General features: G+C 45.9%; 57 protein-coding genes, 2 tRNA genes and 2 rRNA genes (1 of these 61 running past the window's edge). 18 read left to right on the forward strand and 43 right to left on the reverse strand.

Features of this window, described 5'->3' with window-relative positions; genetic code table 11:
* The 8 genes from CSH92_RS03840 to rluD form a co-directional block, all read right to left on the reverse strand.
* A 23S ribosomal RNA gene (locus CSH92_RS03840) occupies positions 1-91 on the reverse strand; the annotation flags it as partial.
* Positions 92-478: 387 nt separating this feature from the next.
* Positions 479-555 (reverse strand) — tRNA-Ile (locus CSH92_RS03845).
* Between the two features lies 1 nt (position 556).
* A tRNA-Ala gene (locus tag CSH92_RS03850) sits at positions 557-632 on the reverse strand.
* Positions 633-707: 75 nt separating this feature from the next.
* Positions 708-2,240 (reverse strand): 16S ribosomal RNA (locus tag CSH92_RS03855).
* Between the two features lie 382 nt (positions 2,241-2,622).
* Positions 2,623-3,447: a CDP-diacylglycerol--serine O-phosphatidyltransferase gene (gene pssA, locus CSH92_RS03860; RefSeq protein WP_100656318.1), complete on the reverse strand. Its 825-nt coding sequence runs from the start codon at positions 3,445-3,447 to the stop codon at positions 2,623-2,625.
* A gap of 308 nt (positions 3,448-3,755) precedes the next feature.
* Positions 3,756-6,338, reverse strand: a complete 2,583-nt coding sequence (clpB, locus tag CSH92_RS03865) for an ATP-dependent chaperone ClpB (RefSeq protein ID WP_100656319.1) — start codon at positions 6,336-6,338, stop codon at positions 3,756-3,758.
* Between the two features lie 80 nt (positions 6,339-6,418).
* Positions 6,419-7,162, reverse strand: coding sequence for a peptidoglycan editing factor PgeF (pgeF, locus tag CSH92_RS03870; protein ID WP_100656320.1), 744 nt, complete (start codon positions 7,160-7,162; stop codon positions 6,419-6,421).
* On the reverse strand, positions 7,155-8,135 hold the full coding sequence (gene rluD / locus CSH92_RS03875; protein WP_100656321.1) for a 23S rRNA pseudouridine(1911/1915/1917) synthase RluD: 981 nt from the start codon (positions 8,133-8,135) through the stop codon (positions 7,155-7,157). Before rluD ends, pgeF begins: the two co-directional genes overlap by 8 nt.
* Positions 8,136-8,282: 147 nt before the next feature.
* Here rluD and CSH92_RS03880 point away from each other — a divergent pair, with 147 nt between their 5' ends.
* Positions 8,283-9,044, forward strand: a complete 762-nt coding sequence (locus CSH92_RS03880) for an outer membrane protein assembly factor BamD (RefSeq protein ID WP_100656322.1) — start codon at positions 8,283-8,285, stop codon at positions 9,042-9,044.
* 82 nt (positions 9,045-9,126) lie between these two features.
* Here the strand turns inward: CSH92_RS03880 and CSH92_RS03885 are convergent, their stop codons facing one another.
* The 3 genes from CSH92_RS03885 to CSH92_RS03895 are packed head-to-tail and all read right to left on the reverse strand — an operon-like array spanning position 9,127 to position 11,019.
* A complete protein-coding gene (locus CSH92_RS03885; RefSeq protein ID WP_100656323.1) occupies positions 9,127-9,789 on the reverse strand; it encodes a ChrR family anti-sigma-E factor in 663 nt (220 codons plus the stop codon).
* Positions 9,782-10,396: a sigma-70 family RNA polymerase sigma factor gene (locus tag CSH92_RS03890; protein ID WP_100656324.1), complete on the reverse strand. Its 615-nt coding sequence runs from the start codon at positions 10,394-10,396 to the stop codon at positions 9,782-9,784. Before CSH92_RS03890 ends, CSH92_RS03885 begins: the two co-directional genes overlap by 8 nt.
* 53 nt (positions 10,397-10,449) lie before the next feature.
* The gene (locus CSH92_RS03895) at positions 10,450-11,019 is read right to left on the reverse strand and encodes an LON peptidase substrate-binding domain-containing protein (protein ID WP_100656325.1); all 570 of its coding nucleotides are present in this window, start codon (positions 11,017-11,019) and stop codon (positions 10,450-10,452) included.
* A 128-nt stretch (positions 11,020-11,147) separates the two neighbouring features.
* On the opposite strand from CSH92_RS03895, the gene CSH92_RS03900 reads away from it, so the two are divergent.
* From CSH92_RS03900 to CSH92_RS03925, 6 genes are read left to right on the forward strand one after another with little or no spacing between them, the layout of a single operon-like run.
* Positions 11,148-11,594: a nuclear transport factor 2 family protein gene (locus CSH92_RS03900; RefSeq protein WP_240612729.1), complete on the forward strand. Its 447-nt coding sequence runs from the start codon at positions 11,148-11,150 to the stop codon at positions 11,592-11,594.
* Entirely contained in the window at positions 11,591-12,328 is a 738-nt protein-coding gene (locus CSH92_RS03905) for an SDR family NAD(P)-dependent oxidoreductase (RefSeq protein WP_100656326.1), read from the forward strand. Before CSH92_RS03900 ends, CSH92_RS03905 begins: the two co-directional genes overlap by 4 nt.
* A complete protein-coding gene (locus CSH92_RS03910; protein ID WP_100656327.1) occupies positions 12,328-13,593 on the forward strand; it encodes an NAD(P)/FAD-dependent oxidoreductase in 1,266 nt (421 codons plus the stop codon). The genes CSH92_RS03905 and CSH92_RS03910 overlap by 1 nt, the downstream gene beginning before the upstream one ends.
* Before the next feature lie 10 nt (positions 13,594-13,603).
* Positions 13,604-14,332, forward strand: a complete 729-nt coding sequence (locus tag CSH92_RS03915; RefSeq protein WP_100656328.1) for a DUF1365 domain-containing protein — start codon at positions 13,604-13,606, stop codon at positions 14,330-14,332.
* Between the two features lie 5 nt (positions 14,333-14,337).
* Positions 14,338-15,600 carry an SAM-dependent methyltransferase gene (locus tag CSH92_RS03920; protein ID WP_100656329.1) on the forward strand — a complete coding sequence of 421 codons (1,263 nt, stop codon included), beginning with the start codon at positions 14,338-14,340 and terminating at the stop codon, positions 15,598-15,600.
* Positions 15,597-16,058, forward strand: coding sequence for an EVE domain-containing protein (locus tag CSH92_RS03925; RefSeq protein WP_100656330.1), 462 nt, complete (start codon positions 15,597-15,599; stop codon positions 16,056-16,058). Before CSH92_RS03920 ends, CSH92_RS03925 begins: the two co-directional genes overlap by 4 nt.
* An 83-nt stretch (positions 16,059-16,141) precedes the next feature.
* On the opposite strand, the gene CSH92_RS03930 is transcribed toward CSH92_RS03925, so the two are convergent.
* Positions 16,142-17,092 (reverse strand): flagellar motor protein MotB, encoded by a 951-nt coding sequence (locus CSH92_RS03930; RefSeq protein WP_100656331.1) that lies wholly within the window; start codon positions 17,090-17,092, stop codon positions 16,142-16,144.
* A 2-nt stretch (positions 17,093-17,094) separates the two neighbouring features.
* Positions 17,095-17,859: a flagellar motor protein PomA gene (gene pomA / locus CSH92_RS03935; protein ID WP_100656332.1), complete on the reverse strand. Its 765-nt coding sequence runs from the start codon at positions 17,857-17,859 to the stop codon at positions 17,095-17,097.
* 270 nt (positions 17,860-18,129) lie between these two features.
* On the opposite strand from pomA, the gene CSH92_RS03940 reads away from it, so the two are divergent.
* From CSH92_RS03940 to dxs, 3 genes are read left to right on the forward strand one after another with little or no spacing between them, the layout of a single operon-like run.
* Complete coding sequence (locus tag CSH92_RS03940; protein ID WP_338063727.1) at positions 18,130-18,474, forward strand: exodeoxyribonuclease VII small subunit; 345 nt, start codon at positions 18,130-18,132, stop codon at positions 18,472-18,474.
* Positions 18,467-19,363: a polyprenyl synthetase family protein gene (locus CSH92_RS03945; RefSeq protein WP_100656334.1), complete on the forward strand. Its 897-nt coding sequence runs from the start codon at positions 18,467-18,469 to the stop codon at positions 19,361-19,363. Before CSH92_RS03940 ends, CSH92_RS03945 begins: the two co-directional genes overlap by 8 nt.
* Positions 19,364-19,367: 4 nt before the next feature.
* A complete protein-coding gene (gene dxs, locus CSH92_RS03950; RefSeq protein ID WP_100656335.1) occupies positions 19,368-21,230 on the forward strand; it encodes a 1-deoxy-D-xylulose-5-phosphate synthase in 1,863 nt (620 codons plus the stop codon).
* On the opposite strand, the gene CSH92_RS03955 is transcribed toward dxs, so the two are convergent.
* The 10 genes from CSH92_RS03955 to lpxD all read right to left on the reverse strand — a co-directional run bounded on the left by CSH92_RS03955 (position 21,219) and on the right by lpxD (position 29,487).
* Entirely contained in the window at positions 21,219-21,704 is a 486-nt protein-coding gene (locus tag CSH92_RS03955; protein WP_100656336.1) for a phosphatidylglycerophosphatase A family protein, read from the reverse strand. The genes dxs and CSH92_RS03955 overlap by 12 nt on opposite strands.
* Positions 21,694-22,665: a thiamine-phosphate kinase gene (thiL, locus tag CSH92_RS03960; RefSeq protein ID WP_100656337.1), complete on the reverse strand. Its 972-nt coding sequence runs from the start codon at positions 22,663-22,665 to the stop codon at positions 21,694-21,696. Before thiL ends, CSH92_RS03955 begins: the two co-directional genes overlap by 11 nt.
* Positions 22,666-22,669: 4 nt before the next feature.
* Positions 22,670-23,092 carry a transcription antitermination factor NusB gene (gene nusB / locus CSH92_RS03965; protein ID WP_100656706.1) on the reverse strand — a complete coding sequence of 141 codons (423 nt, stop codon included), beginning with the start codon at positions 23,090-23,092 and terminating at the stop codon, positions 22,670-22,672.
* 1 nt (position 23,093) lies between these two features.
* A complete protein-coding gene (ribH, locus tag CSH92_RS03970; protein WP_100656338.1) occupies positions 23,094-23,576 on the reverse strand; it encodes a 6,7-dimethyl-8-ribityllumazine synthase in 483 nt (160 codons plus the stop codon).
* Between the two features lie 70 nt (positions 23,577-23,646).
* The gene (gene ribBA, locus CSH92_RS03975) at positions 23,647-24,747 is read right to left on the reverse strand and encodes a bifunctional 3,4-dihydroxy-2-butanone-4-phosphate synthase/GTP cyclohydrolase II (protein WP_100656339.1); all 1,101 of its coding nucleotides are present in this window, start codon (positions 24,745-24,747) and stop codon (positions 23,647-23,649) included.
* 36 nt (positions 24,748-24,783) lie between these two features.
* Positions 24,784-25,446 carry a riboflavin synthase gene (locus CSH92_RS03980; protein ID WP_100656340.1) on the reverse strand — a complete coding sequence of 221 codons (663 nt, stop codon included), beginning with the start codon at positions 25,444-25,446 and terminating at the stop codon, positions 24,784-24,786.
* Positions 25,447-25,461: 15 nt separating this feature from the next.
* Positions 25,462-26,589, reverse strand: a complete 1,128-nt coding sequence (ribD, locus tag CSH92_RS03985) for a bifunctional diaminohydroxyphosphoribosylaminopyrimidine deaminase/5-amino-6-(5-phosphoribosylamino)uracil reductase RibD (protein WP_100656341.1) — start codon at positions 26,587-26,589, stop codon at positions 25,462-25,464.
* 18 nt (positions 26,590-26,607) lie between these two features.
* Positions 26,608-27,057: a transcriptional regulator NrdR gene (gene nrdR / locus CSH92_RS03990; protein WP_100656342.1), complete on the reverse strand. Its 450-nt coding sequence runs from the start codon at positions 27,055-27,057 to the stop codon at positions 26,608-26,610.
* A 4-nt stretch (positions 27,058-27,061) separates the two neighbouring features.
* Positions 27,062-28,321 carry a serine hydroxymethyltransferase gene (glyA, locus tag CSH92_RS03995; protein WP_100656343.1) on the reverse strand — a complete coding sequence of 420 codons (1,260 nt, stop codon included), beginning with the start codon at positions 28,319-28,321 and terminating at the stop codon, positions 27,062-27,064.
* Positions 28,322-28,458: 137 nt separating this feature from the next.
* Positions 28,459-29,487 (reverse strand): UDP-3-O-(3-hydroxymyristoyl)glucosamine N-acyltransferase, encoded by a 1,029-nt coding sequence (gene lpxD, locus CSH92_RS04000; RefSeq protein WP_100656344.1) that lies wholly within the window; start codon positions 29,485-29,487, stop codon positions 28,459-28,461.
* 633 nt (positions 29,488-30,120) lie between these two features.
* On the opposite strand from lpxD, the gene ettA reads away from it, so the two are divergent.
* Positions 30,121-31,788, forward strand: a complete 1,668-nt coding sequence (ettA, locus tag CSH92_RS04010) for an energy-dependent translational throttle protein EttA (RefSeq protein ID WP_100656346.1) — start codon at positions 30,121-30,123, stop codon at positions 31,786-31,788.
* Positions 31,789-31,903: 115 nt separating this feature from the next.
* Here ettA and CSH92_RS04015 read toward each other — a convergent pair whose 3' ends face one another.
* Together CSH92_RS04015 and radA are read right to left on the reverse strand one after the other, a co-directional pair.
* On the reverse strand, positions 31,904-34,243 hold the full coding sequence (locus CSH92_RS04015) for a fatty acid cis/trans isomerase (protein WP_100656347.1): 2,340 nt from the start codon (positions 34,241-34,243) through the stop codon (positions 31,904-31,906).
* Positions 34,244-34,260: 17 nt separating this feature from the next.
* A complete protein-coding gene (radA, locus tag CSH92_RS04020; protein WP_100656348.1) occupies positions 34,261-35,628 on the reverse strand; it encodes a DNA repair protein RadA in 1,368 nt (455 codons plus the stop codon).
* 145 nt (positions 35,629-35,773) lie between these two features.
* On the opposite strand from radA, the gene CSH92_RS04025 reads away from it, so the two are divergent.
* Positions 35,774-38,281 carry a PilZ domain-containing protein gene (locus CSH92_RS04025; RefSeq protein ID WP_100656707.1) on the forward strand — a complete coding sequence of 836 codons (2,508 nt, stop codon included), beginning with the start codon at positions 35,774-35,776 and terminating at the stop codon, positions 38,279-38,281.
* Here the strand turns inward: CSH92_RS04025 and serB are convergent.
* A complete protein-coding gene (gene serB / locus CSH92_RS04030) occupies positions 38,275-39,381 on the reverse strand; it encodes a phosphoserine phosphatase SerB (protein WP_240612730.1) in 1,107 nt (368 codons plus the stop codon). The two genes, CSH92_RS04025 and serB, sit on opposite strands and share 7 nt — an antisense overlap.
* A 68-nt stretch (positions 39,382-39,449) precedes the next feature.
* Here serB and CSH92_RS04035 point away from each other — a divergent pair, with 68 nt between their 5' ends.
* Positions 39,450-40,100, forward strand: coding sequence for an AhpA/YtjB family protein (locus CSH92_RS04035; protein WP_164084650.1), 651 nt, complete (start codon positions 39,450-39,452; stop codon positions 40,098-40,100).
* Here CSH92_RS04035 and CSH92_RS04040 read toward each other — a convergent pair.
* From CSH92_RS04040 to rpoE, 10 genes are all read right to left on the reverse strand, one after another.
* A complete protein-coding gene (locus CSH92_RS04040; RefSeq protein WP_100656350.1) occupies positions 40,083-40,874 on the reverse strand; it encodes a TatD family hydrolase in 792 nt (263 codons plus the stop codon). The two genes, CSH92_RS04035 and CSH92_RS04040, sit on opposite strands and share 18 nt — an antisense overlap.
* Complete coding sequence (gene pdxH, locus CSH92_RS04045; protein WP_100656351.1) at positions 40,847-41,488, reverse strand: pyridoxamine 5'-phosphate oxidase; 642 nt, start codon at positions 41,486-41,488, stop codon at positions 40,847-40,849. Before pdxH ends, CSH92_RS04040 begins: the two co-directional genes overlap by 28 nt.
* A gap of 14 nt (positions 41,489-41,502) precedes the next feature.
* Positions 41,503-42,405: a GTPase Era gene (era, locus tag CSH92_RS04050; RefSeq protein WP_100656352.1), complete on the reverse strand. Its 903-nt coding sequence runs from the start codon at positions 42,403-42,405 to the stop codon at positions 41,503-41,505.
* The gene (rnc, locus tag CSH92_RS04055; RefSeq protein WP_100656709.1) at positions 42,402-43,088 is read right to left on the reverse strand and encodes a ribonuclease III; all 687 of its coding nucleotides are present in this window, start codon (positions 43,086-43,088) and stop codon (positions 42,402-42,404) included. The genes era and rnc overlap by 4 nt, the downstream gene beginning before the upstream one ends.
* 44 nt (positions 43,089-43,132) lie before the next feature.
* The gene (gene lepB, locus CSH92_RS04060) at positions 43,133-44,041 is read right to left on the reverse strand and encodes a signal peptidase I (protein ID WP_100656353.1); all 909 of its coding nucleotides are present in this window, start codon (positions 44,039-44,041) and stop codon (positions 43,133-43,135) included.
* A complete protein-coding gene (gene lepA / locus CSH92_RS04065; RefSeq protein ID WP_100656354.1) occupies positions 44,041-45,837 on the reverse strand; it encodes a translation elongation factor 4 in 1,797 nt (598 codons plus the stop codon). The genes lepB and lepA overlap by 1 nt, the downstream gene beginning before the upstream one ends.
* Positions 45,838-45,922: 85 nt before the next feature.
* Entirely contained in the window at positions 45,923-46,405 is a 483-nt protein-coding gene (locus tag CSH92_RS04070) for a SoxR reducing system RseC family protein (protein ID WP_164084651.1), read from the reverse strand.
* Between the two features lie 4 nt (positions 46,406-46,409).
* Positions 46,410-47,411 carry a MucB/RseB C-terminal domain-containing protein gene (locus CSH92_RS04075; protein WP_100656356.1) on the reverse strand — a complete coding sequence of 334 codons (1,002 nt, stop codon included), beginning with the start codon at positions 47,409-47,411 and terminating at the stop codon, positions 46,410-46,412.
* Positions 47,412-47,427: 16 nt separating this feature from the next.
* The gene (locus CSH92_RS04080) at positions 47,428-48,027 is read right to left on the reverse strand and encodes a sigma-E factor negative regulatory protein (protein ID WP_100656357.1); all 600 of its coding nucleotides are present in this window, start codon (positions 48,025-48,027) and stop codon (positions 47,428-47,430) included.
* Positions 48,028-48,080: 53 nt separating this feature from the next.
* Positions 48,081-48,659: an RNA polymerase sigma factor RpoE gene (rpoE, locus tag CSH92_RS04085; protein ID WP_100656710.1), complete on the reverse strand. Its 579-nt coding sequence runs from the start codon at positions 48,657-48,659 to the stop codon at positions 48,081-48,083.
* 376 nt (positions 48,660-49,035) lie between these two features.
* Between rpoE and nadB the strand changes: the two genes are divergently transcribed.
* On the forward strand, positions 49,036-50,721 hold the full coding sequence (nadB, locus tag CSH92_RS04090; RefSeq protein WP_100656358.1) for an L-aspartate oxidase: 1,686 nt from the start codon (positions 49,036-49,038) through the stop codon (positions 50,719-50,721).
* A gap of 50 nt (positions 50,722-50,771) precedes the next feature.
* Here the strand turns inward: nadB and CSH92_RS04095 are convergent, their stop codons facing one another.
* The 4 genes from CSH92_RS04095 to CSH92_RS04110 form a co-directional block, all read right to left on the reverse strand.
* A complete protein-coding gene (locus tag CSH92_RS04095; RefSeq protein ID WP_100656359.1) occupies positions 50,772-51,659 on the reverse strand; it encodes a MaoC family dehydratase in 888 nt (295 codons plus the stop codon).
* An 8-nt stretch (positions 51,660-51,667) separates the two neighbouring features.
* Complete coding sequence (locus tag CSH92_RS04100; RefSeq protein ID WP_124916914.1) at positions 51,668-52,027, reverse strand: hypothetical protein; 360 nt, start codon at positions 52,025-52,027, stop codon at positions 51,668-51,670.
* A gap of 49 nt (positions 52,028-52,076) precedes the next feature.
* Positions 52,077-52,328 (reverse strand): FAD assembly factor SdhE, encoded by a 252-nt coding sequence (locus CSH92_RS04105; protein WP_100656361.1) that lies wholly within the window; start codon positions 52,326-52,328, stop codon positions 52,077-52,079.
* A gap of 78 nt (positions 52,329-52,406) precedes the next feature.
* Positions 52,407-53,264: a substrate-binding periplasmic protein gene (locus CSH92_RS04110; protein WP_100656362.1), complete on the reverse strand. Its 858-nt coding sequence runs from the start codon at positions 53,262-53,264 to the stop codon at positions 52,407-52,409.
* A 200-nt stretch (positions 53,265-53,464) separates the two neighbouring features.
* Here CSH92_RS04110 and ygfZ point away from each other — a divergent pair, with 200 nt between their 5' ends.
* Both ygfZ and CSH92_RS04120 read left to right on the forward strand, forming a co-directional pair.
* Positions 53,465-54,430 carry a CAF17-like 4Fe-4S cluster assembly/insertion protein YgfZ gene (ygfZ, locus tag CSH92_RS04115; protein ID WP_100656363.1) on the forward strand — a complete coding sequence of 322 codons (966 nt, stop codon included), beginning with the start codon at positions 53,465-53,467 and terminating at the stop codon, positions 54,428-54,430.
* Positions 54,431-54,441: 11 nt separating this feature from the next.
* Entirely contained in the window at positions 54,442-54,924 is a 483-nt protein-coding gene (locus CSH92_RS04120; RefSeq protein WP_100656364.1) for an FKBP-type peptidyl-prolyl cis-trans isomerase, read from the forward strand.
* A gap of 9 nt (positions 54,925-54,933) precedes the next feature.
* On the opposite strand, the gene CSH92_RS04125 is transcribed toward CSH92_RS04120, so the two are convergent.
* Positions 54,934-55,479, reverse strand: coding sequence for a GspH/FimT family pseudopilin (locus CSH92_RS04125; protein ID WP_164084665.1), 546 nt, complete (start codon positions 55,477-55,479; stop codon positions 54,934-54,936).
* Between the two features lie 149 nt (positions 55,480-55,628).
* Between CSH92_RS04125 and nadE the strand changes: the two genes are divergently transcribed.
* Both nadE and CSH92_RS04135 read left to right on the forward strand, forming a co-directional pair.
* Complete coding sequence (gene nadE / locus CSH92_RS04130) at positions 55,629-56,465, forward strand: ammonia-dependent NAD(+) synthetase (RefSeq protein ID WP_100656711.1); 837 nt, start codon at positions 55,629-55,631, stop codon at positions 56,463-56,465.
* The gene (locus tag CSH92_RS04135) at positions 56,466-56,804 is read left to right on the forward strand and encodes a P-II family nitrogen regulator (protein WP_100656366.1); all 339 of its coding nucleotides are present in this window, start codon (positions 56,466-56,468) and stop codon (positions 56,802-56,804) included.
* Positions 56,805-56,946: 142 nt separating this feature from the next.
* Here the strand turns inward: CSH92_RS04135 and CSH92_RS04140 are convergent, their stop codons facing one another.
* Both CSH92_RS04140 and CSH92_RS04145 read right to left on the reverse strand, forming a co-directional pair.
* Positions 56,947-57,432 (reverse strand): type IV pilin protein, encoded by a 486-nt coding sequence (locus tag CSH92_RS04140; protein ID WP_100656367.1) that lies wholly within the window; start codon positions 57,430-57,432, stop codon positions 56,947-56,949.
* A 1-nt stretch (position 57,433) separates the two neighbouring features.
* A protein-coding gene (locus CSH92_RS04145; protein ID WP_100656368.1) for a PilC/PilY family type IV pilus protein crosses the window boundary here: on the reverse strand, positions 57,434-57,671 show its 3' end. Its footprint extends 3,854 nt past the window's final position; the window shows 238 of its 4,092 coding nt (coding positions 3,855-4,092); its start codon lies beyond the right edge, outside the window — the gene reads right to left on this strand; the stop codon is at positions 57,434-57,436.

Below are 57,671 nucleotides of genomic sequence, written 5' to 3' on the forward strand. Positions count from 1 at the left end.
TGTCAGCTCACCACAGCTTTTCGCAGACTTACACGTCCTTCATCGCCTCTAACTGCCAAGGCATCCACCGTATACGCTTAGTCACTTAACCATACAACCCTAATATGTCTGCCTTTTGACTCCAGACTATCAGTGGCTTTCGCCAGGCCGTAACGTGACAATCGCTAATCGTTACGTGCAAATTCGTGATGATTGCGTTAGCTTTCATCGCGACATTTGCGCAAGGAGGACTTACAGTACTCTTTGCAGCAAACTAATTTGCTCGATATACAAGTTTCGCTTGAAAGAACCGTCATTTAATAAATAACAATTCAATCAGTTACTCTTGGATTAAATTAATATCAGCTTTTCCAAATTGTTAAAGAACAGATTCAAGGCTTAAAAAAACCTTAATCAATAATTTTCATCATTCATTAAGGCTCTTACCTGACAACCATCGATCACTTTCCACCCGTACCAATTATTATACAACAGTAAATGGTAGGCTTGGGCAGACTTGAACTGCCGACCTCACCCTTATCAGGGGTGCGCTCTAACCAGCTGAGCTACAAGCCTGTGGTGGAGCTAAGCAGGATCGAACTGCTGACCTCCTGAATGCAAATCAGGCGCTCTCCCAGCTGAGCTATAGCCCCATAAGTATGGTCGTTCTTTTCATAACAAAACAATCTGTGTGAGCACTGCATCAAGTGCGTCCATCGACTTTAAGGTAAGGAGGTGATCCAACCCCAGGTTCCCCTAGGGTTACCTTGTTACGACTTCACCCCAGTCATGAAACACAAAGTGGTAACCGTCCTCCCGAAGGTTAGACTAGCTACTTCTTTTGCATCCCACTCCCATGGTGTGACGGGCGGTGTGTACAAGGCCCGGGAACGTATTCACCGCAGTATGCTGACCTGCGATTACTAGCGATTCCGACTTCATGGAGTCGAGTTGCAGACTCCAATCCGGACTACGACATACTTTAAGGGGTCCGCTCCACATCACTGTCTCGCTTCCCTCTGTATATGCCATTGTAGCACGTGTGTAGCCCTACACGTAAGGGCCATGATGACTTGACGTCGTCCCCACCTTCCTCCGGTTTGTCACCGGCAGTCTCCTTAAAGTGCCCAACTTAATGCTGGCAACTAAGGACAAGGGTTGCGCTCGTTGCGGGACTTAACCCAACATCTCACGACACGAGCTGACGACAGCCATGCAGCACCTGTGTCAGAGTTCCCGAAGGCACCAATCCATCTCTGGAAAGTTCTCTGCATGTCAAGTGTAGGTAAGGTTCTTCGCGTTGCATCGAATTAAACCACATGCTCCACCGCTTGTGCGGGCCCCCGTCAATTCATTTGAGTTTTAACCTTGCGGCCGTACTCCCCAGGCGGTCTACTTAGCGCGTTAGCTTCGCTACGCACGTATTAAATACACACACAGCTAGTAGACAGCGTTTACGGTGTGGACTACCAGGGTATCTAATCCTGTTCGCTACCCACACTTTCGCACATGAGCGTCAGTCTTTGGCCAGAGAGTCGCCTTCGCCACTGATGTTCCTCCAGATATCTACGCATTTCACCGCTACACCTGGAATTCCACTCCCCTCTCCAAAACTCTAGTCTGCCAGTTCTAAATGACCATCCCAGGTTGAGCCCGGGGCTTTCACATCTAGCTTAACAAACCGCCTGCGTGCGCTTTACGCCCAGTAATTCCGATTAACGCTTGCACCCTCCGTATTACCGCGGCTGCTGGCACGGAGTTAGCCGGTGCTTCTTCTGTTGCTAACGTCACAGCTAATGGGTATTAACCATTAACCTTTCCTCACAACTGAAAGTGCTTTACAACCCGAAGGCCTTCTTCACACACGCGGCATGGCTGCATCAGGGTTTCCCCCATTGTGCAATATTCCCCACTGCTGCCTCCCGTAGGAGTCTGGGCCGTGTCTCAGTCCCAGTGTGGCTGATCTTCCTCTCAGAACAGCTAGAGATCGTCGCCTTGGTGAGCCTTTACCTCACCAACTAGCTAATCTCACTTGGGCTCCTCTATAGGTGGGAGCCGAAGCCCCCTTTGGTCCGTAGACATTATGCGGTATTAGCAGTCGTTTCCAACTGTTATCCCCCTCCTAAAGGCAAATTCCCAAGCATTACTCACCCGTCCGCCACTCGTCAGCAACTAGCAAGCTAGTTCTGCTACCGTTCGACTTGCATGTGTTAGGCCTGCCGCCAGCGTTCAATCTGAGCCATGATCAAACTCTTCAATTGAATACTTGCGTCGTTTCTGTAAACAGAAACTAAAAATAAATTGTCGTTGTGACACTCTTAACGAGTGCCCACACAGATTGTCTTGTTATAAATTGTTAAAGAGCGATGCAACTTTCGTTGCGGCTTGCGGCGTCTTTGTGACTCTCCTCAAGCGGGATGCGCATTCTACATTGTCGCATCTGGGAGTCAAGCATTTTTTTTGAAATTTTATTTTCAGCGATTTGCTTGAAACCCGCTTCAGCTAAGGGATTGCGTCAAATCATTGGCGTTGCCGTTGATTTGTTTATTTCGTCTTCCCGTTGAAGCGAGCGCGCATTCTACAGACCTAACTTCTCAGGTCAACCGCTTTTTTAAAAAAAGTTGAAAAAAACCAGTCAACTGTTCAGTCTTTGTTCGGTTCGCTGTTTTTTTGTGCTTTTTCTACAGGTTCTGACGATTTTGAACTTGTCTCAAGAAAGTCCGCATCTTCTTCATGATCACCCACAACGTCCTCTAGTGTTACTTTATCAACTGTTCTAAACGTGTTGATTGGACCTGCCAATGCATATAAAGAAAAGACAACAAAAAGTACTAAAGCGGGTTCAGTCGCAACAACCACAAATATCAACATTATTAGAAGTAAGGCTACAAATGGGACTTTCCCGTGCCAATTCACTTCTTTAAAAGAGTTATACTTGAAGTTACTGACCATTAATAATCCACTCAGTCCGGTAATAATCGCTACAATTATTCCATAGTCTGTACCATCAGCCTGATATTCAACGCCGACCCAGACTAGTCCTGCTACTACGGCTGCCGCTGCGGGACTTGCCAAACCTTGGAAAAAGCGCTTATCTGCGATACCTACCTGTGTATTAAAGCGAGCTAATCTAAGCGCAGCACCGGCGACATATATAAAGGCAGCAAGCCAACCAAGCTTACCCATTTCAGTTAAACCCCAGTTATAGGCAACCAATGCGGGAGCCACGCCGAAGGAAACCATATCCGCCATAGAGTCATACTCAGCGCCAAACTCGCTTTGAGTATTGGTAATACGCGCAACACGACCGTCAAGCCCATCAAATATCATAGCCACAAAAATGGCGACAGCCGCCGCTTCAAACCGCCCATTCATCGAAGACACAACTGCAAAAAAACCCGAAAACAAACCGGCCGTAGTCAGTAAGTTAGGTAATAAATAAATACCTTTACGCTTGTTTTGAGACATAAACTCCTCTGGAAAACCGATTAATACGAAAAACCTAGTGCTCGCAACACACATATTACACAAACGAGATTGAACTAGTATTTATCTAAACATTTATTACTATAACACAGGGTGAACACTTACCAATAAAAGTAGAGATAAAGGAATGTGTACCTTTTTACGAACAGTACATGTCTCTCTCGAAGGATTAACTACCTTGGGAAAAATGAAGTATGCAGTACAAACCCACTAGAGAAAGTATTCGCCTATCGCGAAAAAGCCAAGCAGTTGCTAGAACAACTGCTTAACCAAACAGAATGATAGAATTATCACAATCCCGCGGAAGTAATAACTAACTCATCCGCTTGCACATCTACGCGTATAGCGCTATCTGGTGCAATGTTTCCAGACAATAGTGCCTGCGCAAGCGGGTTCTCTATCTCGGTTTGAATTGCTCGCTTCAGCGGGCGAGCGCCGAACACAGGATCAAAACCGGCTTGTGCAATTTTATCTAACGCAGCTCCGGCTATTTCAAGTTTATAGCCTTTATCAACCAAACGCTGACGTAATCCGGCAAGCTGGATAAGTGCAATAGACTTAATTTGTTCACGTCCCAGCGGATGAAATACCACAATGTCATCGACCCGATTGATGAATTCCGGCCTGAAGTGTTGCCCAACCACAGACATAACCAAAGACTTCATTTCGTCATATTGGCTTTCTTCGTGCTTGTCTTGAATAATGTCAGAACCTAGATTTGAGGTCATAATGACTACGGTATTTTTAAAGTCCACTGTCCGTCCCTGCCCATCCGTAAGGCGACCATCATCTAACACTTGCAACAAAATATTAAATACATCCGGATGCGCCTTTTCCACTTCATCTAATAAAATAACTGAATAAGGCTTGCGTCGAACAGCTTCGGTCAAATAGCCCCCCTCTTCGTAGCCTACGTAGCCTGGGGGCGCGCCAACCAACCTAGACACACTGTGTTTTTCCATAAACTCAGACATATCGATGCGCACCATCGCTTGTTCAGAATCAAACATAAAATTCGCTAGTGATTTACACAGTTCAGTCTTACCCACGCCGGTTGGTCCTAAGAACAAAAATGAACCTATGGGTCGGTTAGGATCGGCAAGTCCAGCCCGCGAACGGCGGATCGCATTGGAAACCGCAGTAACCGCCTCATCCTGACCAACGACGCGATGGTGCAATGCTTCTTCCATACGCAGAAGTTTGTCACGTTCACCTTCCAACATTTTGGATACTGGGATCCCTGTCCAACGGGATAAGACCTCCGCAATTTCGCTGTCAGTGACTTTGTTTTTTAGCAACTGGGTTTCAATGCTTTCATGCTCTGACGCCCTTTCTAATCGCAACTCTAATTCTGGGATCCTGCCATACTGTAACTCTGACATGCGACTCAAGTCGGATGCTCGGCGAGCAATTTCCAAATCTAATTTAGCCTGCTCAAGCTCCGATTTAATCGACTGGGTTCCCTGCATTGCATCTTTTTCTTGCTTCCAAACTTTATCAAGCTCGGCGTATTTAAGCTCCAATTGCTCGCGCTCAAGTTCAATAACTTCTAGTCGTTTGTGGCTGGCATCATCGGTTTCTTTTGCCAACGCCTGCTCTTCTAGTTTCAACTGAATGATACGGCGCTCAAGACGATCCATTTCCTCTGGCTTGGAGTCCATCTGCAGTCGAATACTTGATGCTGCTTCGTCGATTAGATCAATCGCTTTGTCTGGTAACTGGCGGTCACTAATGTAACGCTGTGATAAAGTCGCTGCCGCAACAATGGCAGGGTCGGTAATATCCACAGAGTGATGCAACTCGTAGCGTTCTTTTAAACCACGCAAAATAGCGATGGTGTCTTCGACACTAGGTTGGTCTACTAGTACTTTTTGGAAGCGGCGCTCCAGTGCAGCGTCCTTTTCTATGTATTGGCGATATTCATCTAGCGTGGTCGCACCAACACAGTGTAATTCACCACGCGCTAATGCTGGCTTCAACATGTTGCCCGCGTCCATTGCACCATCACCTTTACCGGCTCCAACCATGGTATGCAACTCATCGATAAACAGAATAACCCGTCCTTCTTCCTTGGAAAGTTCGTTTAACACAGCTTTCAAACGCTCTTCAAATTCACCGCGATATTTAGCGCCAGCCACCAGCGCTCCCATATCAAGCGCAAGAACGCGTTTATTTTTCAAACCTTCGGGTACTTCACCATTGACTATCCGCTGAGCTAACCCTTCAACAATTGCGGTTTTCCCCACACCTGGCTCACCAATCAGTACCGGGTTATTTTTAGTACGGCGCTGCAGAACTTGTACAGTACGACGAATTTCATCATCACGTCCAATCACAGGATCAAGCTTGCCCTGTTCTGCTCGTTCAGTCAGATCAGTGGTGTATTTTTCGAGCGCTTGGCGCACATCTTCTGCGTTCGGGTCAGTGACTTTTTGTCCGCCACGGATTTTTTCGATAGCTTGATTAATTGATTGTTCCGAAGCACCAGCTTCTTTGAGCAACTGCCCGAGCTTTCCTTTATCTTGCAACGCCGCCAGTACGAAAATCTCAGAGGTGATGTATTCGTCTTTACGCTGCTGCGCAATTTTGTCGCATAAATTAAGCAGGACTACAGTTTCTTTCGCCAACTGAACGTCACCACCGATGCCATCGACTCGGGGTAATCGGTCTACGGCCTCAGATAAAGCGGACCGCAAGCTATTGACGTTAAGATTGGCTTGCTCGAATAACGAGCGTAGAACACTGCCCTGTTGATTTAACAGTGCCGTCATTAAATGTACAGGTTCAATATACTGGTGGTCACGGCCCAGCGCTAAAGATTGCGCATCGGAAATCGCCAACTGAAACTTGCTAGTAAATCTGTCTAAACGCATATGATCTTCCTATAAACGTTTTATCACTTACTATCTATGTGGGTATTTATCTTAGTTTATTCAAGTTAATACAGCTAACTCTATGATTTATCTAACAACATGATTGCACTTACCATTCTACCGCAGTTGCTCTGTCCATGATGTCGAGCTCGCCGATAAGAAAAGTAATTTTCTTCATCACAATAGGTACAATCGGCACTGCTGGAAATACTATGTATGCCCAGTTCTTCAAGTTGCTTGCGGGCGATCACTTCAAGGTTAAGCATCACTTTATCGGCCATTTGCGCAGTTTTAATTGCATTTGGGATGTGCCTAAATTCACGTGAATCTTGCGCAGAAACCTCATAGTGACAAGCGCGGATATGGGGGCCAATCCAAGCTAGGATGTCACCAGCCATTGAGTTGGCGAATGCGGCATTAACACTATGCTCAATAATCCTGGTGCGCAGGCCTTGCAGTCCTGCGTGCACAGCGGCTATCGTTGATGCGTGCCGATCGGTGAGTAAGATTGGCACACAGTCTGCTGTCATTACCGCGCACGCTTGTCCATGCTGATGAGTAAAGGATGCATCGGCGAGATGGCATTTGGCAGGGAGCTCGATAGCTACATTACTGTGCGTTTGTTCTAACCAATGGATGTTATCGGCGTGCGGCAATCGACTACGATTCTCGATAACTGCAGTTTTCTCATCGCCAACATGAGCACCAAGATTAAAAGTGCCGAAGTCACCGCTACTGACGCCCCCCTTTCGAGTTGTATAAAACGCTGTCACCCCATGTGGTAGTGACCAATTGGGTAATCGGATAGAAGCCGATTTAATCATCTAGGCCAAAGACCTGCGTATCAGCATCAAGTAACCCCAAGAGTCCTCGCATATCATCTGGCAATGGTGATTGCCATGTCATCCATTCTTCAGTTACCGGATGATACAAGGACAACTGAGCCGCATGCAGCGCCTGACGCTTAAAACTGCGCAGGCCAACTATTAATTCTTCAGCTGCACCTTTAGGCATACGTGGGCGCCCACCGTAAGCAGGATCACCAACAATCGGATGTTTAATATGTGTCATGTGCACTCGGATCTGATGCGTACGCCCGGATTCAAGCTTAAGTCGAAGATGCGTATGGGCTCGAAACTTTTTAATTACTCGATAGTGCGTCACCGCAGGCTTACCAGTTTCGCGAACAGCCATTAGTGTGCGCTTGGTTTGATGACGACCAATGGGAGCATCCACTAAGCCCCCCGCGACCAGAGTGCCAAGTACAATCGCTTCGTACTCACGACTCATGGTTCTAGATTGTAATTGTTCAACCAGATGAGTCTGAGCTTCCAATGTTTTGGCGACTACCATCAACCCAGTGGTATCTTTGTCAAGGCGATGTACGATACCCGCTCTAGGTACGGTATTTATGTTAGGCACTCTCGCCAACAAGGCGTTTAAGATTGTGCCTGTTGGATTCCCCGCGCCCGGGTGAACAATTAAGTCTGCAGGTTTATCAATAACCAAAATATGTTCATCTTCAAAGACCACGTTAAGCGCTATTTCTTGTGCCTCGTGAGTTACCTGAACGGCAATTTCCGCAGCGATTTCAATAGACTCAAAGCCTTGCAACTTGTGGCGCGGAGTCACACAAACCTCACCATTAATGGTTACACAACCATCAAGGATCCAACTTTTTAGTTTGGAACGTGAATATTCAGGGAACAAATTCGCAATTGCCTGATCTAAGCGAAGACCGTGCACTGATAAATCTGTTTCTGCGGCTAATTGAACCACAGACGTTTTTTCGTTCATAAAAACCTTAATTATGCCTTTGTTGCAGTATAACAAAAATCATTCTCAGAGAAGTGGGTTTATCGGTAGGAATTATATGAAGCATTGCGGTAGAATACGTCGCAAAATTGAGTGGTATGTATTTAGCGTGCCAGACAGGAAGAGTTAATGAAGTATCAACGATTATTTTCGGTTGCATGTTTTTCTGCAACGTTACTGCTTACCGGCTGCAGTTCGTCGGACAATGAAGAGCAAATTATAGCGGCTGATCAGGGCGCTCAAGCCATGTATGATCAAGCCAAAAGACAAATGGATGCAGGCAATTTTGCTGGCGCGGCAACCACATTAAGTACTTTGGATAGCCGTTTTCCATTCGGTCCTTTGTCACATCAAGTACAATTGGATCTCATCTATAGCCATTACAAGTCTGGCAAAGCAGAACAAACCCTTGCGACCATTGACCGTTTTATTCGCTTAAACCCAAATCACTCTGATATTGACTACGTGCATTACATGCGTGGCCTTACCAATATGGAGTCGGACAATAACCTTTTTCAAGACTTGTTGAATATTGACCGCACCGATCGTGACCCATCAAAATCACGCGAAGCGTTTGAGGACTTTCGCCGCCTGATCGAGAAGTATCCTGACAGTAAATATGCTGCGGACGCACAAAAGCGCATGCTTTATATTAAGAATCGCTTGGCAAGTTATGAGATTGCAATCGCCCGCTTTTATATGCGCCGACAAGCTTATGTTGCAGCGGCTAACCGAGGACGTTTCGTGCTAGAAAATTACCCTGATTCCAATCAAGTTCAACAGGCTTTAGAAATCATGGTCGCTAGTTATGACCAGTTAGGTCTTGATGAGTTAAAGGAAAATGCGATAAAAACACTCAAACTAAATTATCCGAACAGCGACTTCATTTAATTAATCAATTCGCTGCGAGTGTTATTCGTACCGCATGTAATATTGTCTCACACATAAAAAAAGCGTCTCACCGACGCTTTTTTTATTTAAAGAATAACTGACTAAAGGGGTTTAGCAAACGAGCGAGACCCGAAGTAAAATGCAAGGGCTTATCAACGATACTAAATACTAAGCACCCTTCTTCAGCTTCTGAAAACGGGGCATGAGTATGCTCTCCGGTTAGCGCAATAAAGTCACCCGAATCATAATGTGATATGCCATCGCTAAACTCACCATTAATAACTAAGGTCAACTCAGACCCTTTGTGCGTGTGTTCAGGTACTCGACCGCCCTTTTCCATGTAGATAAAATTGGCCACACCTATATCTCCAAGATCGACCGGCGCTTGCCATAGCTTGCCTACCAATGACGACCAATTACCCGTACTTTTAGCGTAGCGCTGTAAAGCACGAGGAAGCTTAAAGGAGCGTCCGTCCAATTCGATTGTATCAATCAAAGGTGCAGAGATTGCCTGATGCTCAGCGACAGGTTGCTCGAGAATACTCCCTAACATCCGGTCCAAACGAGGGTCGTCCTCACTCGCCGAAAAGGCTTCGTTCGCCAGCAAACTATTTTCATTGCGCGCCAACTCCATACAGCGAGGGCACATGTCACAATGCGCAGATACCAACAATGCACTCGCGGGCGCAAGTGTGCCTTCTGCGAACTGGCGGATATGTTCAAGGTTTGGGTGAAAATTAATCATACTGCTTTATCATGTCTTTCAATCGTTGTAGTGCAAGGCGAGTACGCGATTTCACCGTGCCTAATGGAATATCTAGTTCATCGGCGACCTCTTGCTGAGATTTGCCGTCGATGTAAATCGCCTCAATAACCACTCGTTGCTTTACCGGCAAAGAATCAAATAAGTGCCCCAATTGCTCAAGAGTCATTTGTTCTTCTAAAGATACTTCGTTGGCATCTGCTGTTTGTTCGCACAACACTGGCCATAAGTCATCAGAACAAATGTCCTCTTTTCTATTTTGCAATTTACGCAGCATATCAAATCGAATATTTCGCGCGATAGTAAATATCCAAGTCGAAGGCGACCCCTTTTCAGCATTAAAGAGATGCGCTTTTTGCCACACATTTGACATCGTGTCTTGAACCAACTCCATCGCTAAAGCTTCATTACCCATTTGTTTTAGCGCATATGAACGCAAACGAGGAGCAAAATAACCGAAAATTTTAGCGAACGCTGTTTTACTGCGCGTAGACGCCACTTCAACTAAGTAGCCTGACATCTCTTCAGCACATTCTATCGGTTTGGAAGGTCTCGCGTCGCTCGATTCCACAGGAATACCAACTAGCATAATGACTCTCTTTTCAGCTTTTTAATTTAGTACGCAGAAGAAAGAGCAATGGATCAGTCTATTAATTGTCGCAGAAATTCTAACACTTTGCTGCAATCTTTTTGCGCTAGGAATGCTTGCTTTTGCTCAGCCTCAACTGGCAGTAACTCGAGCCAACGATGGATAACCCAAACCGGGTCGTTAAACTGAGGCGACTGATAGAGGCCATTGACTTCAGGATATTTCTCGAAAATTTCCTTTAGCCGGATATGCATAGGCTCAATTTCTGCTGCTGGAATTTCCTCTTTCCATAGGTGAATAGCGTTGCATTCACCGACTCTAAGCCCGTCTGCTTGGGTTTGAATATTTGTAATATTTACGCATTCCAAGCCCTCGACGGTTATGCCCAACAGCCCATCTTCCAGCACATCAAAATCGACTATTTTACTTTTCGTACCAATGGGATAAATGTGCGTATTTTTTTCCTTATCACCCTTTGCGTTGAGCATACACACGACGAATTCAGAGTTAGACGCGCATACCTCTTTCACCATGCGAATATAGCGTGGTTCAAAAATTCTAAGCGATAAGCGCCCTGCAGGGAGCAAATGCGCTGACAATGGGAATAAAGGTAAAGTATGCAAGCCAGAGACACCTCTTTTGAATCTAACTGAATAGCATTACGCACGAGGTCCCAGCATGGATCGGATTTAAGCGACCATTAATTTTAATTAATCGCTTGATCTTACTAGCACGTTCGCTGGTAAAAAGAGTGGAAAACCCATCTGAGAATTTTTTCGTGGAAGCGATAGATAAGTTTTGTAACTTTTATCAACAACTTAATAGCAGAGACATCTCTGGGTTGGCTGATGTTTACGCAGATAACATCGAATTTATCGACCCAATAGCGACACATAATGGCATTAGTGCTGTACAAAACTACTTCGCCAAACTACTTAGTGGTACTCGCTCATGCGATTTCTCAATTCTGTCTGTCGACAGAGTGGATCAAAACCACTATTTCGTCACTTGGGTCATGCAGTTCGAATCAATCAAACTGAGTGGCAAAGTGATACGAGTTGAAGGACTAAGCCAACTAAAAACAGACGAAACCCACGTGATATATCATCGCGACTACTATGACATGGGCGAGCTCGTTTATGAACACATCCCAATTATTGGTTACTGGATCAAGAAGATTAAAAGGCAACTCAAATGACCAAAACTATATTAATAACCGGTGCCACCTCGGGGATCGGTGAAGCTCTCGCTAAACTGGCAGCTCGCAGAGGATACGCGGTGATTGCGTGCGGCAGAAACCAAAATAAGCTTGCTGATTTAGAAGCAATTGAAAATATAACAACTCTACAGTTTGACGTTACCGATGCGAAGCAAACGCAAGAAAAGTTACATACAATTGACTGTGATATTGCAGTGTTGAATGCAGGTACCTGCGAATACGTCGACGTGGATGAGATTGAGCCTGATATGTTTCATCGTGTTTTTGCGCCTAACTTTTTTGGCGTGGTGAATTGCGTTGCTGCATTGCGTCCAAACCTGATGCGCGATGACCAATTAGTGATCGTGGACTCGCTGGCTCGCTTGTTGCCCTTTACCCGAAGCCAAGCATATGGTGCCAGTAAAGCTGCTTTATATTATTTCACCAAAAGCCTTGCCGTCGATTTAACACCTGCGGGAGTGTTAGTGCAATCCGTATCTCCAGGCTTTGTCGAGACACCGTTGACGGATAAAAACGACTTTGAGATGCCGATGAAAATCAGCGTCGAAGAGGCCGTTGAAGACTTGTTGGAGGGAATTGAAAAACGCAAAGGCGCTATTTATTTCCCGACTCGATTTAGCCTGATATTGCGGATACTCAATCTAATGCCTGCATTTATTCAACATAACCTTTGCGTCAGTATGAAAAAGAAAATGCGTCGCGGATCAAAATAATGACAAAAAACATCGCTATTATTGGAAGTGGTATTTCAGGGTTAACCTGCGCCTATCTGCTCTCTCAAAAACACACCATCACGGTGTACGAAGCTAATGACTATATCGGTGGTCACACTGCAACTAAAAAAGTTGATGTCGATGGCAAGACCTATGCTATCGATACGGGGTTTATTGTTTTTAATGACTGGACTTACCCTAATTTTAATAAGTTGATGGCTCAGTTAAAAGTAGACATGCAACCTACGGAAATGAGTTTCAGTGTCAAGAACGTTGCCGAAAACCTGGAATATAATGGCAACACATTGAATAGTTTGTTTGCTCAACGACGTAATCTTCTACGTCCCAAGTTTATAGGCATGGTGCGCGATATCTTAACGTTCAATAAGGCGTGTAAAACACTTGATGTGAATACTGTCAGCGATACAACAACATTATTTGATTTCATCGCTCAGTTAGGCCTTGGTAAAGCATTTACCGACAATTATATATTGCCGATGTGTGCGGCTATATGGTCGGCATCGATAGAACAAACCAAACGGTTCCCGCTGCGTTTCTTTTTGCAGTTTTTCAACAACCACGGGCTATTAAATATCACCGACCGACCGCAGTGGTACACCATTATTGGCGGTTCAAACTGTTACATCGAACCACTGATAAGAGGCTTTCAAGAGCGTATTCTTCTCAATACTCCAGTGGCGGAAGTTAAGCATGGCGCACAGGGAATTGAAGTTGTGACAGCCAATGGAAATAAGCAGGTTTACGATGATGTTATATTTGCCTGCCATAGTGACCAAGCACTGCAAATGCTATCCAATCCAGCGCCTGAACAAGCGAACATCCTTGGTGCGATCCCTTATGCGATGAATGAAGTGGTATTGCACACAGACACCACTTTGCTGCCCAAACGACATTTGGCGTGGGCCAGTTGGAACTATTTAATCAAAGGAGATAAGGGCGAAAACGATAAACCGGCATCGGTGACCTATAATATGAACATTCTGCAACGTCTTCATGATGCACCGGAAACCTTTTGCGTGACGCTCAATAATACAGCAGAGATTGACCCAGCTAAGATCCTTGGTACTTACCACTACGCGCATCCACAATTTGGTACGGCAATGGTTAGCGCGCAACAACAGCGCGATAAAATCTGTGGCGTCAACGGTATGCATTTCTGTGGTGCCTATTGGTATAACGGTTTTCATGAAGATGGTGTACGCAGTGCACTAGATATCTGTGCTCGCTTTGGGTTGACGTTGTGAGATTGGGTTAATGGAAAGCGCACTCTATTTGGGCGACGTCATGCACCAACGCGTGGTTCCAAAACATCATGCGTTTAGTTACCGAATTTATTTGTTTTGGCTGAAGTTGGATGAAATTGAAACGGTTGCTAGCGCGGTTAAAGGGTTCTCAACCAAACGGTTCGCACCTGCACAATTTAACCGTAGCGATTACTTAGGTAATCCATCCTTACCGTTGCAGAATGCGGTTTTGCAGCAATGTAGCGAGCTAAATGGCAAACCCATCTTGGGTGATGTTTTTATGCTTGGCCAAGTGCGCACGTTCGGCTTCTATTTTAGTCCGGTCAATTTTTACTTTATCCGAGGCGCGCAAGGTCAATTCACGCATATGTTGGCTGAAGTTAGCAATACTCCATGGAACAAGCGGCACCATTATTTGGTGGACTTAGCTGTTCAGGAGCCAACGGAAAAAGCCTTTCATGTTTCACCGTTCAACCCAATGGATATGGTTTATCATTGGTCGGTGCGCCAGCCAGATAACGAATTAAAACTAAGCTTATCTTGCTACAAAGAACAGCGACACTTCACTGCAGCACTAAACATGACAAAATTGTCATTGAACTCAAACAGTTTAATGCGCGTACTAATATCTATACCAATTATGGCGCTTAAAACGGTAGTTGGCATTTACTGGCAAGCTATGAAACTGTTTGTCAAACGGGTTCCGTTTTATCCCTACCCTAATAGTACGAAGGAATAATAAGCATGACTCATGGCGAACAAACGTTGGTTTTCGAAGAACAAATGAGTTGGGTCGACCGCGTTGCAAAAAGTCTCTTTCTAAATGTATTGAAATCTCTTCCGTACGGTCAAATTACGATTAAAGAACGAGGCAGTGTTGTAGTTACGTGCGGGAATACGACAAGTTCGTTGCACGCTGAAGTCAATATTGTTGATCCCAAAGCCTACCGTCATTTGCTGGTTGGCGGCAGTGTAGCGTCAGGCGAAACCTTTACCGAAGGTATGTGGGAAACTCCTAACTTGACCGATGTTATCAGGATTTTTGCGCGCAATCTCGATACCCTCGATCAGTGGGAAGCAAAATTTAGGTGGTTGAGCTTGCCGATGCTTAAAGTTAAACACATGATGCGCAAGAACTCGCAAACTCAAGCCAAGAAAAACATCGCTGCCCATTACGATTTAGGTAATAAATTATACACGCGTTTTCTGGATGAAAGCATGATGTACTCAGCGGCCATTTATCCAGAGCAGTCATCCTCCTTAGCCGTCGCTCAACAACACAAACTAAAAACCATCTGCGACAAACTGCAATTATCTGCTTCCGACCACTTATTAGAAATAGGTACCGGTTGGGGTGGTTTGGCCGTCTTTGCAGCAAAACACTACGGCTGTAAAGTCACTACAACGACCATTTCTGAAGAACAATTCGCTTATGCTCACGCGTGGGTTGAAAAGGAAAATTTGCAAAGCCAGGTTACGCTGTTAAAGAAAGACTATCGATTGCTGGAAGGCCAGTTCGATAAGTTAGTTTCTATTGAAATGATCGAAGCTGTTGGCAAGGAGTATCTCAATAACTTTTTTGCCAAATGCGCTTCACTGCTTAAGCGCGATGGTTTAATGGTGCTGCAAGCCATCACAATAGACGATAGACGCTACGACCAATACGCTCAGGGCGTTGACTTTATTCAGAAGCACATATTCCCTGGTGGTTTTTTGCCCTCACAGTTCATTATGAATAAGGCTTTGAAAGAACATACTGATCTGATGATCCGTGACTTGCACGACATCGGGTTAGATTATGCCCGCACTTTAAAGGATTGGTATCAAGCTTTTCAACGCAACCGTGAAGCGCTTTTGCATGATGGCTATGACGATCGGTTTATGCGCCTCTGGCAATATTATATGAACTATTGTGAAGGCGGCTTTTTAGAACGAACGATTAGCACTGTACAATTAGTGTTGTCTAAACCAGGATTTCAACCCGCAATTGTTCGTCAAGCCGAATGAGTTACTGGTTATTTAAAACCGAGCCTGACGCATTCGGGATCAACGATTTAGCTGCACAGCCCGAATGTAAAGCGACTTGGGATGGAGTCCGCAACTACCAAGCACGTAATTTTTTACGTGATAACGTCAAAGTTGGCGACACTGTATTTATTTACCATTCTAGTTGTAAAGATGTGGGTATTGCGGGATTGGCTACCGTTACTCGCGTGGGGCTTGTGGATGAATCGCAATTTGATCCCGAGTCTAAATATTATGACCCGAAAGCCACTGTAGAAAAACCACGCTGGTACATGGTTGAAGTGGAGCATCTTAAAACCCTTGAACATGTTTTACCGTTACGCACCATTAAAGCAATGCCAGAAATCATCGAACTCCCTCTGGTAAAGGCAGGACACAGATTGTCTGTTATGCCGGTGAATCAGTCAGAAGCAAAGGTGCTAATGACTGCTATTAGCTAGGAATTAGGGTTAATAGATCCCCTCTGGTAAACAGCCCACCGACAGTTGTGACGGTTATAAACGCAGTTGGTATTCTGTGTTACTTACCCGTTCTCGTTTCCGCCTTCTAACACCGATATCGGCTTTGACATGATAGGTTTGCCTTGATTAATTACGATTTCCACCCGTCGATTACGCGACCGTGCATCAGCTTCATCACCGTCTAGTAATGGTGCAGTATCAGCTTTGCCGACCACCGACATGCGTGATTCATCAAATCCAGTTGCACGGCGCAACTCTTCCGCTACAGCAACCGCGCGCTGAGCCGATAAATCCCAATTGGAACGATACAACTCATTGGATATTTGCTGACTATCGCTGTGGCCTGAAACCTCAATTTCCCCTGGCATATCAGCCAAGAGTTCACCAATGCTGCGAATAATCGGAATAAACTGTGGCTGCAAGAAAGCCGAGCCAGCCGAAAAAGAGCCGTTCTCACGTATTCTAATCGTAATTTGCTGGCCAAGGGATTCCATCTCAATTGAGCCATCGACAATTTGCTTTTCTAACTGTTGCGCCACTTTCTTGAGCATTTCGTTGACTTGCTCTTGGCTCGCTTGTTGAACTTGTTGAGCTGCCGATTGATCGGTCGCGGTTTGTTGAGCCTGCCCACCGCGCTGCGTGCCGCGTTGTTTTTGACGGCCACCGGCAGAATCTTCATCGCCCGCTTGAAACTCCAACATCTGTTGAGTCATTTCAATGGTTTGTTGTTGAATATTCTCAATCGGCGTAGGGTCTGGACGTCCGGGTCTAAACTCCATGGCAATCACACTGGTCCCCTTGGGAATATCCTTCACTTCAATCTTATTTTGCACGCCAAAGGCAAACTTCATTGAGCCTGCAATCTGCTTGAACTTAAGCACGTCCATTTCGGAAAAGGCCAACAAAAGTACAAAGAAACACATCAGCAGCGACATCAAGTCTGCGAAAGTTCCCATCCAAGGGGGGAGTCCCTCGGGGGGACATTTTGGACATTCTTCTTCTTGGCTAGCCATGATTAATCTTCGTCACTAGGCTCAGAGCGCTTGCTTGCTGCGAGATAGTTTTTCAATATTCCTTCAATCACTCGGGGATTTTGGCCGTCGGCTATACCCACTATCCCATCGAGCACTAGGGATTGATTAAGCTTTTCTTCTTCTGCTCGATTGCCGAGTTTTATCGCAATGGGTAAACAAATGACGTTGGCAAAAAAGGCTCCATACAAAGTCGTTAACAAAGCTACCGCCATAGCAGGGCCGATCGCTTTTGGATCATCCATGTTACTTAACATTGCAACCAATCCGATCAACGTACCGATCATTCCCATGGCAGGCGCTACATCCCCCATACCTTTGAAGATCCCTGCACCAAATTCATGGCGCTGAGTGGTCATTCGGATATCTTTAGCTAGCGTCTCGCGCACCACATCAATGTCGTGGCCATCTACCAGCATATCAACGCCTTTCTGCATAAAGCTATTTTCTATCTCAGCTTCCTCCAGCGCTAAAAAACCGCCTTTACGTGCGGCGTCAGCCATTTCAACAATCTTTTGAATAAGATCTTCAGGAGCTTCAATCTTGAACATAAAGGCTTTACCGGCGATTTTACCTGCACCAAAAAACTGGCCTAAGGTAAACTGTGAGAGCACAACAAAAATAGTGCCGCCGAATACAATAAGTATGGAAGGGACATTAATAAACATGCCCATATCGCCGCCCAGCACCATCGCCATAACAACGAAACCTATCGCGCCAATAATGCCTATGACGGTTGCTAAATCCACTTGCGACTCCTATGTTGCAACACTGATATTAGATTCTATGCTAGCCATTGTATCGACCAGCAAAATAATTTCTATACTCCAGTTATACTGCTATCCGTGGTTTTATTCACTAGCGCTGGCATACACACCTCTTTTATACAATATAGCAGAGCCAGACGGTAAGAGTTTTATTGTTATTGCGAGGTGATGTTGATGCTATTCGACAGGCAAAATCTAAACTTCTGTCTAGCTAACTCAACCCGTTGGTTAACCTTGCCCGGATTAAATTTTTTGTCGTTGAAAACAAGCACAAGAAGGCTGATGGTAACCGCGTTTATCGGGCTAAAAACATTGACCCGCTATCCCTCGTTCGGTAAGGTTCGCGAATATTTTTGGACACGTGTGGAAGATAGTTTGAGCAACTTTGAAAAGACCATTGCGGAACTAGAGCAAATTGTTAAAGACATGGAACAAGGTGATCTGCCCTTGCAAGCCGCTCTGGAAAAATTTGAACGCGGTGTGCAACTTACCAAACAAGGGCAAGCCACACTTGAAGCGGCGGAACAAAAAGTTCAGGTCCTGATGAACCAAAACGGCCAGCAAGAACTCGGTGACCTTAACAGCAGCGATGAATAGCTCACTTTCTGATTTCCATCATGCTGTCAGGCGTGATGTTGACCATTTCTTAACTCAACAAATCGACCAGCTTGCGGCTCACGCGCCGCAGCTGAAATCGGCAATGCAGTATGCACTACTCGTCGGTGGTAAGCGGATGCGCCCAGTGTTACATAACATTGTAGCGGACTGCATCAATGCTCCTAAAAATTGCGCTATCGCCGTGTCAGCAGCCATTGAGTGCATTCACGCTTACTCATTGGTACATGACGATTTACCGGCAATGGATGATGACGATTTGCGCCGCGGGCAACCCACCTGCCATATCAAATTTGATGAAGCGACCGCTATTTTAACCGGTGACGCATTGCAAACTTTAGCCTTTGAAATACTTTCCGGGCCTGCGACAGGTCAGCTAACGGATACTCAACGACTCGCCATCATAAGATGTTTGAGTCAAGCGTCAGGCTATCAAGGTATGTGCGGTGGGCAAGCCATGGATTTGGCTGCAACCAACACGCGCGTATCTACGGATTACTTGATTAAACTCCATCAACTAAAAACGGGGGCTTTACTTAAAGCCTGTGCCATTACCGCTACGCTATTGGATGAGCACTTAGCAGAGAGTGAACAGCAGGCGTTTGCCGCTTATGCTGAAGCTATAGGGCTGGCGTTTCAAATTCAAGACGATATTTTGGATGTCACTGCAAGTAGCGAAACATTAGGCAAACCCGCAGGATCAGACGAGCGAGCAAACAAGTCTACATTCCCAGCATTACTTGGCCTAACCGAGTCTAAGGCACAACTACAGGAATATCACACACTAGCGCTTCAAGCCTTGGACACTTTGCCTTACAATACCCAGCTATTGCGGCAATTTGCCGACTTAATGCTTAGTAGAACCCATTAATCGCATGACATTAGATATCAATCAGTATCCAACGCTGGCTATGGCCAACGACCCTGCCGCCCTGCGCAAATTGCCGCAAGACAAATTAAAGGCCTTAGCCGACGAACTGCGTCAATACTTATTAGCCTGCGTAAGTCAAAGCAGTGGTCACTTTGCTTCTGGATTGGGCACGGTTGAACTAACAGTTGCGCTTCATTATGTCTACAATACGCCCTTTGACCGTCTGATTTGGGATGTGGGTCATCAAGCCTACCCCCACAAAATTCTAACCGGCCGACGTGAACGGATGCGCACAATCAGACAAAAAGGTGGCCTGCACCCCTTTCCTTGGCCACCAGAAAGTGAATTCGATACCTTTGCCGTTGGTCATTCGTCAACGTCGATAAGTGCTGCGCTTGGGATGGCCATCGCCGCAGAAAAAGAGCAGCGAGATAGAAAAATTGTTGCTGTTATCGGTGATGGAGCAATGACTGCGGGCATGGCCTTTGAAGCACTCAATCATGGTGGTGATATCGATAAAGACTTGGTTGTGGTTTTAAACGACAACGAGATGTCCATTTCTGAGAACGTCGGTGCACTAAATAGCCATCTTGCACGCCTGTTAACAGGCAATTTATTTAATAGTATTCGGGATGGTGGTAAAAAATTATTAAGTAATGTTCCGCCCATAAAGGAATTTGCTAGTCGCGCCGAAGAGCATATCAAAGGAATGGTTGTCCCCGGCACCATATTCGAAGAGCTAGGTTTTAAATATATCGGCCCTATCGACGGTCACGACGTTAACGGTATGGTTGATACCTTGCGTAACATGCGCAAAATCAAAGGGCCGCAAATTTTGCATGTGGTAACTCGCAAGGGTAAGGGCTACGATGTTGCTGAAAAAGATCCCATCAAATACCACGCAGTACCGAAGTTTAACCCAGCAGATAACGCATTACCCGTAAGTAAACCTAGCGGCCCAACATATTCAAAAGTATTTGGCGATTGGCTGTGTGATATGGCTGCCCAGGATCAGAGCTTAGTTGCCGTCACTCCAGCAATGCGTGAGGGTTCAGGCATGGTGCGCTTTTCGCAAGAATACCCGCAGCAGTATTTCGATGTTGCCATCGCGGAACAGCATGCCGTCACCTTTGCAGCAGGGATGGCCCGCGAGGGATTGAATGCCGTTGTCGCGATTTATTCAACGTTTTTACAACGTGCGTATGATCAATTGATCCACGACGTTGCCATTCAAAACTTGCCGATACTTTTTGCAATTGACCGGGCTGGGATCGTGGGCGCTGACGGACCGACGCACCAAGGTGCTTTTGATATTAGTTTTTTACGTTGTATACCGAATATGGTGATCATGACACCCAGTGATGAAAATGAGTGTCGCCAAATGCTATACACCGGCCACAAGGCTCAGGTACCGGCAGCCGTTCGTTATCCTCGCGGTACAGGCACCGGCGCAAATATCAGTGTTGAAATGACAGAAATTCCACTGGGCAAAGCGCGCTTATTACGTGAGGGCAAATCTGTCGCAATATTAAACTTCGGTACCTTAATCAATTATGCCGAAGAAGCCGCCGAAGAAGCTAATGCAAGCTTAGTCGATATGCGCTTTGTTAAACCACTAGACACTGCAATGATTAAACGCATTGCTGAGCAACATGATGCGATTGTAACCGTCGAAGATGGTGCCATTATGGGCGGTGCGGGTAGCGCGGTTGGAGAGTTCCTGCATGCAGAAGGGCTCGCCGTAAAGCTGCGTAAAGTAGGATTACCTGATCAATTTATATTACAAGGTACTCAGCAGGAAATGTACGCTGAACTGGGTATGGATACGCAAGGAATTTTGACGCAAATTGCGGCATTAAAACAGTAACGGCAAGACCAACCAATGAAGGCAGGCACAAGTCATTAGGCCTGCCACAATGTCATCCAACATAATACCAAGGCCACCGTGCAGATGTTTATCCAAGAAATTAATCGGCCATGGTTTAAGAATATCAAAAATCCGGAACAGCACGAATCCAGCGATGAGTGTAAGCGGTGTAATCGGAATAAATAAAAACGCTACCAACATGCCTGCGACTTCATCCCACACGATAGAACCATGATCGTGCATACCCATGTCCTGAGCTGTCTTGCCGCAGAGCCAAATACCACTGATGCTTGCAAGTACAGCACAAATGAGTGTCCACTCCATACCCACCAAAGCGAGTAATCCAAGCAAAGGTAAAGCCGCTAAAGAGCCCATGGTGCCGGGCATGAAAGGAATTAAGCCGCTACCAAACCCCAAGGCGAGAAAATGCACAGGGTTACGCAATGACACTTTAGCGCGAATTTCAGCTTCCATTAAAATGTTCGAAACCTTTACGACCAGTAAAGTTAAATGGCTTATCGTTCTGGCGCAACTCTACCTTATCCACTTGACCGGTCACCTGACCAATACAGGTGGTCTTTATGCCAAAAGTGGTTAATGCCGTTTCTACTTTGCTCTTATATTCTTCGCCAATCGTGTAAAGCAATTCATAATCATCTCCAGCGGTCAATCCATATTGGATGGCTTGCTCAGGGTTGGCAACATTGCACAATTGAGTAGATAGAGGTAAACGATCAACGTGCACCAATGCGCCACACTTAGAGGCTTTTAAGATATGCGATAAATCGGCCAACAACCCATCACTAATATCAATACAAGCGCTCGCGCAACGGCGCAGAGCCGTACCGGCAACAACTTGAGGACTAGGATAGCGATGGCGTTTGATTAAGTATTCAGCGTCGGCTCCCGATGCTGCTAGCGCTTGCTTCAGGATATCAAGCCCTGCCCCGGCATCCCCCACGTGCCCGGTCACGAAAATCCAATCTCCTGGCTTTGCGCCTGAGCGTTTAAGTGACGAATCTTCGGGTACAAAGCCTTGGGCAGTGATGGTTAACGAGAGCGGACCAAAAACAGTATCACCACCAATCAATTGCACATGATAATACTCCAGCAACTCATAGATACCTTGGCTGAACGAATCCAACCACGCTTCCTCAGTTTCCGGGATAGATAAAGACAAACTCACCCATGCAGGTTCCGCTCCCATCGCCGCTAAATCACTAAGATTAGCTGCCATGGCTTTGTGTGCAACCGCGTGCGCCGGCGCATCAGGCAGAAAGTGAACGCCACTAACTAAAGTGTCAGTGGTGGTAGCCAAACATTGCTTTTCAGGTACTTGCGTAATGGCGGCATCGTCACCAATACCGATCAAAACATCTTTACGCGTGTATCCACCGCGTTTGAAAAAACGCTCAATTAAATCAAATTCTTTCACGTGACTAACTGCGCTCGTGCTTACGTAGAGTTTTTACCGCTTTATCTAAAACACCATTAATAAATTTATGACTGTCTTGCGCGCCAAAACTTTTAGCGAGCTCAATAGCCTCATTAATGATGACTTTGTAGGGCGTCTCCATGCAATGCACAAGTTCAAAGGTAGCAATGCGCAGGATTGCTTTCTCAATTGGGTCAAGTTCTTCGGGTAACCGCCCCAAATAAGGCTTGATCTGGTCATCCAATTGTTCAGTATGCTCTGCACAGCCACGCAACAAGCGCTGAAACAGGGTCATATCGACCTGCTTCATATCGTTACTCGTGGCTAACATTAACTCTACTTGCTCAACCGCGTTATTTGACATTTGCCAAGAGTAGACCCCTTGTAAAGCCAGTTCACGCGCTTTATGGCGAGGTGATACTTTCACGTTACTCACCCAGTTGCTGCTCAATATTGGCCATCACGTTAACCATTTCCAGCGCACCCATTGCGGCCTCGGCGCCCTTGTTACCGGCTTTAGTACCTGAACGCTCAATGGCTTGTTCGATGCTATCGGTGGTGATAACACCAAACGAAACCGGGATTGTATAATCTAGAGAAACTTGTGCCAGACCTTTGTTACATTCACCTGCAACAAAGTCAAAGTGCGGAGTTCCGCCACGGATAACCGCGCCGAGTGCAATAATCGCATCAAACTTTTTGCTTGCAGCTAACTTCTTGGCGGCAATGGGTAATTCATAGGCACCAGGGACACGAACGACCGTAATATCGGCTTCATTGACTTCACCGAAACGCTCCAATGTGTCCAGAGCGCCCTCTAACAAGCTCTCAACAACGAAGCTATTAAACCGTGAAACGACTATTGCAAATCGCTTACCCGTTGCTCTGACATTACCTTCAATTACATTCATTTCGTAACCCCTAAAAAATTCGGCGCGTATTGTAGCACAGCTTTTCGCCAGCTAAGCTAAATAAAACTACTTATTCGTGTATATATTCGACCACTTCCAGCCCATACCCCGACAATGCGTGGTATTTAACTGGTTTACTCAATAGTCGCATCTGTTTAACCCCCAGGGTGGCCAAAATCTGGCTACCTACTCCAACGGTCCGTGAGGAGCCTTTCCAATCAGCCGCAGGTGGCGTTTCTCCCCGGTCTTCCATCTCAAACTGCAGCACTTGCTGCGCGATGTCCTCTTCTTTGCCCAACAGCACCAATACCCCGCCGTCATTGGCGATCCGTTGCATTGCTTGTGGCAGTGTCATAGAGCGGTTAAGCGATCGCGTTGACCCTAATAAGTCCGAAAAGGTATTGTGTAAATGCACCCTAACCAAAGTTGGCTTATCAGCAACAATATCACCTTTTTTCAGGGCGAAGTGCAGCTGGTTATCAATCACATCGCGAAAGGTAAACAGCTCAAAGTCACCGTATTGCGTCGGCAATTGACACTGGGCCACACGCTCAATCGTGGTTTCGTTGATATTGCGATACTCAATAAGATCCGCAATCGTACCCATTTTTAAGTCATGCTTCTGCGCAAACTCTTCTAACTCTGGGCGTCGCGCCATGGTACCGTCGTCATTCAATATCTCGACAATGACCGCTGCTGGCTCACAGCCAGCTAAACGAGCCAAATCCACACCGGCCTCTGTATGCCCAGCCCGGTTTAATACACCACCTTGCTTGGCAATCAATGGAAATATGTGGCCTGGCTGCACGATATCTGACGCTTTTGCATCGGGAGCGGTAGCGGCTAATATAGTTTTGGCACGGTCGGCAGCTGAAATGCCGGTAGTTACGCCCTCGGCAGCCTCTATGGAAACAGTAAAGTTAGTCGAAAACTGGGCCCCATTGTTATTGACCATTAATGGCAAATTTAAACGCTTACAACGCTCGGCGGTCATGGGCAAACAAACCAGTCCACGCGCGTGAGTTACCATAAAATTGATGGCTTCTGGGGTGACATGTTGCGCGGCCATGATCAAATCACCTTCATTTTCGCGATCTTCATCGTCCATTAAAATGACCATGCGACCATTACGGATATCTTCAATAATTTCTTGTGGTGTGTTGAGTCCCATTGTGCTCTCTGTAAGGTAAAGATTAAGCGGTATTTGTTATTGTTTTAAAAATCCGTGTTCTGCCAAAAAGGCCATATCAAGCTTGCTCGTGGTCGCCTTCGCCGCATCATCGCCTAACAGCAAACGCTCTAAGTAGCGGGCAACGAGATCGACTTCAAGGTTTACCTGAGAGCCGACCTGATAGTCTGCCATGACCGTTTCTTGCAACGTATGCGGAATGATCCATAACATGAATTCAGCGCCATTCACTTCATTAACCGTAAGGCTAATACCATCGACCGTTATGGAACCTTTGTGTGCGATATATTTTGCTAGTGATGTTGGCGCAGTCACCCAAAACTCAATGTACTTGCTGTGACGATTGATTTTACTAACAGTACCAATGCCATCAACATGGCCAGACACAATATGGCCACCTAACCGATCGCTCACTGCTAGGGCTTTTTCTAAATTAACGTGAGTACCAATCGCGTATTGACCAAAGCCTGTATGGCGTAATGTTTCTGCCGACACATCGGCACTAAAAGAATGTTGATCAAAATCAACAACGGTCAAACACACACCATTAGTAGCGATACTGTCACCAAGTGCCACATCTGCCATATCGAGTTTGCCAACATTCACCGTGATCCGCATATCATCGCCTTTGTGCTGCAATGCAGTTAACGTACCCACGGCACTTATAATTCCTGTGAACATCTCGACTCCAGTCAGTTATGTGTATTGCTTAAGCACCAATTTGAGGTCATTCCCCAGTCTTTCAACTGCGCTAAGGTTAAATTCAGGTACCTGCTGCATGGAATCATAGTCAGGTAACATGATTAGCGATTGTGCTTGGTGGCCCATCAACTTGGGCGCTTGATAAACAATAATCTCATCCACCAAACCCGCGCTCAACATAGCACCAGCGAGTCGATGCCCACATTCCAGCCATACGGAATTAAATTCTGCTTGCCCCATCCGCGTGAGCAACCTTGGCAAATCAAGGTAATCCTGTTGTTTAGCTATTTGCCATTGTAGCACTTGTGCCGGCGCTAGGTGGGCCAACCCGCTATTTTCTGTACAATTCGCGACTATCGTTTGCCCCTCTTGGGACATGATTTGTAACTGGCTGTGCAAGCGATTCTTGCTATCAATAATGACTCGCGTTGGTTGACGTTGAGGTAAATGTTGCAACTCTTTTGGATAAAGTTTGTCTGTGGGTACGCGCACAGTTAATTGTGGATCATCTACAAGTACCGTATCTGCGCCAGTTAATATGGCGCAATGTTTAGCGCGCTGAATATGTACGTCTCGACGCGCTTCAGGCCCCGTGATCCATTGACTCTGACCGTTTTTTAGCGCCGTTCTTCCATCTACACTAGCCGCCAATTTTAGCGTTACAAACGGTCTACCTGTTAGCATCCGCTTGATAAAGCCGCGATTAATAGCGGTAGCCTCTGGCTCAGCAATCCCCAGTGAAACTTCAATGCCTGCCGCTTGTAATTTCGCGATACCCTGCCCTGCGACTAATGGATTGGGATCTTGCACAGCGACTACGACACGGCTAATGCCGGCTTCGACCAACGCATCCGCACAAGGGCCCGTGCGGCCATGGTGACTGCACGGCTCGAGGGTTACATACGCAGTTGCACCGCGTGCTCGCGTATCAGCAGCTCGCAACGCATGCACTTCAGCATGTGGCGTTCCAGCTTGTTGGTGAAAACCCTCACCAACGATGTCGCCTTGCCCATTAACGATAACGCAACCGACACAAGGATTGGGCGCAGTGGTATATTGGCCAAGTCGCGCAAGTTCGACAGCCCGAAGCATAAAGCTGGTATCGACAACGCGACTCTGCATAGAGGGACCTAAGTTTAGTTAATCGCCAAGTTTGGCAATCTCTTCACCAAACTCACGAATATCTTCAAATGACCGGTAAACCGAAGCGAAGCGCACATAGGCGACCTTGTCTAACTCTTTCAGTGCATCCATGATCAGGTTGCCTACCATTTCGCTACTGATTTCACGTTCGCCGGTAGCGCGTAATGCTGATTTAATCTTTACAATACACTGTTCAATTTGTTCTGTGCTGACTGGGCGTTTTTCCAGCGCTCGCAGCATCCCTGCACGTAACTTTTCTTCGTTAAATGGATCGCGGCTGCCATCCCGTTTGATCACTCGCGGTAAGACCAGTTCCGCTAATTCAAAGGTAGTGAAACGTTCATGGCAATCCACGCACTCACGGCGCCGTCTAATTTGATGACCCTCGGCAACTAACCGAGAGTCAATCACTTTAGTATCTTGTGCCGTACAAAAGGGACAGTGCATTCGATTAGTTCGCGTAAACAGGGAATCGATTGCAAAGCGCCACGACTTCGTCGCGTACGCGTGCAACGACAGTATCGTCACCCATGTTGTCTAACACGTCACATATCCACGTTGCCACCTGCTCGGCTTCAGCTTCCTTGAAGCCACGACGCGTTATTGCTGGTGTACCGATACGTAATCCGCTGGTAACGAAGGGAGAGCGTGGGTCTTTAGGGACTGAGTTCTTATTTACCGTAATGTTGGCGTTGCCTAACGCAGCGTCAGCATCCTTACCAGTAATATCCTTGTCGATAAGGTCCAGCAAGAAAAGATGGTTATCGGTGCCATTTGACACAATTTTGTAACCGCGCTGCTGCATCACTGCAACCATTGCCTTCGCATTTGCCAACACTTGCTGTTGATACACTTTAAATTCAGGCTCTAGAGCTTCTTTAAACGCTACAGCTTTTGCAGCAATCACATGGCACAGTGGACCGCCTTGATTGCCAGGAAATACAGAACTGTTCAGTTTTTTGTATAAGGTTTCATCACCACAAGATGACAAAATCAAACCGCCGCGTGGTCCAGCTAACGTTTTGTGCGTCGTGGTTGTTACCACATGCGCGTGGGGTAAAGGATTAGGGTACAAACCAGCCGCCACTAAGCCCGCAACATGCGCCATATCGACGAGTAAATAAGCACCGACTTTATCCGCAATCGCGCGGAATCTCTGCCAATCAACGATCCCTGAATAAGCAGAGAAGCCGCCAATAATCATTTTGGGCTTGTGTTCTTCTGCCAAAGCTTCAACTTGGGCGTAGTCGATTTCGCCTGTTTCTTCGTTTAACCCATACTGCACTGCATGATAGGTCTTGCCTGAGAAGTTAACATGTGAACCGTGCGTAAGGTGACCACCATCGGCCAAACTCATGCCTAATACCGTATCGTTAGCCTCCAAAAGTGCCATAAATACTGCAGTATTTGCTTGCGAGCCAGAATGCGGCTGCACGTTAGCATATTCAGCACCAAACAATTGCTTAGCGCGCTCAATCGCTAGCTCTTCTGCGATATCTACATATTCACAACCGCCATAATAGCGTTTACCCGGATAGCCTTCGGCATATTTATTGGTCAACTGAGAACCCTGAGCTTCCAGTACACGTGGACTGCAATAGTTTTCAGATGCAATCAACTCGATGTGATGTTCTTGACGTGTATTTTCATTTTCAATTGCCTTGGCGAGTTCAGGATCGAAATCGGCAATAGTCATGTTGCGTGAAAGCATAAAGGCTCCTTAACAGCGAGGTACGGTTTACGCGATGTTATTGAACACGCGCTGCGGAAAAATTACGAGCGCATATTCTAGTCATTTTGTTCGCTAAGTATACCGATTTTGTTAGATAGTTGTTGTCTAGCGTAGATTTATTTTTGCAGTTGTTTTTCAAGTTGTTTAACACGTGCAAACAAATCATCCAATTGACGTGCGCGAACCGCATTTTTACGCCATTCACGATTAGGGACCGCTGGTTGACCTGACGAGTAAACACCAGGCTCGGTAATATCGCTAGTCACCATAGAAAAGCCCGTGATCTGGACTTTATCTGCAATGCTTAGGTGCCCATTAATTACCACACTTCCAGCAATCACTACATACTTACCAATGCTGACACTGCCGGCCATACCGGTCTTACCGCAAATACAAGAATGGTCGCCAATTCGACAGTTGTGCCCGATATGCACTTGATCATCAATGATCACATTCGTTCCAATGACCGTGTCTTCTAACGCTCCGCGATCGATGGTCGTGCCAGCGCCAATTTGACAACGGTCACCAATGATTACTGTTCCAGTTTGTGGAATAGCGAGCCATTCGCCCCTTTCATTGGCATAACCAAAACCGTCTGAACCAATCACCGTCTGACTATGTACGGTAACAGCTTGACCCAATTGCACTCCATGATAAATAGTGACATTAGGGTAGATTATTGAATCGTTGCCAATTTCAACAGCTTCACCGATCACTGTATTTGCTCCAATTTGCACGTTGTCACCGATATAAGCATCAGCAGCAATGACTGCATTTGGCCCAATGCTGACATTCTCGCCCAGTCGAGCAGAAGCTGAAACTGTTGCTGACTTAGCAATGCCATCAGCCACCCGAGGCGTGTTATCGAATAATTGCGCAATCTTAGCAAATGCCGCGTGTGGATTACTGACAACCAGAGCACGCCCGGCGATTAAATCTTGGTGCTCCTCTGATACGAGCACAACACCTGCGTTAGTTTCAGCAAGTTCACCCTTATATTTACTATTGGTAAAAAATGAGACTTGTTGATTATTGGCAGACATCAAGGTATTTACGCCGGTTATTACCTTGCCATTTAAATCATCATCGGCAACCGTGTGCCCCCCGACATGCAATACCAACTCGCTTACAGTGAATTGCGGCATAATGTTTCCTATTCGTGCGATTATGCCGCGCATTTTAGGTCAATTAGCCCTTGGTTGCTAATTGAAAAAGCAGAGTGAAAACAGGCTAAACTGCCCGCTAAAGTTGCTTTTTACATATTTTTTACAAAAAGTAATCTAAATTAACCACAAACACGTAACTTGAGTACAGATATTGCTAAGGATGGATTGCTAGTCGTTCAGCACATGACTGACCACTAGAAGATACGATGGTTTTGTATTAACGCGACCAACTTTAAGTTTTACGGAGAGAGAATATGCTTTCTTTTGTGTTTTCTTTAGCGCTGATGATTTGTACTGGTTTGCTAGTGTATATGTTAGGCAGTGCCGACCCACTAAACTGGCTGCTCATCCCACCGGTTATTGCCTTGTGCTTCTTTTTGTTTTTAGGCAGGCTCCCCCGCCCTCACCACTGGCGCCCGCAGTCACCAGTCAAGCGATACAGGGCAGCTGAAGACTTCTAGGAAATATCGAATTCTCCCACTTATTAAGCGCCATTTTGGCGCTTTTTTTATGGCTGTGAAATCTTAAAAGAACTTAAACGCGGTAAACGCTAGCCACAATCAGGTAATTTTATTTACAATGCGGCTTTTACTTTGAGCGAAGAGCATTTCAATGGCGCAATACGTATACAGTATGCACCGAGTGGGCAAAATAGTACCGCCCAGCCGGCATATCCTTAAGAATATTTCACTTAGCTTTTTCCCAGGCGCAAAAATCGGCGTCTTAGGTCTCAATGGTGCAGGTAAATCTACCCTGCTAAGAATTATGGCGGGTGTTGATACTGACATCGAGGGGGAAGCTCGTCCGCAACCTGGGATCAAGATTGGTTACCTGCCGCAGGAACCTAAGCTTGATGAGAGCAAAGACGTTCGTGGCAACATCGAAGATGCCGTGGCCGACGTTGTGCACGCACTAAAGCGCATCGAAGAAGTTTATGCCGCCTATGCCGAAGAAGGTGCAGACTTTGATGCCCTAGCTAAGGAACAAGGTAAGCTTGAGGCAATCATACAGGCCAAAGATGGTCACAATCTCGATAATGCGCTAGAGCGTGCCGCAGATGCGCTGCGCTTGCCGCCTTGGGATGCTGATGTCAGTAAATTGTCAGGCGGTGAGCGCCGCCGCGTCGCACTTTGCCGTCTATTGTTAGAAAAGCCGGACATGTTACTACTCGACGAACCGACTAACCACTTAGATGCTGAGTCTGTGGCGTGGTTAGAACGCTTCTTACATGATTATGAAGGCACCGTCGTTGCCATTACCCACGACCGTTATTTCCTTGATAACGTTGCGGGCTGGATCCTTGAACTTGACCGTGGTGAAGGTATTCCTTGGGAAGGCAATTATTCGTCATGGCTGGAACAGAAAGAGGCCCGTCTAGAACAGGAAGAGCGCGCTGAGTCAGCACGGCAAAAGTCGATCAAGCAAGAACTCGAATGGGTACGAACGAATCCCAAAGGTCGCCAAGCCAAAAGTAAAGCGCGGATGGCCAGATTTGAAGAACTCAACACCGGCGACTATCAAAAGCGCAATGAAACCAATGAGTTGTTTATTCCACCAGGGGAAAGATTGGGCGATAAGGTGCTCGATATTAAAGGTCTTAAAAAATCCTATGGCGATCGCGTCCTTATTGATGATATGGAACTCAGCGTCCCGAAAGGCGCAATCGTTGGGATCATTGGGCCAAATGGTGCAGGTAAATCAACCTTGTTTCGCATGATCAGTGGCCAAGAGCAGCCAGACGCTGGGCAAATTGACTTGGGCGAGACCGTGCAAATTGCCAGCGTGGAGCAGTTTCGTGATCATATGAACGGCAATAATACTGTGTGGAAGGAAATCTCTGATGATCAGGATATAATCCGCATTGGTAATTTTGAGATTAACAGCCGCGCTTATTGCAGTCGTTTTAATTTTAAAGGTACTGATCAACAAAAATTCATCAAAGACTTATCCGGCGGTGAACGTAATCGGGTGCATTTAGCCAAACTGCTGAAAGCTGGAGGCAACATGTTGCTTCTGGATGAGCCAACCAATGACCTAGACGTAGAAACGTTGCGCGCACTGGAAAATGCATTGCTAGAATTCCCTGGGTGTGCCATGGTGATTTCGCACGACCGTTGGTTCCTCGACCGCGTAGCAACCCATATCCTAGACTACCGCGATGAAGGCAAAACTAACTTCTTCGAAGGCAACTACACTGATTATGAGCACTGGTTGAAAGAGAACTACGGGCAAGATGTGGTTGAACCGCATCGTCTCAAATACAAGCGCATCAGTAAGTAAATCTGTATGCAAAACGGCGGCCTCTGGTCGCCGTTTCTGTTTAGAGCCATCCACTTGCATTTATGCATCTTTTCATAAACGCCTTTTTCTCAACTCTTTAACTACATCTGATATTTTAATGATCTTCTAACCGATTAAAGTCAAAATACCCAAACCGTATGGGATAATTCTCTTGATAATAACCATGCAAACCATCTGCATACGACCAAAATTGTTTGGCTGTGCGCCGCACGCCAAAGCGGTCAAACAACAGCTCTAAATCCTGTTCTGTTTTTAGCGTTTCAACAGCAGCAACAAAGTCGTTAACTTCATTTATATTAACGTCGAAAAATGCGTTCGGATGTGAGCTTAGAAAACCATACCCAACGGTAATTGAATCTTCGGCGGGTATGCGCCGCGCTTGCTCAGCAAAAATATGTGAAATATTGCTGTAAGCGTTATTGCGCAACAATGAATAAAAGTGATGTTGCCGCGAACTATTATCATGTATTCGGACAAAGCTTGCCTGTGGTAGCAAGGAGGCATGACGGCCAACTTGACCATTTAAGCGCCGTAACGCTTCCTGTACCGCTGATTGGTTAAATCCGTTAGTAATTGCATGCTCGCTATTTACAGCAGCGGCTACGTGTTGAGATAACATTTGCAGCAGCTCATTGAGTGGTTGTTCGGTCTCATAATCTAATTGTGTTTCACCCGCTAACACATTGGCCGAGGCTACATACTCCTCAACCGGTGAAACGATTCCTCGATACCACTGCTCCCAGGTTGCCTGACGACTCGCTTTAGGCAGTAAAGAGAGGAAATTGAATTCACCTTCCATACGCAAAAAGTCCATGTACATACGACTATTTAATTGATGCCCCACATTGCCATATACATCATATCCAGCAACCAACAGATAATGGATACGTTCGAATAACGGATAGGTGATAACCCAAGCGGTTTGGGGTCTTTCGCCAACGAGCCCTTTCACCACTGTAGCGGCATCAAAGTGACGAAAAACGGTTAGCGCGACATTGTCATTGCTCCCCTCACCGTCCCAAATTAGCGATAAGTCCAGCGGCAAAGTCTGATTAATTGTTTGATTGATATATTCGCTACGCGCTTCAATATACTCTTTTTCTTGCTCCGCATAGGCAATCCAATTGGTCGGTAAGGCATTGCTATCTGCAGCAGCAGGTAATTCAATCTTTTCGCGCGCTCGACTTAAGAACTCGGCTTCATGCTCGAGAATAGATAATGAGGGTTCGGCAAAGAAAACCCAAAAGTGGTCATTGATTACATTTAATGCAATCTGACCACGGCACACCGGCCCCTTAATAAACTGCATAATCGTATATTGTGCTTCGCTGAGCATAAAGCGATAGCGCGCATTGATAGGAATTTGTTCAAAAGTAACAAACGGGTTTGAAGCACTTTCGGCTGCGTATCCGGGTAGTTGCGTAACCTCATAGTCTGCATCAATAAACCATTGTTGGTATTGCAACAGACGCTGACTATCGAGACGAAATGGCATATGGGTTTTATCAACAAGAGTTTCTTTTACTGGTGCAAACCTGTAGTAAACGCGTTTGACGCCAGGGTCAGAAAAAGGACGCCGCGTGGCAATAATGTCGATAGGCTCACCCGGTGGTGTCTTTGACCTAAATAAGCGAAAGAATATCGGCAGATTGTTGCTACTATCAGTAGCGAAATAGAGATGCGCGATGAAAAAATGCTCGTACATATAGCGTGCCATCAACTGATGTTTGAGTGAATCGCCATTGAGAAACTTTTCCCACTGCAAAATCTGCTGCTTTTCGTACAGCGGAACGGCTGGCATGGGTGCGGTTGCTGCGCCTTGCTCAATCCATTGAGTTATCGTGGTATGCTCGTCTTGATTCAGTTGCGGTAAGCCATAAGGCATCCCCCACTTGGGATACTCTTTTTGATAGTCAGCATGTTCCTCCAAGGTTGGACACTGCCACTCGCGATTAATATCTAAATCAAACTCCTTACCTAATTGTTTTCGCTCTGCAAGCGGATGCTGGCGCTTTTGCTCGAGCATTTTGACCACAAGACTATTGTTAAGATTCTGTGCCGGGGACTGTTCTTCATTTAATACTGCAAAGAAGTCTCGTTTACGCCATTCACTTACGCTATGCGCATCGATAAATAAGCGACTGGGATCAGCTGCCAACAATCGATCCCCTTTATAAACTGGATCTTTGGAAGCGCCGCGCGCAACGCCGCTGAAGGAACCCAACTTCAACTGGCAAGGGGCATCATAACAGGCATGGCAAACCACACAGCGACTGTCCATCACCGGTTTCACATCACGCTCAAAGATAAGTTCAGCTTGCGTTAATGGCGTATCGTAGATACTTGCATCTGGTACTTGTGCTGGTTGCCAAAACGTATAAACGCCGGCCACAAATACAATGAGCACGCTCCCCACAAGAATACTTCTCAGCATAGTTAAACCTTTAACATTTAGTTGAGCGACTCAAGTGCCTCCTCTAGCCGCTTGACTCCCATTACACTCAAGCCCGGGATCGCTTGTTTAGGCTGATTTGCAATAGGCACTATCGCTCGCTTAAAACCGTGTTTAGCCGCTTCAGCGAGACGTTCTGTGCCATTAGGTACCGGACGGATTTCACCAGCAAGCCCTACCTCCCCGAACACGATCAGATCACGCGGTAAGGGTTTATTGCGAAAACTCGATACCATTGCCACTAACAATGCCAAATCAGCGCCGGTCTCATTGATACGCACGCCGCCAACGACGTTTGCAAAGACATCTTGATCATTCATTTGTATGTTGCCGTGGCGATGCAACACCGCTAACAACATCGCCAAACGGTTTTGCTCCAACCCAACGGCCACTCTGCGAGGATTATTCAATTGGGTATAATCCACCAGCGCTTGTAACTCAACCAAAAGTGGACGTGTACCTTCCCAAACCACCATTACACTGCTGCCTGGTGATTCTGTATCATGCCGATTTAAAAAAATGGCCGACGGATTTTTCACTTCTTTTAGGCCCTTTTCGGTCATCGCAAATACGCCTAACTCATTAACTGCACCAAACCGATTTTTGTGGCTACGCAAAGTCCGATACCGGTTATCACTATCGCCATCCAGCATCATCGAACTGTCAATACAATGTTCCAGAACCTTAGGACCTGCTAAATGGCCTTCTTTAGTGACATGTCCAACAATAAACATTGCAATATGGTGTTGCTTCGCAAAGCGCGTAAGGTAGGCCGCACTTTCGCGAACTTGAGAGACACTTCCTGGCGCTGACTGCACATCAGCGACATGCATCACTTGAATCGAGTCAATCACCATTACTTGCGGCTTATGCTGTTGTGCAAGCTCGCAAATCGTGTCGACATTAGTTTCAGACAACAGCGCGAGTTTCTGTTTGGGTAACCCTAAACGATCGGCACGCAACGCAACTTGCTGCAGAGACTCTTCACCGGTCACATACAAGGTACTCATCGATTGCGATAACGCACACATTACCTGCAACAGCAAGGTACTTTTGCCAGCTCCTGGTGAGCCCCCAATCAGCATTGCAGCGCCTGGCACAATACCGCCCCCGAGCACTCTATCAAGTTCTTGGAAGGTTGACGAAAAACGCGGGAGATCACTCAATACGATATCGTCTAACTGGGTGATTTTTGCTTGCGTCTGCCCTGCATATCCACTTAAGTTGCGAGCTCTTCCTGCATTGGCAGGTGCCAATACAATTTCAGCAATGGTATTCCATGCTCCACAATCATTACATTGCCCTTGCCAGCGTGGATACTCTGCACCACAGTCAGAACAAACATAAGCGGTTTTTCGTTTTGCCATAGATTCTAAATTTCAGTTATATTGCCACAATGGGCAATTTCGCTATCTTACTGGTGGATAATAAAAATTTGCCGATACAGGTTACAGGATTTAGTCTCATTGCTCTATGGCAATTATTTATACGAACACCGATAACAGCCCAAACATGAGTCCAGAAATACACGAATACAGCGACCTAATTGAGCGCCTGAAGCCAATGGTAAATGAGCCTGAATTTAATCAGGTACTTAACCAAGTAGCGAGTCATTTGCCGCGCGACCGCCGTTTTTTATTAAAAATGGAGTTGAAGCGTCTTGCCCGACCTTGCATTCGTGTTATTGACCTGCGTGGCAAAGTTGATGGTGAGTGTGAAGTTTTCGAGCACGATGGACGCCAGCACTTTCTTGATTCCATCGCGCGTGAAACCTTTGAACAGCAGGTACGTATATTTGGTCAATACACACTTGGTGTATACGAGGCTGTGCATAGAACCGAAAACAACCTCAAACTCATGCGTGAAGAAGCTAGAAACGCGCCGGCTGAAAGCGAAGAAAAAGATGAAAAGCCAGCAGCTGATCGCTTCATGGCGCCATTAACCTCGCTGATGAGCTATCCCAAACGTGACGATGAACGAATGAACTACGCGGTCGCGTTAGAACTATTTACTGAACACAATAATAGCGTACTCGCCACCAGTGTTGATATTTCACGCTCTGGCATGCGGGTAAAACTTAATTCAGATTATCTGTTTAAACCGAATGAAAAATTGTCGGTTTATTTTCGTGGTATGGAAGCGGAGTATGCGCTCGATAAAAAACATGGCATCAACTATCAAATAGTTGAAATTGCTCGAGAGCACAAAGAGCAACGTTTGCGCCTGAAGCGCTTGGCTGAAGATAAAAACCCGCAATTTGATGATTTCTTAGAAAAGTTTATCCATGGCAATAAACGGCGTTATAAAGTCAATATGGATAACACATTAGCGGCGATTAAAAGCAAAACCTGTGAGCAATATTACACGCCGCGCTTTCCTTCGCTGCCAGTTTTTATTGATCATGTTGATGGTCACTTTATACCGCGTTATGCGATGTTAAATGATGCCAATCGCAGTACTGTGCAATATTGGACCGATGAAGCCGACAACTTTCGCTTAGGTTACCTCTGTAGCCACGCGCGTATTGCAAAAATGGCCGAAGCGCCCGCCGGCCAACAGAGCTGTTTTGTGTTTGTATTCACGCACGTTAAAGACGGAAAAATCTATTACTACTCCAGCACGATGGAAGAACTCAACCATCACCCTACTTTGCAGTCGGTCTACCTCGGATTTGGGGCACGTAAGGTCAGTTGGCGCGTGTTTAAACTACAATTAACCGACGTAAATCCGGAACAAGCACATGTCCCGCTATCTATTCCGGATTCAGTCAGTGATGCGGTGAAGCGACAGAATCATCCGCCGGCCCCGCGCTTAATGGCGCGCTTGAAAAATCTCAAGCATATACTGTTGGTCACCGATGTGACCTCGGAATGGGGACAACAATGCTATGAGAAAAAACCCATCGCACGCTCTGAGCTGGCAAAGTTGAAAGTCTTTGGCCATCCACGTAACAAGCCACCAGCTGAAATCAAAACGTTTCGGTTTAAATATCTAGAGCAGCGTGTGGAAACTCGCTATCAATTGCGCTCTAAAATCGAGTTGCAGTTTGATGACATTACCTTAACCGGGGTTAGTGAGGATGTTTCAGTACAAGGCCTGCGGATTGAGTTAGATAGTTTCTTTCATGGTGAAGTTAATAGCCAGGTGGTTTTGAGCTTCCCCCTTTTGCAAAAGATAACCAAAAAATATCGCTTAGAAAACTTAAAGTATCGGGTCATTAATTTGAGTAATGATCGCAACGTTTTGCATTTAAAAGTTATCAATGAAGACGGTAACGTGGCTAAGTTGTTCTTCGATGATCTTATCAAACACAATAAGAGTCGTTTAAAAGCTTATGCCGATGAAGAAGAAATACCCGGGATCGGCCATGCGCTCCGTTGCATGTACGCGAAAAATGTTGAAAACATCGCCTTTTTTATTCGTAAGGACAAAAACGAGTTCATTCCAGATACCGTGATCAACCATGGGCAGAACTCGCGGATTGCCAAAATTGGCGAGCAGTTTGCCGAGCCAGGGCAATTTAATCTTGAATTTCTTTACCGTGATCGCTCCAAAGAATATAGTTTTATTCATGAAGCTATTAGTCAACTGCGCATAGAGCCTAACCCGCTACAACGAGAACTGTTTGTCGCCTTTAATCCCTCCGCAACAGAACTAACCGAAGCGATTAAACCGCGCTTTTCGGAGCAGTTTTTGGATGATGAACAACGCGAAAACTTCATTCATAATGCGTTGAAGCACGGGCAGTTTATCGCTATACATGTGTATATGTCACTGACCGGACGTCCCGATCTAGAGTTGCTTCAATCAGAATTCAATTACGTCAGCGTATACGCTATTCATCGCGCCAAGGAATTGGAGGAACAGCTTTGGAGCATTGGCGCGATGGGCAATTTAATCGACATCACCGATGAGGTGATGTATCGCTACGGATTTGATATCCAACGCGTGCGGGATAACTATCGTACCTCCAACCATGTCGTGCATACCGACACCATTGAGGCTTTGTTGCGTCAGTAACGCAAATAGAGTAACAGCGTGTCTAGACCGGTAAAACGGATCGCCACGTCAGCTTGCTCTTCAACCACAGGCTTGGCTTTATAGGCCACGCCCAAAGCGGCGACATTCATCATGGCGAGATCATTTGCGCCGTCACCCATTGCAACAGTTTGTGATTGAGCAATCTGAAAATGTTGGCTGAGTTGTTGCACTGTTTCAGCTTTAACTTGTGCATCGACAATGCTGCCACTCACATGCCCAGTCAGTAGTGCATCTTCCACCGCTAATTGATTCGCAACTGCGGCATCTAAACCCAATCGATGTTGTAAATGTTCGGCAAAGAAAGTAAACCCCCCTGACGCAATGGCGATACGCCAATTCATAGCCTGTAATTGCGCAACCAATCGTATCAAACCCGGCATCAACGGTAAGCGCTGACGAATACTACTCAACGTGTCGACTGGCAAACCTTGTAAACATGCCACGCGGGATCGCAAGCTTTCGGCAAAGTCGAGCTCGCCTCGCATCGCCCTCTCAGTAACTTCAGAAACCGCATCCCCAACCCCAGCTAATTTAGCAATTTCATCGATACATTCACACGCAATAACAGTGCTATCCATATCCATAACGAGTAAGCCGGGTTGAGATAAAACGGGCATATTCTCCGTACACACGATATCAACACCTAATAACTCACTCACACGCAAAAGTTCAATTTTCAGCTGTGCGCACTTTAGGTTAATGATGGGAAACACTAAGCCTATCGCTGCACTGGCAAAGTCACTCTGAGGGTGAATAAAGAACCCATCAAATTCACTGAGTTCACTTAACTCTGAATAAACCTTCTCAATTAGCATCCACGTTGGCGCAACCATAACTGCATGTAACCATTGGGGGTGGTCTTGGTGTTTCTGACTCGGACAATATTGCCACTGCCCTTTGCCTATGTAGCTAAAACACACTTCCCCAACACATTGTTGTGCAAACGGCTGAAACGCTGCGTAAGTTTCTCGTTCTTGTTGGGTAATACAAGCGAATTGAATTGGGTTGCTAGTTTCCAAAGTGATCATTTCATCGCGGCAATAATTAGGCAAGAAGTCTACCGAATGCATGCTTAACATTAAACTACCCTTGGCAATTATTCTGGAATAACATAGTGTGAGGGTTTTAATTGGATGGGCTCAATGCCGTGGCAATAGCAACGCATAGTACTTACACCGTGTATAAGCGTATCGCGAATCTGATTTTGATCTTAATTGGGATCGCAGTCGGAGCCAATTTATGGTGGGTCAACAAAAATCAAACAACACAATTTTACCAAGTTCAGGCAGAACAGTTAGGGCGTAGCCTCAGTCAGCAAAAAGCGCTTGACCTTGCCAATCATGTTGCCAGTGACAATGATGCACAATTGCAGTTGGCGCTGCACCAATTAGTGACTGACCCGCATGTTGTAAGTGCTGTAGTCTACGATTTCCGCGGCCGAGTAATGGCTCAAGAAGGCGTCTCTGGCGGTTTTTTTGAAGATTTTACCAACCGTCAAAAAGCCCCACTGACATTTGTTGCTGACATTAGCCGTCCTGCAGATATGGGATTTGCTGAGGCCGTCAATGATGAACCCGAACAACAATTGCAAGTCATTGGTTACCTGCAGATCCAGCTCGATGCACAACAAGTCATGGCTCATCACACCACCTACCAAAAGCAATTAAACCAACAACGCATTGTGTTTATGGTCATGGCCGCCCTTGTCGCGTTGTATATTACCCGTGCATTTTACAAATTACGCTTTCGCTTTCACCGTCAACTTCGCGCTAAGCAGCGACTAGGCAAACAACGTTAAGTAATTTTGAGTTGTGCGTTGGCACACCTCGCCGACGGATACACTGAGGATTTCGGCGACGCATTCCGCAATTCTTGCGGTCTGTGACGGTGTATTTCGCTCCCCCTGACAACCATGCAAAGGCATATCCGGCGAATCAGTTTCCAGCACTATCGCTGATAACCCTAATGCTTTAATAGTTTCGCGTGTTTTGTTTCCGCGCGGATAGGTAATGGTGCCACCAATACCAAGTAAGAATCCGCGCTCAAGATAACTTGTTGCTAACTCGATACTACCCGAGAACCCATGAATAATGCCGCGTTGTGCAAATCGATTTGCTGATAAGCGCTCTGCAATGAGATGATGTGTTTTACGCGCATGAATAATGAGTGGTTTGTTAATCTCGTTTGCCAATTGAATTTGCGCATCAAAAATCTCTATTTGCGTAGCCATAGAGCAGTCAATAACTGCATCCAATCCGCATTCCCCAATTGCACTGACAGAATCTTGGTGGTCAGCAAGCAACATGCGCAGAGAATCTAGAGCATTGCGCAACTCGGGCATCGATGCTTGGGTTAAAAAATAAGGATGCAACCCAAGCGCAATGTCTATCTTTGGATGTTGGCCAAATGCGAGCAATGCGGGCCAACGGCGCGCTTCTGTACCGGGTACCAAAAAACGCTCGACGCCAGCATCAATTGCGTGCTGAATTATGGCTTCGCGGTCAGCGTCAAATACCGCAAAGTCTAAATGACAGTGACTATCGACTAGGGCATTAGGCGTTGGATTTGCCATGTAGCATCAGCTTGTAGAGTGTATTCAAAGCGATCGTGCATGCGGTGCTCACCACCTTGCCAGAACTCTATCAATTCGGGTTTAACCACATACCCCCCCCAGAAATCAGGCACTGGAACTTCACCATTGGCAAATTTTTGCTTCAATTGTGAAAACTGCGTCATCAATAACTCTCGAGTAGAAATGGGTTGGCTTTGCTTTGACGCCCATGCCGCAACTTGGCTTTCTTTTGGGCGCGATAGAAAATACTTGGCGACTGCCGTGCGCGACAGTAATTTGGCTTCACCGCACACGCGTACTTGCCGCTCCAGTAAGTACCAAGGAAAGTGCAATGAAATTTTGGGATTGTGCTTTAACTCTTGCGCTTTGCGACTGCCCAAATTGGTGAAAAAAACAAACCCATCAGAGGTAACGTCCTTCAACAATACAATACGCTGTGAAGGTTGCCCGTTAGCAGCAACAGTTGCTACTGTCATTGCAGTTGGATCGGGAATTTGACTATCTACTACCTCTTGCAACCAACGTTCAAATAGCTTTATCGGGTCAGCATCCAATTGATCTTCACTCAACCGCCCTTTGGTATAATTGCGCCGAATATCGGCTAAATCATTCATGCAAAACCTCTTGCTTAGTTGTCAGTATAGCCGAGGGAGCGCAATGCACGCTCATCGTCTGCCCAGCCACTTTTCACTTTTACCCACAACTCTAAAAACACTTTACTATCAAATAAAGCTTCCATGTCCTTTCGTGCCTCAGCGCCAATCTTCTTCAAATGAGAGCCACCTTTACCAATCACCATCCGCTTTTGCGATTCTCGTTCAACCAGAATCAAACCGCCTATCCTGAGCATGCCAGTGTCAGTTTGCAGAAATTGTTCAATTTCAACCGTCACCGAATAGGGCAATTCGTCACCGGTAAAGCGCATTAATTTTTCGCGAATAATCTCAGCGGCCATAAATCGACTCGAACGATCAGTAATGTAATCCTCCGGAAAGTAATACTCACTCTCAGGTTGTGCCGCCATAACCAGTTGCCGTAATTTGTCGACATTTTTACCGGTTTTACTACAAACCGGGATCAATTCAGCAAAATCAAACTTCTCATTGAGCCGCTGCAGTTGCGCAATCAGCTCGCTTTCTTCATTGATTTTGTCAATTTTATTTACCACCAACCAACAAGGTAACCGCGAGTTGCGAATTTTGTTTAGTACCATCTCATCATCGTCGTTCCAGCGTGTGCCTTCTACCACGAAGAGGACTAAATTGACTTCCCCCAACGAGCTTGATGCAGCACGATTCATGACCCGATTGATCGCTCGCTTTTCTTCACTGTGAAGCCCTGGTGTATCGACGTATATAGTCTGGCAATTTTCGCGCGTATCAATGCCCAATATACGATGTCTGGTGGTTTGCGGTTTACGAGAGGTAATACTGACCTTCTGCTCAAGTAACTGATTAAGGAGCGTTGACTTTCCAACGTTTGGACGCCCTACGATGGCGACCATGCCACACCGAGTTTGCGATTCTGTCATGACGCTGTGTTTTCCTGTACTTGCTTCAGCATTAATTGTGCTGCGTGTTGTTCTGCTTTGCGGCGACTGGCTCCAATTCCTTGTGTAGTCAGGGCCCGATGTGTGACATTACAATCTACAAAAAACGTTTGCGCGTGATCCTTACCTTGAATATTAGTCACCGTATAGTCAGGCAAGGGTAATTGTCTCGATTGCAAGAATTCTTGCAGTTGCGTTTTTGGATCTTTGGGGTGGGCATTGGGATCAAGCTGTTTAATCCGCTCATCCAATAAGCTTAAAATCACGGTCTGGCACTGCTGAACGTCAGAATCTAAATAAATAGCACCCAGAATGGCTTCTACTGCATCAGCTAAAATCGAGCTACGCCTGTGTCCACCACTTTTCAACTCGCCGGGCCCCAAACGTAACCAGTCACCTAATTCACAATCTTTGGCAATTTGAGCCAATGTCTCGCCTTTAACCAGGCTTGCACGCATGCGGGTGAGCTTCCCTTCCGGCACATCAGGGTAATGATCAAATAATGCGCGCGCCACCACCATGCCTAAGATTGCATCACCTAAAAATTCTAGACGCTCGTTATGGTGTTTATCCGCACTGCGATGAGTAAGTGCTTGCTGTAATAAGCGGAGATCAGTGAACTGATAGCCTAGATGTTTATTAATATGTCTGGCTGACGCCTGAATATCAGTCACTCATTTGCCTCGATGTGTTTGCACCAACAAGGTAACTAGTTAATCCCACCCACGCGACTAAAACGCACGCCAGTCGGGACCCATTGCGGTAACAAGCTATCTTGTGAACGTTCAAATTCAAAACTGATCCAAATTGCGACTGCTTTTCCGACAAGATGATCATCATGGACGAACCCCCAGAAACGGCTGTCAGTGCTGTTCTCGCGGTTATCACCAAGCACAAAATAGGAATCAGCAGGCACAATCCATTGGTTCATGCGCGTTCCAGGTTGCTGATAAAAGCGTGACGGATGGATCATACGAGCTGGATTGCGCAAAATATCGTGTGTAACTTCACCGAGTTCTTCCTGATACCGCTCCAAACGCGTCATATCTTGAACGAATTCATCATTACTAATATATGTTAGTGGTACTGCATACTTTTCTGCACAGGTTTCGCCAGCACTGCATGCTGGGGTGATAAAAATTTGCTTGTTGCGATACTCAATTGTATCACCAGGCATACCTACCACTCGCTTGATGTAGTCAATACGCGTGTCTTCAGGGTACTTGAATACAACCACATCACCGCGCTCTGGCTTTCCAGTCTCGAGGAATTTGTGTCGCGCAACCGGATCTTTTAACCCATAGGCGAATTTTTCAACCAAAATAAAATCTCCCACCAATAGCGTCGGCATCATCGAGCCTGATGGAATTTGAAAGGGTTCATAAATGAACGAGCGCAGCACCAAAACAAAGGCAATAACCGGGAAAATCTGTTTTGCAGTATCGACTACATAAGGATCTTTTGCAGCATCTTCGATGACACCTGACTCAGTGACCGATACGTTTCCAGACGCTACCTGCATTTGACGTTTCTTGGCAAAAAACAATGCATCGAGTAACCAAATCAGTCCCGATAGTGCGGTAACCACAACCAGGATCAACGAAAAATAATTTGCCATTATTTACCCACTTTTAATACTGCTAGGAAAGCGTCTTGCGGCAATTCAACATTACCCACCTGCTTCATTCGCTTTTTACCTTCTTTCTGCTTTTGCAAAAGCTTTTTCTTACGGCTAACGTCACCGCCGTAACACTTTGCAATAACATTTTTACGTAATTGCTTCACTGTGCTGCGAGCAATAACATGATTGCCAATTGCCGCTTGGATTGCAATGTCAAACATCTGTCTTGGGATAAGCTCACGGAGTTTATCGACCAATTCCCTACCGCGGTGCTGAGCATTGTCACGGTGAGTAATAACCGCAAGTGCATCTACCCGTTCACCGTTAATAAGAATGTCTAAGCGAACCATGTCTGCGGCACTAAAGCGCTTAAAGTTATAGTCTAATGACGCAAAGCCTCGACTGGTCGATTTTAAGCGGTCAAAGAAATCTAAGACTACTTCAGCCATCGGTAACTCATAAGTTAGAGCAACCTGCTTTCCATGGTAGGTCATATTGGTTTGTGAGCCGCGTTTCTCAACACACAAAGTAATCACATTCCCTAAATAGTCCTGTGGCACCAATATGTTTGCCTCGACGATTGGCTCACGGATCTCTTCGATGTCATTAACTGCGGGTAATTTAGATGGATTGTCGACTTGTACCGTCTCGCCTTTGGTAGTTACAACCTCATAAACCACGGTTGGAGCGGTAGTAATTAAATCCAGATCGTATTCCCGCTCAAGCCGCTCTTGGATAATCTCCATGTGCAACATGCCGAGAAACCCGATGCGAAAACCAAAACCTAATGCGGCAGAACTTTCTGGTTCATAAAACAATGAAGCATCATTTAGACTCAGTTTTGCCAACGCATCACGGAAGTCCTCATAATCATCTGAGCTCACCGGGAATAAGCCAGCATATACTTGAGGTTTAACTTTCTTAAACCCTGGCAAAGGCTTCTCTGCCGGCTTGCGGGCCAAAGTAATGGTATCACCTACTGGCGCGCCATGGATTTCCTTGATACCGGCAATCACAAATCCTACTTCACCGGCTTTTAACTCTTCAGTCTCTAACGCTTTAGGTGTGAACACACCAATTTTGTCTACTTGGTGCACCTGACCATTCGACATGATTTGAATTTTGTCTTTTTTAGACAATGAACCTTCAACGATTCTAACTAGAGAGACAACACCTTGATAATTATCGAACCATGAGTCAACAATCAAGGCCTTTAGTGGTGCGTCAAGATCGCCCTCTGGAGGAGGAATCTTCTTCACAATTTCTTCTAAAACTTCAGCGATACCAACGCCAGTTTTTGCCGAACAACGAACCGCATCAATGGCGTCGATACCAACAATGTCTTCAATTTCTTCGGCCACGCGTTCAGGCTCTGCTTGAGGCAAATCTATCTTGTTGAGAATTGGTACTACTTCCATATCCATATCAATTGCGGTGTAGCAATTCGCGAGTGTTTGCGCTTCCACCCCCTGACCAGCATCAACGACTAAAAGCGCCCCCTCACACGCGGCTAACGAACGTGAAACTTCATAAGTGAAATCCACATGCCCCGGCGTATCGATAAAATTCAACTGGTAAGTTTCGCCATCGTTGGCTTTGTAATTCAACGTAACACTTTGCGCTTTAATGGTAATCCCACGTTCGCGTTCTAGATCCATTGAGTCTAAAACTTGCGCTGCCATTTCGCGTTCGCTAAGACCGCCACAGGTTTGAATTAAACGATCAGATAAGGTGGATTTACCATGGTCGATGTGGGCGATGATACTAAAATTACGGATATGCTTGTGCTGCATTGCGATGGAAACTACCTGATAAAATTGAAAAGGATATTGAGAGACCCCAAAACCGTGCGATTTTACTCGTTACTGGCTGAGAAAGCTAGGGTGCGTTGAACTCAGCTGGACGATTTTGCGGTTCTGCTAATACGACCCCCAATAACTGCGGCCGATATTGTGATTGCTCTCGACGTTTCAAGACGGTTGAAAGTAGAACAAACCCAGCCATTGCTGTCATTGCACTGGCAGTAAATACCCACAATTCGTGGCTTAATCCCAAACGTGTAAAAAGCCAGTCAAATAGCACGGCGGCGCCAATAAAAATTATCAGTGGCGCAACATACAAATAAAATGATGCTGTCAATAATGCTTCTTCAGCAATGCCGATCCGCACGCGGCTGCCAACCTGAACGGGTAAATCAGTTTGAAAGTACAAGGTTTCACGCTTAGGCGTAAGCGCCTTTGCTACCACCCCAGTACCACAGTCGTTATTTGCATGACAAGCATTACAAGTGGATTTGATTTCGGTTTCTACCGTTATCCAATCATCTTCCACAGCAACAACATTGGCAATTTCTTCAACCATGGGTTTACTCGACTCGCGGCACAATTGACATGGCGATCTTGTTTGCCGTCTGCGGCGGGATCTCGCCAATGACAGAGACTTGCAATTGTCCATCAGTGCGCGTTAATACTGTTTCTGATTCATGGCGATAAACGTGATTTTGCAGCGGTGTAGCGTTGGCTGGCATTACGTAAATCGAAACATCAACTAAACCATCACTCAACATCGCATATTCCACAACTTGCCCGGTCACCTGTAAACGATGGGTATTCCGTTTCACTTCAACCATCCCCAATGGCATGTAAGCAAACTGCCAATTGTGTTGGTGATATCGTGCGGGAACTGCAGTGACATCTGGCAACGCCTCATGATTAATGCGGGCAAAAAACTCATCCGGCATCTCATTGATTTGCATTTGGGTCACTTGGATCTGTTTAAGCAATTGCCCATTATCTTCCAGCATATTCATTTTCAAGGGCATACCACTGCTCTCATCGATCCACAGCTGATACGCGAAACGGGAATTGTCTCGGCTGACGATTCGGATCTGCTGCGCTGCTCGACCAGAAACACGCCCTCTACCGACAGCAATAAAGTCATAGCCTTTTTGCAGAGCCAAAGGTGCGGTTAACAATTGATTCGGGAACGGGCCATCGATAATCTGGCCCGACAAGCTATACGGCGCCTCATCGGGTTCGAAGACACTGATTACCCGATTGACGCGAATAAATTCCTTGCCTGGCCCATTGAGGATACTTAATTGTTCCATGCTGATGCCATCAGCAAAAACACCGTGACGCCACAAGTAGGGCACAGTGTCCTGACCCGGCAAATTGACCACCAAAGAAATCTGATAGTTTGTTCTCGCTACTGCTTCAGACATGCGCAGTAACCACTCAGCACCTGTCTGTTTGGTATTGCCGACAGTGTCGGTATCCAATGCCTGAGCGAAGACAGCGCTAGAAACTGAAAAAGCCGCTACAAGTACGAGCCTCGCAGCGGCTTTAGTAAAGTTGGTGAAAAGCATTTTGCGCAAATTATCCTTACGGCTGTACCGAATTGTCTGTGCTTTCTGCTTCTTGTTCGGCTTGCTTTTGCAATTGCGCTTGCTTCAGCTGCATTTGCCTTTGATGGTCTGCGATGAGCGCATTGAGTTGACGACGTTGCTCCAACAACGCTTGCATATCATTGCGTTGCACAGTTCGCGTTTGCTCAAGACTCACTGGTGCAAGACCCCCTTGCGCTCCAGCGATCGGCGGTGCAGTCATAAAAGGTTGCTCTTCTACAGGTGCGTTGTAATTTTGCACGCCAAGGATAGCAACGGCTGCTACCGACGCTGCAACTAAGAATTGCCCCGATTGGCGAACTAATGGAACAACTCCACCAATGACCGGAATATCAGACCAAGAACGTCTGCGCGGAGCCAGAACAGTAGGCTCTTGCGCAATCGCCTCGGCAATCTGAGCGGACAAATCAAGCGAGGGGTGACGCATTTCACCTCGTAGCGCATCGCCAATAGCATGATAACGCTGCCATTTCGCCTGTAATTCTGTATCCCGACTAATCGAATCAATCAAGTCACCCGATTTATCAATCAACTCACCATCGATTAAAGCGGACAAATTTTCTTGCTGTTGGGTCATAAAACTCTCTTTCTTGACTCACGTCTGTATATTAACGCCTGTCGATACAATCATCAATTCTGCATTAATGGTTGGATCACTTTATCTATCGCTTCACGCGCTCGGAAAATGCGTGAACGAACGGTCCCTACTGGACAATCCATTACTTCTGCAATTTCTTCATAACTTAATCCCTCTAGCTCACGCAAGGTAATCGCCATGCGCAGGTCTTCAGGCAATCGTTCCACTACCCGATGCAGGGTGGTTTCAATCTCGTTTGACAATAACGCCCGTTCCGGCGTGCTATTATCATGTAATGCCTCACCGCCGTCATAATAATCTGCTTCTTGCGCATCTATATCACTGCCCGGAGGCTTACGACCTTGTGAGACTAAATAATTCTTCGCAGTATTTACTGCGATCCGATAGAGCCATGTATAAAAGGCACTATCTCCCCTAAAACTTGGCAACGCTCGGTATGCTTTAATAAAAGCTTCCTGCGTCACGTCAGCCACGTCACCGGTGTTCTTTACGTAACGACTCACCAAATGCATGACTTTATGTTGGTACCTTACAACTAAGAGGTTGTACGCGTTTTTATCACCACGCTGTACTTTCTCTACCAACTGTTGATCTGTTATTTGCTCACTCATTTGAGCCATTTCTCCTTACTACAATACTGCACGGCTCATGCAAGCAGTTAAATAGACTTTGGCGGATCATAAAAGTTCGATAATATTTAAAAAAACTTAATCCAAACTGAACAAAGCGGTGTTTAACAACCGATACTAGCCCCTGCGCCTTTGCTTTAGTAGCGCTTTTGTGCGTGATAACGCCGGTTAATATTCGTCTTAAAACTATAGGGCAATTCATCAATTTATTTAGCCAAAGGTAGTGCAAAATTTTAACTACTGTCACCCTGTTAGCATGTATACTCTGTGACAATCTTGCAATATGTCCGAATTTGACCTTTTGTATATGCTCAAACGTATGACCAAAACTATTGATTATCAAGGCTAAGGGCTAGATATGCCTGAAAAAAAGACCTCTGCGCAACGAACTCACGGGAATGTTGAGAGCAAGATACAACATCAGTGCGATGTATTAATTATTGGTAGTGGCGCTGCTGGCCTGAGCTTGGCGCTCTCGCTAGCAGAACATTGTCAAGTCATTGTACTGAGTAAGAGTGACCGCAATGAAGGTGCGACACGTTACGCACAAGGTGGAATCGCCGCTGTGTTTGATGCTGACGATAGTATAGATGCACATGTGCGCGATACCCTTGACGCTGGAGCAGGGCTTTGTGATGAAACGGTTGTACGTTTCACCGCCGAGCGGGGCAAAGCCGCCATGGAGTGGTTGATTAATTTTGGCATGCCCTTTGACACCGAAACCGGCGCTGATGGTGAAACCCGTTATCACCTGACCCGTGAAGGCGGGCATAGCCATCGACGCATATTGCATGCCGCTGATGCGACCGGACAGGCGGTTCAGCTGACCTTAAATGAAGCTGCAAATCAACACCCTAACATTCACATATTTGAACGTTATAACGCGATTGACCTGATCATAAACCGAGAAAATCCAAAGCAATGCTTGGGTGCCTATGTGTGGTCACGAAACAATGAGCATGTTGAAGTGATCCGCTGCCGTTTTGCAGCGTTGGCATCTGGCGGTGCCAGCAAAGTTTATCAATATACGTCGAACCCGGACGTATCGAGTGGCGATGGTATTGCGCTGGCCTGGCGCGCAGGGTGTCGGGTAGCGAATATGGAATTTAATCAGTTTCATCCTACTTGTTTGTATCATCCAGAAGCCGGAAATTTTTTGATCACCGAAGCATTACGTGGTGAAGGGGCCTTTTTGTGTCATGCCGATGGAACCCGTTTTATGCATAAATTTGATCCGCGTGCTGATTTAGCACCACGTGACATCGTTGCGCGCGCCATCGACTTTGAAATGAAACGTTTGGGCGCGGACTGCATGTATTTAGATATCAGTCACAAACCGGCTGACTTTATCGTCAAACATTTCCCAAATATTTATCGTAAGTGTCGCTCACTGGGTATCGACATTACACGCCAACCCATTCCGGTTGTACCAGCAGCCCACTACAGTTGCGGTGGCGTGGTTACTGATTTGCATGCAAAAACGGATCTCGACAACTTATACGCGATAGGTGAAGTGGCATATACAGGACTGCATGGTGCAAATCGCATGGCCAGCAATTCACTTCTAGAATGTATTGTTTTTGCACATGCCGCAGCGGCTGACATCAAACAAAAATTAACCCTGCAAATGCCAGCACCTGAGATTGCTGCTTGGGACGAAAGCCGGGTGACTAACTCTGACGAAGAGGTAATCATTCAGCACAATTGGCATGAGCTGCGCCTTTTTATGTGGGATTATGTTGGCATTGTTCGCACCGATAAGCGCCTTGAAAGAGCGCTCCGCCGTATTCATTTATTGGAGCAGGAAATTGACGAGTATTACGCCAACTTCCGTATTAGCAATAACTTGCTTGAATTACGTAACTTGGTGATGGTTGCAGAGTTGATTGTGCGCTGCGCAATAGAGCGTAAGGAAAGCCGTGGGTTGCATTACAATATTGACTACCCAGAACAGGCAGCACACGCCAAGCCAACCATTCTGATACCCAAGCAAAAACAACCGCTCACCAGCGGGACATTGCAAACCTATACCGACGCTAGCTAATGGTCAGAGCTGGACGAGTCTACTCCCTAGATTTGCCCTGCGTTACTAATTCAGACTGAACCTATCACGGTCCCACGCAATATAGGTTTGCTGTGCAAATCCGGCTGACCTTCGTGCTGTTGTAGCAACTGAAATTCTCGCGTATCTGTTGAGTTGGTATCAATGTCGTTAACGCACAACACGGCGTTACTTGGCAATACCGCCGGTTGAATGAATTGATTGTCAACGGTGAATGTTCTGGTAATGAGGCCCTGCGCACGCAGCGTTGATAGGCACAACGACAGGCTGTGCATACCATGTACGATTGGTCGCTGAAAGCCGAATAATTTGGCGCTTAGCGGCCATAAATGGATTGGATTATAATCGCCGCTGATCTTCGCATACAGCCGCCCCGCGGAGGTAGAGTAATGGTAATGTTCTAGCTCTTGCAAGGGAGGTATCGTTGATTCATGAACCTCTCGCAAAGCTGACGATTTATCTTTGTCTCGAATACGGTACAAGTAATCACTGCGCGCCTCGTAGACGCATTGGCCATCGAGCTCAGCTGTTGTAGCAATGCGCATGATGAGCCCTTTGCGATGCCGAATAATCGCAATGATTTGCGCGTGCAATGTGTATTCGCCAGCCATCAAAGGCGCTCGGCTAGTGATCTGATTGCCTACATGCACCAATCCTAACGCTGGAAATGGAGAAGACTTATCCAGAATACACCGCAATTGCAGTGGTAGACTTTTAACTTGGAGTAACGCTGGATGCAAGTCTCTTGCTTGCCAACTATGCATGGCATTGAATTGTTCAAGCCATGGGCTATCACTGAGCGCCGAGTAACGTGCGGAGTATGATGGGAAGCTTTGCTTTAAGTCTTCAGAATTGTTTAATAAAGCATGTATTCGCTGTTGGTCCGAGCGTTTTAATAGTGCTGATAAAATAAATCGCATTATTGAGCTTATCCGCGAAACTCAATATGTTGCTTTAATACCCATGCACCAAGCGATCGCTTATTCTTTTCACTTAACTTAGCACAATTTAATACCAACATTTTGCGTTGACTACTCTGCTTTTTTGAAGTTGCTCGCAATGCAACCCACATAACCCACAAAGTCAAACGTGAGTCGGCGGTTATTTGCCAGCGTTGGTTAGAATCACTGACGTGCACTTCACCGCTATCATCGATATCCAACTGAAGTACTTCTCTGTGCATAAGTCGCTTAGTCAAACCCAAGGTAGCAAGCCCGTAGATAAGTGTAACAACCCCATTGTTAACCACAGAAGCAGCAGCATAAAACGGTAAAGATAAAGCAATCACAGCGAGCGCGAATGCTACTGCAGGAGCAAAGCCGGTGAGGTAAGTAACGCTACACTTTAACACGCGATAATATGTGTTGAACCATTGCGGCAAGTCCCGCATCTTCACATTTTTGATGGCCCATAAACCATGCAAATAAATCAGGATCATCAGACGTCAATAAACGCTCAAACTCTTCTTGTTGGTCTGCGTTTAATTCGTGAAAACCAGTCTCAACAAAGGGCATAAGCAATACATCTAATTCCAACATGCCGCGGCGACATGCCCATTTAAGTCGCGCATACCTTTTTTCAGAAAACATAAATCCGCTCGTTTTTGATTTTGCGCTGACTATAGCATGCTTAACAGCCCTTGTTGACTGCTCTCTTGGACACTTTTACTAACGCTTGTACTTGTCTACCAACTTAGCAAATGTGCCATTTTCGCGCAGCAACTCAAGTTGCTCATTTACCTGCTCCACCCTCGTCAGTGCAACACTTTCTTTACTGAACATAACGTATATTTCACCTGTTTGGATCTTGAACCCATGGGCTTTAACATAGTTTTTCAGGCCTTTGCGCCATAACATTGATGCACCCACCAGACTATCTTCTAAATACCCATCGATGTCTTGATCGAGTAATCGCGCGATATTCATTTCGCCAATAATCGCGGGGACGAAATAGGTAGCCGTGGATTCATTATCTAGCAATGCCGAGACTTCAGGGCCATAGTAGTATTCGCCCACAATTCCTATGCGACTTTCATTAACAATAAATTCATCGATGGTTGCATACTCAGCGCGTTGCTGATCGTCGTTGCGTATGTAGAGTGCAAATTCTTCCATGCGATAAGGAATGCTAAAATGGGCGTATTCTTCTCTGGCTGATGTTTTTGATGCGCCCAGCAACACATCTACTGCGCCATCTTTTAACTCGTTCAATAGCGAAACCCAAGGCCCCTGCACAACCTCTATTTCGCAACCAATGTTACGCATTGCAGTTGTAACTAACTCAACGTCCATGCCTCGAATTTCATTATTTACATCGACATACTGATAGGGTTCCCAAACGTCTATTCCCAAACGTAAGGTGCATTCACTTGCCGCCTCTTGCTCAAGTTGTGTCATTGGAGTTGCAGCCATGGAGCTATCGGTTGAATCGGATGCAGTAACCAAAGGAGTTGAATCTTGCGCTGGACCACAGGCAAATAACCAAACGCAGCACGTTGAGAGTAATAACTTAGTGATTGTTTTCATTGTCATGCACTCGTGTTGTGTACTTGATTAAGTCTAAGCCACATTTAAAATTTTGCTAAAATTTGCGTATGTTTGTGGATTTAAAAATGTTTTATCAAAGCAGATTGATTCATGACTTGTGACCCCCATATCCTCTCTATTCAATTTATTGCTAAACTAAACACTCTTTGTAATTAAAGAGCTACAGGCCAATTAATGTTATGAGTCTTACGTCAATCCCCAGCAGTTTCGTCTGTTCACTCAGTTATTTATCTTCGATTTCAGTCAGCGGTGAGCAGACGATCGACTACTTGCAAGGCCAATTAACCTGCAATATGAAGCAACTGCAAGAGGGACACGCCCTGCGTTATTGTCATTGCGACTTTAAAGGTAAAATGTGGGCAAACGGACTGGTATTTACTGCGGAAGAACACACTCAGTTAGTGTGTTGTGCTGAGGCCATAGCGCACAGCATCGCTGAGTTAAAAAAGTATGCGGTGTTTTCCAAAGTTACGATAGAACAACCTCAAGGTCCTCAATTTTTCAGTGGCTGGACAGGGGTAGAGGCTGCAGAATGCTTAGCTAAACACTGCGGAAAACTTCCACACGATCCATTAAGTGTTGTTGCTTTACCCAACCAATCTGGATGGATATTAAACCTGTCAGCCGGTGCATATGAGCGCTATCTAGTTTGCTCGACTGACAACTCTCTCGTCTCTACTAACGATGTAAGTGACTTATTGGTGCCAGAAGCCTGTTGGCAGGCCACTGAATTGATGCTGGGGATCCCGTGGATTACTGCTAATACTCAGCAAGAGTACATACCTCAAATGCTTAATATGCAGTGCCTTGATGCGATAGATTTTAAAAAAGGCTGTTACATGGGGCAAGAAGTCGTCGCACGCACTAAGTATTTAGGTAAAAACAAGCGTGCAACGTATTTACTTACAAGCCCAACGAGTGAATCGAATTCGATCAGAATAAACACAGGTGATATGCTTGAAAAATCAGTGGGAGACAACTGGCGTCGGGGCGGCACAATTCTGAATGCAGTGAACGTAAGTGGCAGGTGGTATCTACTCGCCGTATTGAGCAATGATAGTGTCGTCGGTGAACGTTTGCGGTTGAAAGCTCACCCCGAAGAAGTATTTGAGATATGCCCACTGCCTTACCCCATCGACAACTAATTGGAAATTAAATGATTGAAAAAAATAATGTAGTAACAATGCATTACACTGTAAGCACCGCAGATGCTGTGGAAATCGACTCATCACGTAAAGGTGATCCTCTTGAGTTTCTCTACGGCAATGGTTTTCTTGTCGCTGGATTAGAAGAAGCATTGTTAGGCAAGCAACAGGGAGACACTTTTGAAATCACCCTTGCGCCGGAGAAAGCCTATGGCGAACGTTTTGATAATCTCGTTCAGGCAGTGCCAAAAAGTATGTTTGAAGGTATGGACGTAGAGGTAGGAATGTCATTTCGTGCAACCACTGACCATGGTGACCAGTCTGTCATGATCATCGATGTCACCGATGACGAGGTGATTGTCGATGGCAACCACCCATTGGCAGGGGTTGAGCTACACTTTGATGTAGAAGTAGTTAAGGTACGTGAAGCGACCAGTGAAGAAATTGCACATGGCCACGTGCATAGTGCTGGTGGCTGTGGCCATGATCACTAAGTGAATGCTCTAGATACACTTTAACGGGGCTTTTGAGGCGTTCTCATAGACACCATCGCGGTTCCTGTCTTGGCTTGCCTTGACGCGCCCTTGCAGCCCCAGTGACAATCCCCTGGCAAACTTAGGTTTTTTACTCTTATGGCATAAGACCAACTCTGCCGCCACGTTTGATGCACCACTCGGCGCAAATACGATGGCGGTGCTGGGGCCTTTAAGTTTATTAACTTGATTCACGCCACCGCTTGAAACTAATAGCTCTTCGTTTGCACCTCGCGCCCCGTCCCCGTCTGCATCAGCGAACACCATTTTGGGATTGTCCCAGTTCGATGTACAAGCGCTGAAATTACTTGTTGGACATAAAACGGTATCAACCTGTTCGTCAATTGCAGTATGCCGAGCAAATTGTATAATCCCGCTTAACTCATTGATTTCAGACACGATTCGGTTCTGAGTAAGAATACTTTGCACATTGGGCGCTACAGTAGTAACCAATAGCGCAACGATCGCTAAAGTGATCATCATTTCAAACAATGTTAAGCCGCGTTGCCTTAGCATTTGAACTCTTCGAATAACTGTGTCGTAATTAGAGTATACACTACGCTTCGCGGCCAACGGTATAGTCAATACAACCATAGGCCGTAACAGCATACCCAACGAACTGAAGAATCGCGAATAAGGCTAACTAATCAATTATGGTCGATCAAATGCTAAAACAACGTGTCATCAAAGAAATGCAGGTACTGCCGCATATCGATGTTGAATATGAGGTTACACGTCGTGTGAATTTTATCAAAACTCAACTCAGACAGTCGGGTTTAAATAGTTTGGTCTTGGGGATCAGCGGAGGTATTGACTCATGTACCTTAGGCAGATTGGCCCAAATCGCAGTAAATGAGTTAAACCAAGAACATAAAGAAAACTATCAATTTATCGCCGTGAGATTGCCTTATGAGACCCAAGCCGATGAAGCCGATGCGCAGCAATCGATTGACTTCATCTGTCCTTCGCAAGCTGTTAGTGTCAACGTTAAGCCTGGGGCTGATGCCATCCATGATGCAACAATCCATGCGTTAAGCAACTGTGGTTTATTACCTGAGGATGCTGCAAAGCAAGACTTTGTAAAAGGTAATGTGAAAGCGCGAACCCGTATGGTCATACAATATGAAATAGCTGGAATGGTCGATGGGTTGGTGCTTGGTACGGATCACAGTGCGGAAAATATTACCGGATTTTACACTAAGTACGGCGATGGCGCTTGTGACTTAGCACCACTGTTTGGTCTGAGTAAACGCCAAGTAAGGCAAGTAGCCAAACACTTAGGTGCCCCGGATAAGATTATTCATAAAGCACCAACTGCCGATCTTGAAACCTTATCTCCGCAAAAGGCCGATGAAGAAGCACTTGGCCTTTCTTACGACCAAATTGATGACTTTCTTGAGGGCAAGCCAGTAGACGATGCAGTTTCCGAACGCTTGTTGTATATTTATACGATTACTCAACACAAGCGTGTTCCCATCCCTACGCTTTATGACGGTGAATGAATGAAAAAAGTCGATGCTATAATCAAACCATTCAAACTTGACGATGTGCGTGAAGCACTTTCTGCTATTGGCGTAACTGGGCTCACAGTCACTGAAGTCAAAGGATTTGGGCGCCAAAAAGGTCACACGGAAATGTATCGTGGAGCCGAGTACCAAGTAGATTTTCTGCCCAAGATGAAGTTAGAGATGGTAATTGCGGATGAACTGCTTGACCAAACTGTTGAAGCAATAGTAGCAACGGCTCGAACGGGCAAAATAGGCGACGGAAAAGTCTTCATAACCGATGTGGAACGTGCCATCCGCATACGCACTGGCGAAGAGGATAACGAAGCCATTTAGATTATCAAGCTAAGGGTAACGCAGAACAACGGCGAACATAAATCAAGACAGCTATTCGTCGCTGTTCCGCGGATCACGTAAAAGTTTAAAAAATTATTGTTTTTAATAAAAAACAAACAGCTCCGTTAGCTATTCATTAGCGCTAGCAACCCCAACAATATTCAGACGTCGAAATACTGCCACTGTTGTCTTTGTCCCAAGCTTTACGGCCGTCACTGAACACAAACAGTGAACCATCTGCTGCTTGTGGCCCTCCAGATACAGGTGTAGCTCTAACACGATAACTAATTCCGTTTGCTGAGACTTGTTCAATAATTAAATCGTAACGTTTCTCAGAGGCAGGCTCCGCAGCAGGCGAATGGGACTGAAATATTGCTGGCGCTCCGGTATTACCGCCACCTGAAGCTGCTCCTTCATAAGTAAAGTTAGCCGCTTTATGACGTTCCATAGCCGCAGCCAAGGCCATCAGATCGGCTTGTGCTGCCCCTCGATAACTGCTGACCATCATGCTTTGATAACTTGGATAAGCAATTGCCGCGATGATCCCAACTATTGCCACCACGACCATCAATTCGACTAACGTGAATCCCTGTATACGTCCTTTATTCTGGTTATATCGATAACTCATATTAATTTCTCTCGACTTCGGTTTGCCAACTACCTTTCTGTACGCGCTCGAATCGACCATAGATGTTCCGCGCCAAACACTCAAAATCTGAATTACAGGCTTGTGCATTACCATTGTTATCAAGCTTTATTACTGCGGAAACGCACTCGGTTCCCAAACAGACAACGGGTTGTACAATATCTTCTATGAGGATCTTTGTGTCCGGAGCAATTCCGGTTTGCTTCAACTGAGCAAAGCGA

The sequence above is a fragment of the Neoalteromonas flava genome (assembly GCF_002807685.1).
GTDB lineage: Bacteria > Pseudomonadota > Gammaproteobacteria > Enterobacterales > Alteromonadaceae > Alteromonas_E > Alteromonas_E flava.

What these genes read in the sequence shown, in the direction of transcription:
- rluD (WP_100656321.1), bottom strand. Translation starts at nt 8,135, where the DNA reads ATGAACGAAAAAACGTCTGTGGTTCAATTAGCCGCAGAAACAGATTTA.
- ygfZ (WP_100656363.1), top strand. Translation starts at nt 53,465, where the DNA reads ATGAGTCTTACGTCAATCCCCAGCAGTTTCGTCTGTTCACTCAGTTAT.
- CSH92_RS04105 (WP_100656361.1), bottom strand. Translation starts at nt 52,328, where the DNA reads ATGTTTTCTGAAAAAAGGTATGCGCGACTTAAATGGGCATGTCGCCGC.
- nrdR (WP_100656342.1), bottom strand. Translation starts at nt 27,057, where the DNA reads ATGCACTGTCCCTTTTGTACGGCACAAGATACTAAAGTGATTGACTCT.
- CSH92_RS04015 (WP_100656347.1), bottom strand. Translation starts at nt 34,243, where the DNA reads ATGCTGAGAAGTATTCTTGTGGGGAGCGTGCTCATTGTATTTGTGGCC.
- CSH92_RS04120 (WP_100656364.1), top strand. Translation starts at nt 54,442, where the DNA reads ATGATTGAAAAAAATAATGTAGTAACAATGCATTACACTGTAAGCACC.
- era (WP_100656352.1), bottom strand. Translation starts at nt 42,405, where the DNA reads ATGACAGAATCGCAAACTCGGTGTGGCATGGTCGCCATCGTAGGGCGT.
- CSH92_RS04025 (WP_100656707.1), top strand. Translation starts at nt 35,774, where the DNA reads ATGAGTCCAGAAATACACGAATACAGCGACCTAATTGAGCGCCTGAAG.
- nadB (WP_100656358.1), top strand. Translation starts at nt 49,036, where the DNA reads ATGCCTGAAAAAAAGACCTCTGCGCAACGAACTCACGGGAATGTTGAG.
- serB (WP_240612730.1), bottom strand. Translation starts at nt 39,381, where the DNA reads ATGTTAAGCATGCATTCGGTAGACTTCTTGCCTAATTATTGCCGCGAT.
- CSH92_RS03955 (WP_100656336.1), bottom strand. Translation starts at nt 21,704, where the DNA reads ATGGAAGCTGAAATTCGCGCTAAAGTGTCATTGCGTAACCCTGTGCAT.
- clpB (WP_100656319.1), bottom strand. Translation starts at nt 6,338, where the DNA reads ATGCGTTTAGACAGATTTACTAGCAAGTTTCAGTTGGCGATTTCCGAT.
- nadE (WP_100656711.1), top strand. Translation starts at nt 55,629, where the DNA reads ATGCTAAAACAACGTGTCATCAAAGAAATGCAGGTACTGCCGCATATC.
- ribH (WP_100656338.1), bottom strand. Translation starts at nt 23,576, where the DNA reads ATGAATGTAATTGAAGGTAATGTCAGAGCAACGGGTAAGCGATTTGCA.
- ribD (WP_100656341.1), bottom strand. Translation starts at nt 26,589, where the DNA reads ATGCAGAGTCGCGTTGTCGATACCAGCTTTATGCTTCGGGCTGTCGAA.
- CSH92_RS04095 (WP_100656359.1), bottom strand. Translation starts at nt 51,659, where the DNA reads ATGCGATTTATTTTATCAGCACTATTAAAACGCTCGGACCAACAGCGA.
- ribBA (WP_100656339.1), bottom strand. Translation starts at nt 24,747, where the DNA reads ATGGGACTCAACACACCACAAGAAATTATTGAAGATATCCGTAATGGT.
- CSH92_RS03880 (WP_100656322.1), top strand. Translation starts at nt 8,283, where the DNA reads ATGAAGTATCAACGATTATTTTCGGTTGCATGTTTTTCTGCAACGTTA.
- lpxD (WP_100656344.1), bottom strand. Translation starts at nt 29,487, where the DNA reads ATGCCGCAATTCACTGTAAGCGAGTTGGTATTGCATGTCGGGGGGCAC.
- CSH92_RS03980 (WP_100656340.1), bottom strand. Translation starts at nt 25,446, where the DNA reads ATGTTCACAGGAATTATAAGTGCCGTGGGTACGTTAACTGCATTGCAG.
- CSH92_RS03890 (WP_100656324.1), bottom strand. Translation starts at nt 10,396, where the DNA reads ATGCTAGTTGGTATTCCTGTGGAATCGAGCGACGCGAGACCTTCCAAA.
- pgeF (WP_100656320.1), bottom strand. Translation starts at nt 7,162, where the DNA reads ATGATTAAATCGGCTTCTATCCGATTACCCAATTGGTCACTACCACAT.
- ettA (WP_100656346.1), top strand. Translation starts at nt 30,121, where the DNA reads ATGGCGCAATACGTATACAGTATGCACCGAGTGGGCAAAATAGTACCG.
- CSH92_RS03920 (WP_100656329.1), top strand. Translation starts at nt 14,338, where the DNA reads ATGACTCATGGCGAACAAACGTTGGTTTTCGAAGAACAAATGAGTTGG.
- pdxH (WP_100656351.1), bottom strand. Translation starts at nt 41,488, where the DNA reads ATGAATGATTTAGCCGATATTCGGCGCAATTATACCAAAGGGCGGTTG.
- lepA (WP_100656354.1), bottom strand. Translation starts at nt 45,837, where the DNA reads ATGCAGCACAAGCATATCCGTAATTTTAGTATCATCGCCCACATCGAC.
- CSH92_RS04080 (WP_100656357.1), bottom strand. Translation starts at nt 48,027, where the DNA reads ATGACCCAACAGCAAGAAAATTTGTCCGCTTTAATCGATGGTGAGTTG.
- CSH92_RS04110 (WP_100656362.1), bottom strand. Translation starts at nt 53,264, where the DNA reads ATGAAAACAATCACTAAGTTATTACTCTCAACGTGCTGCGTTTGGTTA.
- CSH92_RS03910 (WP_100656327.1), top strand. Translation starts at nt 12,328, where the DNA reads ATGACAAAAAACATCGCTATTATTGGAAGTGGTATTTCAGGGTTAACC.
- lepB (WP_100656353.1), bottom strand. Translation starts at nt 44,041, where the DNA reads ATGGCAAATTATTTTTCGTTGATCCTGGTTGTGGTTACCGCACTATCG.
- pssA (WP_100656318.1), bottom strand. Translation starts at nt 3,447, where the DNA reads ATGTCTCAAAACAAGCGTAAAGGTATTTATTTATTACCTAACTTACTG.
- CSH92_RS04040 (WP_100656350.1), bottom strand. Translation starts at nt 40,874, where the DNA reads ATGGCAAATCCAACGCCTAATGCCCTAGTCGATAGTCACTGTCATTTA.
- CSH92_RS03930 (WP_100656331.1), bottom strand. Translation starts at nt 17,092, where the DNA reads ATGGCTAGCCAAGAAGAAGAATGTCCAAAATGTCCCCCCGAGGGACTC.
- glyA (WP_100656343.1), bottom strand. Translation starts at nt 28,321, where the DNA reads ATGCTTTCACGCAACATGACTATTGCCGATTTCGATCCTGAACTCGCC.
- CSH92_RS03905 (WP_100656326.1), top strand. Translation starts at nt 11,591, where the DNA reads ATGACCAAAACTATATTAATAACCGGTGCCACCTCGGGGATCGGTGAA.
- CSH92_RS03945 (WP_100656334.1), top strand. Translation starts at nt 18,467, where the DNA reads ATGAATAGCTCACTTTCTGATTTCCATCATGCTGTCAGGCGTGATGTT.
- CSH92_RS04140 (WP_100656367.1), bottom strand. Translation starts at nt 57,432, where the DNA reads ATGAGTTATCGATATAACCAGAATAAAGGACGTATACAGGGATTCACG.
- CSH92_RS03915 (WP_100656328.1), top strand. Translation starts at nt 13,604, where the DNA reads ATGGAAAGCGCACTCTATTTGGGCGACGTCATGCACCAACGCGTGGTT.
- CSH92_RS04075 (WP_100656356.1), bottom strand. Translation starts at nt 47,411, where the DNA reads ATGCTTTTCACCAACTTTACTAAAGCCGCTGCGAGGCTCGTACTTGTA.
- radA (WP_100656348.1), bottom strand. Translation starts at nt 35,628, where the DNA reads ATGGCAAAACGAAAAACCGCTTATGTTTGTTCTGACTGTGGTGCAGAG.
- CSH92_RS03885 (WP_100656323.1), bottom strand. Translation starts at nt 9,789, where the DNA reads ATGATTAATTTTCACCCAAACCTTGAACATATCCGCCAGTTCGCAGAA.
- CSH92_RS04070 (WP_164084651.1), bottom strand. Translation starts at nt 46,405, where the DNA reads ATGGTTGAAGAAATTGCCAATGTTGTTGCTGTGGAAGATGATTGGATA.
- CSH92_RS03925 (WP_100656330.1), top strand. Translation starts at nt 15,597, where the DNA reads ATGAGTTACTGGTTATTTAAAACCGAGCCTGACGCATTCGGGATCAAC.
- CSH92_RS04135 (WP_100656366.1), top strand. Translation starts at nt 56,466, where the DNA reads ATGAAAAAAGTCGATGCTATAATCAAACCATTCAAACTTGACGATGTG.
- dxs (WP_100656335.1), top strand. Translation starts at nt 19,368, where the DNA reads ATGACATTAGATATCAATCAGTATCCAACGCTGGCTATGGCCAACGAC.
- CSH92_RS04125 (WP_164084665.1), bottom strand. Translation starts at nt 55,479, where the DNA reads ATGCTAAGGCAACGCGGCTTAACATTGTTTGAAATGATGATCACTTTA.
- rpoE (WP_100656710.1), bottom strand. Translation starts at nt 48,659, where the DNA reads ATGAGTGAGCAAATAACAGATCAACAGTTGGTAGAGAAAGTACAGCGT.